Genomic DNA, 57,671 nt, shown 5'->3' on the forward strand with positions numbered 1-57,671 from the left:
GAAATAAAGGCGTTGTTTTTAAGAAAAATACATGCAGTGACCTTTAAGGGGTTCCTGCTAAAACTGGTGATGTTTATTCTGGCTTTTACCCTGAATAAGCTCACCCTTTAACTAGCAACTTGAATTATTTAGTCTCTTTAAAACTATCGGCCCATACACGAATTCTTTTATCGGGTGCATCATCAAACGTTGCCAGGAAAGACACTTTTCCATTTTTACCTTCCAGTGTGATAGTGATGTTTTTCGTCTCTCCCTGGTCTTCAAATTCAGTTTTGAATTCGCTCTGTCCCTCCTTGAAAGGAATTTGCCAGGCACATTTCGCCGATCGAATCGTACCTGTCATTGTATGATCGCTGGCAGGAGAGATAGTGATAGTTTTTTCCGAAATGGTTATTTCAGTTACTTCATCCACCGTTTTTCGCACCGCTCCTGCAGTATCCAGGTACTCTGTTTTAGAAGAAATCAGAGAAAGTTTCTTTTCACACTGGGCATTGACTGCAGTTTGTGACGCAATGCTAAAGGTTAGTGCTAAAAACGCCGGAATAATTGGTTTCATGTTTTTTGATTTATTCTATAAGACGCAATCATGAAAAATAGGTTTCAAAAAAATCTGTCTTTTTGGATTTCCGGCAACAAAAGAATGCTATTGTATGGAATAACCGACTTAGTTTTTCTGCTTTATCTTTAAGAATGAAAGCAAAATCAGCAACATCAAAAAAAAGCGCCGGCATTCTTCTCTATCGTTTTTCGGTGGGTCTGCCGGAAGTATTGCTGGTACATCCCGGTGGGCCTTTCTGGGCAAAAAAGGATATAGGAGCATGGTCCATTCCTAAAGGCGAGTTTGAAGCTGAAGAAGATCCGTTATCTGCTGCGCAAAGAGAACTGGAAGAAGAAACAGGAATAAAAGCCGAAGGAAACTTTATTGAACTGACACCGGTAAAGCAAAAAAACGGCAAACTGGTTTATGCATGGGCTTTGGAAAAAGAGGTAGATGCCGGTAGTATTAAAAGCAACAGCTTTGAAATGGAATGGCCGCCAAAATCCGGGAAGAAAAAATCATTTCCCGAAATTGATAAAGCTGCATGGTTTGGTGTAACGGAAGCAAAAGAAAAGATCCTGGCGGGACAAGTACCCTTTATCAACGAATTGGAAATGAAACTTGGCCATACTGTTGAATAGAATAATGAAATGCTGACTGAAGTTTATCCTGTCTCCATAGTAATCTTAATACCTGCATAAATGTGGTACCAGTTTCTCAATATTTTTTTCTTTGTGTTTCATACCGTCTTCACGTTATTTAATATGGTGGGCTGGATTTTCCCCCGTACCCGTAAACTTCATCTCGTTACTCTTTCATTAACTGCTTTCTCGTGGTTTATATTAGGCATCTGGCATGGCTGGGGATATTGCGTCTGCACCGACTGGCATTGGGACGTCCGTGACAAATTAGGATATGAAGACCGCTCCCACTCCTACATACATTTCCTTATTCTCAAGCTGACAGGTGCTGATTTGGATCCTGGATTGGTAGAACGAGGCACCTTGATTGTTTTCCTGCTGAGTTTTGCGTTAAGTATTTGGTTAAATATCAGGAACCGAAGGCGGAAGAAAAAGCTTTCCTGAAAATACCGGTTATTTAGGATCATTCCCCATAAGTAAAAAAATATTTACTAAGGGTAGTATAAAAAATAGCTGCGAAGAAATCATCTTCGCAGCCACCTCATTTTTATAAACCTAGCGACTTACAATTTGAACCGTCGAAATTCCCGATTGCGCTGTAGTGCCATCGATTAGCGTTGCTGTTATCCTATAGCTGATGAAACCAGGAAAAACACTATCATCTGTAAATTTGTAAGACCTTGAACCGTCTTCTGGTAATGAAGTTACGTCTTCCCATACCGCATACGGGTCAGTAACATCTTCATATGTTTTTTGAATGGTAAAGTTTACGACACCTGCAGTTGATTCAACTGACCAGGTAAGGGTTATACCTTTTCCTTGCCGGTGAGTGGAGAAAGAAGTAAAGACCGGGCCTTGCACATACCCTGCTTTTACTTTAATAGTTGGGCTTACTGAATTTTCCGCTGCTACTGAAGAAATGCCTGTGGTAATAATCATTGCCGAAATAGCAAATGCCGATAGTTGTGTTTTCATAAAAATTCTGATTTTAGAATTTAAAAATAGGGGCTGGCGTCACTAAAAGCAATAGTATATTTCATGCATCGGGCATGATTAAATACAGTTATCGTTATCGTAATAATCCATGGCTCACTGGAAATAATAAGGCGGCGAACAAACAGATCCTGCAGGGAGTATAGACTTTAATTAATATGCGGCAATCATTATCAACCCTGCTCTACTTTTCTGCAGCAATTGTTTTTTTAAAAGCCCATCTGGTTTTTTAAAAAGTACTGATTGACTACTTCGAAATAACTGGCATTTTTAGAACGCATCCGCCATTGAGGCAGGGCAAAAAAAAGTATTAACTTCTGTTAATGCTTTTTTTTGTGATGTGATGTATCGGCAGAACTTAGCTGAATGAGGCTTTTATGAAAAAATTGGCTTACTGTTTTTGAAGATTTTTCTTTTCGATTTTCTTAACAAGGTCTTCATGCACCACAACCTTGCTTTGCATTACAACCCGCTTTTCTCCTATTTCCTCAGGATTTTTTTTATTAATCAGTTGCATTAAAATTTCTGTAGCCTTCTCCGCCTGTTCATACGGAAACTGTTCCACTGAAGCCAAGGGCGGCTCATCCAGGTAACTGGTCATCGGCAGGTTGGCGTAGCTTACAAAGTAAATATCCTTATTCACTTTTAAGCCTTCACTTCTTGAGTACTTGATGGCATCCAAAGCAACGTAATCATTAAAAGCAATCACAGCTGCAGGACGTTTCTCCAAAAGAAGCAATTGCCTGACGGCTTCAAGAGTTTTCTCTTTGCTGAGGTCTGTTTGTACAATGTAAGATTGATCAACTGAAAGATTATTTTTTTTCAACCCTTCCAGGTAGCCATTCAATCTTTCCTGTGAGGGCAGCATGGTATCAGGCCCTTTTATAAACCCGATATTTTTATGCCCCTGGCTAACCAGCCAGTCAACCAACTGAACAGAACTGCTTTTTAAATTACAGGATACTGAATAAACATCGGGGCTATCAGGTACACGATCAAAAAATACAACCGGGATAGAATAATTGGCTAATTGTTCGAAGTGCTCGTAACTATCCGTGTTTTTTGATAATGACACCAGCAAACCATCTACCCGGTGCCGACGCATCGTATCTACAATTTTCTTTTCTCTTTCTACATCGTCGTGTGACTGGCCTATCAATACGGTATAATTATTTTCAGTAGCTATATTTTCAATCCCATTTATGGCAGTAGAAAAAAACTCTTCGCCTAAGTTGGGAAGTATAACGCCTATGGTAAATGTTTTGCCTTGCTTGAATGAGATGGCAGCCTGGTTGGGTTCATAGTTTAGCTCTTCAGCTAATTTCTGCACCTGCATTTTCGTACGCAGACCAATGCTGGGGTGGTTGTGCAGTGCCCTTGAAACGGTTGACACGGAAACATTCAACCGCTTGGCGATCTCTTTAATAGTAGCAGGCTTTTGGGTCATATACGACAAGAAAGATAACTACAAAATTACAACGAAGAAAATATTGCCCTGAATAAGCAAGCTTGAGTTAATTTTCAACCATATTTAACCGTGTACCACTTCGTGCTTTGCTGCCAGCATGTGGGTTTTGCTTTGTTCAATTGCTTCCATTATTTGTCGCAGTATTTCTTCTGAGCTATCATTGTAATCAATAGTCATTGGAGGTTTGAATTGAACCGATAAAATCGTTCCTTTCTTTCTTAGCTTCAATCCCGTTTTATTAAAAGCCCGCCAAAAGCCATTTATCACGACAGGTATCACTATGGGCTTATTTTGTTTGATGATAAGAACGGTACCTTTTCTACCCGGCGCAAATGGCTTGGTCGTTCCTTGTGGAAAGGTAATCACCCAGTTTTTTTCCAATGCTCTTGTGATCTTCCTGGTATCAGACGGATCAAGCCCTTTACGGGTTTCGTTGGCTTCGGCATTCCATACTCTTTTAACCGTCAAAGCGCCTGCCAATGTAAATAACCGGCTGATCCAACTTCCATTCATGGTGGCTTCAGCCGCCACATAGTTGACACGGGTAAAGGGATTGAGCAGGTAATAGGGAACGCCTAACTTGTTTTTCTTTCCCCATTTTACAGCACAAAAAATATGAAGGAAGGTGATGACATCTGCGAAGTAGGTTTGATGATTACTTACAAAAAGGACATTTTCTTTTGGCAGGTTTTCAAGATGCTCGGTGCCGGATATTTTTAGTTTATTGATTATTGCCAGCCCTGGGTAGGAAAAAAGACCAACCACGGCATACACCATTTTACGGACCAGCTTGAAGTTTTTTAATCGCTCCCTCAACGAACTCATGGCAATTATTTAAACGCTCAATAATGATGTGAAATTAAGCAATTGAATGCTTTTACAAGTAGGAGAACAGGAATTGCGCTGATCAGGTTAAATCAAAAATCCGGGCCACGCAAGTCCAACTTTAGTTTCATTGGGTACTAAAAAAGGCTGTCCAAAATGGACAGCCTTGTATAATAAAGCTTACAGAAATTATTCAGCTTTCGCATCATCAGAAGCGGCTGCTTCGCCACCTTCCATTTTCTTCTTCAGGTCAGCTAATACACCGAGGTCACCTAAAGTAGCTTTTTCTACTTTACCCTGGATGTTCTTCACTGCTTTCTTTGTCTTATCAGCTTCTGCTCTTGCTTCTTTCTTCGCAGCTTCTTTTTCTTCTATCTGGCCTTGTTCCCATATACGGCTATGAGAAAGGACAATGCGTTTTTCATTGCGATCAAATTCGATCACCATGAACTGAGCTGTTTCATCCGCACCGATGCTCTTGCCATCCTCTTTTGTCAGGTGACGGTTAGGAGCAAAACCTTCCAGGCCATAAGGCAATTGAACGATAGCACCTTTGTCATCGCGACGGGTAACTACACCTTCATGCACCGTGCCGATAGCAAATGTATCCTGCAGTGCATTCCAGGGATCTTCTTCCAATTGTTTATGACCTAATTGCAATTTGCGGTTTTCTTTATCGATACCCATGATCACCACGTCGATGTTTGAACCAACTTTTGTGTACTCACTTGGGTGATTGAAACGCTTCAACCAGCTCAGATCGCTGATGTGGATCATACCACCGATACCGGGAGCCAGTTCAACAAACACACCATAGTTGGTAATGTTTTTCACCAGGCCGGTATGACGGCTTCCTTCAGCAAAGCGGCTTTCGATATCATTCCATGGATCTGCCGAAAGCTGTTTGATAGACAAGCTCATCTTGCGGCTTCCTTTATCCAGTGTAACGATTTTAGCTTCATGCTCGTCGCCCAGCTTGAAGAATTCTTTCGCATTGATCGGCGTGTTGGCCCATGTAATTTCACTTACGTGAACAAGACCTTCAACACCTGGTAATATTTCAAGGAATGCGCCGTAGTCTTCAATGTTCACTACTTTACCTTTTACTATATTACCTTCTGCAATTGTTTCAGGCAATACATCCCATGGATGAGGAGTCAGTTGTTTCAAGCCAAGGCTGATACGTTTTTTCTCGTCATCAAAATCCAATACCACCACGTTGATCTTCTGATCCATCTTCAGCACTTCAGCTGGGTGAGAAATACGACCCCATGAAATATCTGTGATATACAACAGACCATCCAGACCACCCAAATCCATAAAGGCGCCGAAGTCGGTAATGTTTTTCACTGTTCCTTCCAACACCTGGCCTTTCTCGAGTTTGCTCATGATCTCTGCACGTTGTGCTTCGATATCGCTTTCGATAAGGGCTTTATGAGATACAACAGCGTTCTTGATAGTTTCGTTGATCTTAACTACTTTAAACTCCATTGTTTTTCCAACAAACTGGTCGTAGTCAGTTACAGGTTTCACATCGATTTGTGAACCTGGCAAGAATGTTTCCATTCCGAAAACATCTACGATCAAACCACCTTTTGTTTTAGAGGTAACCAAACCAGTGATAACCTCGCCGGTTTTGTGTACTTCCATGATTCTTTCCCATGCACGGGTAATGCGGGCCTGGCGACGGCTCAGATTCAGGTGACCCTGGCGGTCTTCCTTATCAACTACCATCACTTCCACTTCATCACCAATCTTCAGGTTGGGTTGATCACGGAATTCGTTCAATGAGATCAAACCATCGCTTTTAAAACCGATGTTCAATACAACATCTGTTTTGGTCAAACCAACAATCAATCCTTTGATCAGTTCTCCATCGTTCAATTGTACGAAAGTGTTATCATACACTTTGTCGTACTTTTCTTTTTCTTCTTTTGTGTAAGAAGTAACGTTACGTTTGTCAACGCTCCAGTCAAAATCGTCGTGAGCGGTTTGCACAGGTGCATTTGGTATCGCTGTAGTTACTTCTGCTGTATCAGCAGCTGCAGTCTCCGGTGCATCAGCGTTTAGTTGTTTTTTAATAATGTTTTCAAACATGATAATATCCCGAAGGTTTTTAAATCGGGGGAGCAAAGATAAGTTTTACTTAGCGGTTTACAGGCTGAATTTTGAAGTTTTTTAGCGCTATTTTACCAGCTTTAACACCTTGATTAGGCTTTGGTTGCGTCGCACTCTTCAGCGTTTCCGTTCGCTATTCGGCAGACCTCATCCCTCTTTCCCTTCTCCAAAGGAGAAGGGACGGTACCGCATTACTATTCCAAACTATGTAACTACCACATCATCGTTATATCTCTGCCCAACATTTTCGATTACTCTGATACGATTTGAATCATCGAAAAGCCAGGGCTGTGTGCTGCTCCTCTCCTTTGGAGTAACCGGGCAAAGCGAAGGTTAGGAACGTAGCTCGAGTGAGGTCGCTGCCCAACATTTTCGATGACTCTGATACGATTTGAATCACCGAAAAGCCAGGGCGGCGTGCTGTTCCTCTCCTTTGGAGAGGTTAGGTGAGGTCGCTGCTCAACATTTTCGAAGACCCTGACTATTTATCAGAATCTCCGAAAAGCCAGGGCGGCACTTTGCAAGCTTCCGCCAACTGGCGGAGGGATTTAGAGGGGGCCAGGTCGGGAGGGTTTTTCTTATATTCATCCAATGCTTTATCGCTTTCTGAAAATAATTGTCCGGCTTGCCATGCTGATCTTCTGCCGGAGTATCATTGTTAACAACCGGGCGATGCTGAAAAAGCGAGGCCCTCTGCTGCTGGCAAGCAATCACCCTAATTCATTTTTGGATGCCATTATCCTCGATATTCTTTTTGAACAGCCAATTTGGTCACTGGCAAGAGGTGATGTCTTTAAAAACAGATGGATCAGCGAAATCCTGAAAGCTTTAAAAATGTTTCCTGTTTACCGGGTAAGCGAAGGTGTTGAAAACCTGAACAACAACTATGAAACGTTTGAAAACTGCAAACAGGTATTCAGAAAAAATGGCCTTATACTTATTTTCAGCGAAGGTAAATGCATCAATGAGTGGCGCCTGCGGCCCTTAAAAAAAGGAACGGCCCGCCTGGCAATCAGTAGCTGGGAAGAAAATATTCCGTTACAGGTTTTGCCGGTAGGCATCAATTATAGTTCATTCCGTCGATTTGGAAAGAATGTATTCATCAATTTCGGCGAGCCCATCAGTAAAGAAGATATTCCGTTAAACGAAGCTGACGGTATCCGTTACCAGGCTTTTAACAATAAACTACAATCGCAGTTGCGATCATTGGTGTTTGAGATAAGCAACACCGACAAAAAAAAGAAACAGCAGCTACTCGAAAAAAAGCCCTCTCCATTTGCCAACATCCTTCTTTCATTTCCCGCATTCCTGGGTTGGCTGACACATTTTCCTTTGTATTTGCCGATTCAAAGAATTACTTATAAAAAAACATCACATAACGATCATTACGATTCGGTGATGGCGGCGGCGTTATTATTCACTTATCCGCTTTACCTTTTAGTGATTTCATTTGTTCTTTTCTATTTCACAAAATCCAATTATAGTTTTCTGTTGCTATTGTTGCTGCCGTTGACGGCGTGGAGTTATGTGCAGGTGAAGAGGCAGTTGGATAAATGATCTGCACTGATTTTCTCTATCCTCTAAAACTTGTTTACATGCCACATAAAAAGCACGAAGCGAAGAATAACCCTTAAACCGTAAAGTATTTTGTAATGTTTCTTTTATTGAATTCATTTGCAATCCCCCTGTTCTCAAAAAAATCGTTAAATAAGATAATTGCCTCGTCTATCGTCAATACTTCGTGTACGAGAATACGAATAGGTCCAATTTTGCTATCAATTGTAGTCCAAACGTTACTTTGCTCATTTTTCCCTATCACAAAATGCTTAAATGAGTTACTGCTAAAAAATCTCGCTTCAATTGTAAGTCGTCTTTTATCACCGGAGCATTGAATGTAATCTCCATTATCTTTTATCAATATTAAATAGGGACACTCATATGGCTCTAGTTTATTTAAAAAATATTTTACTTCCTCAAAAGTTGAAATTTCAGATTCCTTAATCATCCCTTGATTTTCATATTGTACTTTCATTCCTTAAATTTATTTTGGATTCCAATGATGATTTTGGCTGTTGGTAAAATTATTTTATCATGCTTTGTGAAATGTCCCCCTTGCTCTGCGAAACGTCCTCGTTTCGCAGTTTTATTATATCGCCTCTGGCGATTGCAATGCAATACTCTTCGCGGCAATAAACCCACTCGTCCAGGCATGCTGAAAATTAAACCCACCGGTTATTCCGTCTACATCTAATATCTCGCCTGCAAAAAATAAGCGAGGTATTTTCTTACTCATCATAGTATTGGCATCAACTTCATTCAGCTTAATGCCACCCGCCGTTACAAATTCCTCTTTAAAAGTCGTTTTACCTTTTATGGCAAATTCACTGGCACATAAATTCCGTATCAGCTTGTTCTGATCTTTTGCCGGCAGGTCGGCCCATCTTTTTTCTTTATTCACTCCGGAGTGTTCCAGGAAAAACTCCCAAAGCCGCTGTGGCAACCCAAATGGATTCCTGTTTACTATTTTTTGTGAAGCCATTTCAAACCGAAGCGTTTGAAGTTTTTCCATTAACTGTTGTTCATTGAAGTCCGGCAGCCAATTTACTAAAATGGAAAACTGCCAATTGCAAACTGCCAACTGCCTCGCACCCCATGCACTCAGCTTTAATACAGCCGGCCCGCTCAATCCCCAGTGTGTGATCAGCAAAGGGCCTTCCTGCTCAAGTTTTGTCCCGATAATTTTTACTCTTACATTTTCCACACTTACTCCCATCAGTTTTGTAATGGGATGATTGGGTATATTAAAAGTAAACAGAGAAGGTACCGGCTCTTCAATAGCATGTCCCAACTCTTTTAACCATTCAAACATCGATGACTTCGGATATCCGCCCGATGCGACGCAAACCCAATCGGCATCAATTCTTTCTTCATTTGAACATTGAACATTGAGCGTTGAACATTGAGCATTTATTTTTTTAACCTCAACATTCATTTTGACTTTCACATTATACCGATCCGCTTCCCGCAGCAAACAATCAATAATCGTTTGGGATGAATCGGTAACCGGGAACATCCTCCCATCCTCTTCTGTCTTCAGCTTCACGCCACGTTCTTCAAACCATTGGACAGTGTCTGTTGTAAAAAACTGGTGAAATGTTTTCTTTACAAAATTGCCCCCGCGGGGATATTTCTTACTCATTTCAGCAATATCAAAACAGGCATGAGTGGTATTGCATCTTCCCCCACCGCTCACTCTTACCTTTGATAATAGCTTACCTGATTTTTCCAGGATGATCACTTCCAGTTGCGGATTCATCCTGGCTGCATTTACGGCGCAAAAAAAGCCTGCAGCCCCTCCGCCAATGACAACTAGCTTACCCCTGCCCCCTAATGGGGAATTATGATCGGTCTTTTCGATGTTTGATTGTGATTGCTGCATAGGCAGTAGAAGAAGCTATAAAGAAGTTCATAAATATCAGATAGCTTCCATACGTTGTGCCGAAGCGGATTGAGGACTAAATAAATTTGGGTTACTAACTTCCACTTCCTCTATCGTAGAATAGTTTGAAAGAATATCGGCTTTGTTTTTCTTAACAGCCACATCATGTTCAAAGTGCACTGAAGGCTTTCCGTCTTTTGTTCTCACCGTCCAGCCATCACTTTCTGTATATACTTCTTTACGGCCCAGATTGATCATGGGTTCTATCGCCAACACCAGTCCTTCTTTCAATTTAGCGCCTGTTCCTCTTTTACCATAATTCGGCACCTGTGGATCTTCGTGAAGGCTTTTTCCCAATCCATGCCCCACCAATTCTCTCACCACACCATAGCCATGTTTTTTTTCTGTATGTTCCTGGATAGCATAAGCGATATCACCAATCCGGTTACCTGTCACCGCTTTTTCAATGCCTTTGTACAACGACTCTTTGGTATGTTTGATCAGATTCATCACCTCTGGTCCGGGATCACCAATGGCAAATGTGTATGCATGATCGCCATGCCATCCATTTAATATTACTCCTATGTCAACAGAGATGATGTCTCCCTCCTTCAACTCATTGCCATTCGGAAAACCATGCACCACCACATCATTGACAGAAATACAGGAATTATACGGATACCCGTTATAGTTAAGAAAGGATGGAGTAGCATTGTGATCCTTGATGAATTCGCCGATCATTTTATCAATGGACAGCGTGGTAATGCCAGGTTTGAGAATTTTGGCGACTTCCGTTAAAGTTTTACTGACGAGCAATGCGCTTTTTCGCATTTGCTCTATTTGGTCGTTTGTTTTACAGATCATCATACTAATACACGAAATTAATAATTTCAGTTCGCAATCTTAGTATCAGAACCTGTGTTGTTCCGTTAACGTTCCTGTAAGAATCGATAAAAACAAAAAACCTGGCAAGATTTACTTACCAGGTTTTCCAATTTTTTATCGTCAATCTTAGTACTGAACAGCTGACGTTGTCTGTCTGCCCTGTATGCGACCGCTTTTCATTAAGCCATCGTATTGGCGCATCAACAATTGTGTTTCGATCTGCTGCAGTGTATCCAAAATAACACCGACCATGATCAGCAACGACGTACCTCCAAAGAAGGTAGAAAATCCCTGCGTAACACCCAACCGCTGAGCGATACCGGGAAGAATACCTACAAAAGCCAGCAATATGGCGCCCGGGAATGTGATTTTATCCATCACACTGCCGATATAATCTGCAGTGGGCTGTCCTGGCTTCACACCGGGGATAAAGCCATTGTTTTGCTTCAGGTTGTCCGCAATTTGCTTAGGGTTAAATATCAAAGCTGTGTACAGGAATGTAAAGCCAATCACCACTACTGAATAGATCAGCATGTACCAAAAGTTTTGGTGATCAGTAAACATTCTTGATATTTCATTCGGTCCTTTACCAAGAGTTAAAAGAGTTGGCAGGAACATGATTGCCTGGGCAAAGATGATGGGCATTACACCGGCACTGTTCACCTTCAATGGCAAAAATTGTCTTGCGCCACCAAACTGGCGGTTTCCAACAATCTGCTTCGCATAGTTAACCGGTACTTTTCTTACCCCCTGGATCAATAAGATACATCCAAGGATGATAGCAATCAGGATAGCGATCTCAACAATAAAGATCAGGATTAAACCTGTACGTGTTGACTTCGCCACCAACTCCTGCGTAAATGACTGTGGCAAACGGGCAAGGATACCGATCATGATGATCAGCGATACACCGTTGCCCAATCCCTTATCAGTAATTTTTTCACCCATCCACATAACAAATAAAGTACCTGCGGTGAGGATGATGATAGTGGATAAAGTGAAGTAGCTGGTGAATGCAGGAATGATGGCAGCAGATGACGTTTGATGCAGATACCCTACATAAGCAGAAGCCTGCACAATCGTTACACCCACTGTAAGGTAGCGTGTATATTGATTAATCTTCTTGCGGCCACTATCGCCTTCTTTTTGCATTTTTTGAAACTTCGGCACCAGCACTGTCATCAACTGCATAAAGATAGATGCAGAGATATAAGGCATGATACCCAATGCAAAAATAGATGCCATGTTAAAGGCACCACCGGCAAACGTGTTTATAAGGTCAAGGATACCATTTCCCTGCCCTTTATTCAATTCCAGTTTGATAGGATCAATTCCAGGCAGAACAATGTGTGAACCTATTCTGTAGACAGCAATGAGGATTAAAGTAAAAATGATCTTACTTCTTAGTTCCTCGATGCTCCAGATATTCTTAAGAGTTTGAATTAATTTCTTCACGGGAGTTAAAAAGATTTAAGAGCCCAAAAACAAAAAGACGCATTTTTTTTATGCGCCTTGCAATTTAGCGAAATTTACTTAACTATTTCAATAGAACCACCCGCAGCTTCGATAGCAGATTTAGCCTTGTCGCTTACTGCATTCACCTTGAAAGTGAATTTGTTTTTCAACTCGCCATTACCCAGAATTTTCACCTTATCGTTCTGGCTGATAAGCCCGTTGATATAAAGATTTTCCAGGGAAATTTCAGTGAAGTTATATTTTTCAGCCAGTTGCTCTACCTGTCCCAGGTTTAAGACTTTATATTCAACACGGTGAGGATTATTAAATCCACGTTTAGGAATACGGCGCTGAACGGGCATCTGACCACCTTCATGCCCCATTTTTCTTTTATAACCAGCACGGCTCTGTCCACCTTTTGTACCTTTTGTAGATGTACCACCATGTCCTGATCCATCACCACGTCCAATTCTTTTTTCTTTGTGAGTTGCGCCTTTTGCAGGTCTTAATTCGTGTAGTTTCATTTTGCTTTTATTTTGTACTCATCGCCCCGAAAGCTTCCGATAGTATTCGGAACGGGGCTCGCTTTTAAAAAATTGAAATCCGAAGCCGGATGTCTGATGTCAGACCTCTTTCCTTCTGTTTATGCTTCTTCCACTTTTACCAGGTGTTCCACTTTGCGAACCATACCCAGTACCTGCGGAGTTGCTTCTACTTCTTTAGTAGAGTTAGTCTTATTCAGACCCAAAGCTTTTAATGTCAGCTTTTGTCTTTCAGGTCTGTCAATCGGACTTTTTACTAATGTTATTTTAATCTTTTTCATACCCCAAATCCGCCGCAGCGGAGATCATTTATAGTTTCAAAAATTGTTGATCCATGTTCTGCAGTTGAAGTGTGCGACGCAACGAAGATGCCATAAAAAACAAATGCCGGTAACACAACTATCAACTTACGATATTAAAAGAGCAACTTATTTAAAGGAATCACCAACCTAAGTCTCCTTTTCAGGCTATCCATTAAATACTTTCTTCAAACCGAGAGAACGGGTCTTAGCCACGCTAATCGGTTCACGCAATAAAGCCAATGCTTTAAAAGTTGCTTTGATCACGTTGTGAGGATTAGCCGAACCCAAAGATTTAGCTAATACGTCCGTTACGCCAGCTGCTTCTAAAACGGCACGCATAGAACCTCCGGCGATCACACCAGTACCATGAGCAGCGGGTTTGATCAACACTTTCGCAGCGCCTTCCTTGGCCCACTGATCGTGAGGAACAGTACCATGCATCACAGGCACTTTGATCAAATTTTTCTTTGCATCTTCAATTCCTTTAGTAATTGCCTCCTGAACTTCCTTTGCTTTACCCAAACCATGACCTACAACGCCATTTCCATTACCAACAACTACCAATGCAGAGAAACTGAATGCACGGCCACCCTTCGTTGTTTTTACTACCCTGTTGATAGAAACAACTTTGTCTTTTAATTCCAGGTCCCCGGCTTTTACTCTGTTTAAATTAACTTTTGACATTATTTCAATTTGAAATTTGAAACTTGAATTTTGTTATTAGAATTGCAAACCACCTTCTCTTGCTCCATCAGCCACTGATTTTACCCGGCCGTGATATAAATAACCACCGCGGTCAAAAACCACCTCTTTCACACCAAGGTCAACTGCTTTACGGGCAATAGCTGCACCTACTAATTTGCTTTTATCAGACTTTGTTCCTGATTGAGCTTTGATATCTTTATCTTTTGTAGAAGACGCAGCGATGGTAGCGCCATTTGAATCATCAATCAATTGTGCGTAGATATCGCTGTTGCTTCTGAACACAGACAAGCGGGGCTTTTGAGAAGTACCACTAATTTTCTTACGAATATTATAGCGGATCTTTTGTCTTCTTGCTGTTTTAACTTTTGAGTTCATCTCTTTTTATTTTACAATCCTGATGCTGCCAGGATTCAATTTTCAAATTAATTATTTACCAGCTGCTTTACCTGCCTTCTTACGAACCACTTCACCCACATAGCGAACACCTTTTCCTTTGTAAGGCTCAGGCTTACGCAAGCTGCGCAATTTAGCAGCCACCTGACCGATTAATTGCTTATCGATACCTTCAAGGGTGATAATTGGGTTTTGGCCTTTCAACTGCTCGGCACTTACTTTCAACTCTTTTGGTATTTCGATCATGATATTATGCGAATAACCTAAAGCAAGATCCAATACATTGCCCTGGCTCGCGGCTTTAAAACCCACACCGATCAATTCCAGTTTTTTTGTATATCCTTCCGTAACACCTTTTACCTGGTTGGCGATCAATGCACGATACAATCCATGCATAGCACGGTGACGGATTTGATCAGTAGGACGGGCAACGATCACCTGGCCATCCTTCACTTCCACTTTAATATCGCGGTCAATTGTTTCTTTCAATTCACCTTTTGGACCTTTAACAGTTACCACATTGTCGTTACCTACTGTTACAGTAACACCTGCCGGAACTGTGATCACTTGTTTACCTATACGAGACATGTTAAATCAGTTTATTGTTATTATTTGAAATTGGTTGTTGACCGGTCAGCCTAGTATAGTTTCAGCTTAATGTATCAGCAACTTTTTATTTTTTACACCTATCCTTGTTAAAGAACGGTGACTCTATTAATACACGTAGCAAAGAACTTCACCACCTACATTCTGTGCCTTCGCTTCTTTATCTGTCATTACACCTTTAGAGGTAGACAGGATGGCTACACCTAAACCATTTTTCACACGGCGAAACTCAGCAGGTTTTGCATATTGACGCAAACCAGGACGGCTAATCCTTTCCATGCTTTGAATAGCAGGCTGTTTTGTAGAAGGATCGTATTTCAAAGCGATTTTGATAACGCCTTGTTTACTATCATCCTCAAATTTGTACTTCAGGATATAACCCTGGTTGTACAAAATTTCAGTCATCCGTTTTTTCAAATTAGAAGCAGGGATATCAACCACACGGTGACCCGCCATCTGCGCATTACGGATTCTGGTCAGGAAATCTGCTATAGGATCTGTTACCATTTTTATAAGAATTAAATCAGTTCTAAATTTTTGTGTTACAGGTTTCCGGTCTCCGGTTACTGCTTAACCAGCAACTGGGAACTGGCAACTTTTTACCAGCTTGCTTTTTTCAATCCTGGTATTTTACCATTCAAAGCCATATCTCTCAAGGCTACCCGGGAAATGCCGAAATAACGAACATAACCTTTGGGACGGCCGGTAAGCTGGCAACGGTTTTTCAACCGAACTTTTGAAGAGTTTTTTGGAAGTGCATCCAATGCTGACCAATCGCCGGCTTTTTTAAGCTCTTCACGTTTTGCAGCAAACTGCGCTACCATTTTCTCTCTTTTGCGCTGCCTGGCTTTAATTGATGTCTTAGCCATAGTTGTTTATTCTTTTTTAATTGAATTATTTTTTTGCGTTTTTGAAAGGCATTCCCAACTCTTTCAACAACTCGTATGCTTCCTCGTCAGTATTAGCTGTGGTAACGAAAGTGATGTCAAGACCAGTGATCTTATTCACTTTGTCGATATCGATCTCAGGGAAAATGATCTGCTCAGTAACACCCAATGTGTAGTTACCACGGCCATCGAATGCTTTTTCATTTACACCTTTGAAGTCACGAACACGAGGCAAAGCCACCGCGATCAGGCGATCCAGGAACTCGTACATCTTTACACCACGAAGAGTAACTCTTGCACCGATTGGCATGTTCTTACGCAGCTTAAAGTTGGAGATGTCTTTTTTAGACATCGTAGCTATCGCTTTTTGTCCGCTGATCGTTGTTAACTCATCCAGGGCGATATCTACCAATTTCTTGTCAGTCACGGCGCCGTTTACACCGCGGTTCAGACAAATCTTCTCCAGTTTAGGAGCCTGCATTACCGTTTGGTAGCTAAACTTTTTTACCAGAGCAGGTACAACTTCTTTTTTGTACTTATCTGCTAATCTCGGGGTATATGTTTTTGTACTCATATAATTCTATTATTGCCTGGCTTCAAAGAATCAGATCTTCTCTCCAGATTTTTTTGATACACGAACTGATTTACCTTCTGCTCTTTCTCTTTTCACCTTTGCAGGTGCTTTTGCTTTTGCATCCCACAGCATAACATTGCTGATATGAATAGGGGCTTCCGTTTTTACAATACCGCCTTTAGTGTTTTGAGCGGAAGGTTTTGTGTGCTTGGTGATGATATTTACACCTTCTACTAAAACCTTCGCTTTATCAATCAGCACTTCTTTTACAACACGGGGCTTAGACAAATCTTTATCATCGCCTGTGATAACCACTACGCTATCACCTTTCTTAATGTTGTACTTTGGTTTGAATCTTGTCTTCATTTTATTTTAAGCTTTGAGCTATGAGCTGTGAGCAGCGAGCTCTACACTATAGCAATGAAACTCTTTATTTTATTCACACGGCTCGTAGCTAAAGGCTCGTAGCTCGTAGCTTTCTTTATAATACTTCCGGAGCCAATGAAACGATTTTCATATAACCCTTATCACGAAGCTCTCTTGCTACGGGTCCGAATATACGGGTACCACGTGGCTCATCAGCCTGGTTTAAGATAACTACTGCATTGTCATCGAAACGGATATAAGAACCATCCTTACGACGAAGTTTGTTAGTGGTACGAACGATAACTGCTTTTGCAACAGTACCTTTTTTGATACCACCTGCAGGCAACGCATCTTTAATAGTAACAACGATTTTATCACCGATCCGGGCATAACGTTGTCCGCTGTTGCCCAATACACGGATACACAGTACTTCTTTGGCTCCACTGTTGTCCGCTACATTTAACCGGCTTTCTTGCTGAATCATTTTATTTAAGCTTTGAGCTCTTATCCGCCAGCCGGCGGATGCGAGAGCAGTTTAAACAATTATTAATCATTACGGCTCGTGTCCGCCAGCCGGCGGATCGTAGCTCGTAGCTGTTTTTATTTCACTTTCTCTACTACTTCCACCAGTCTCCAGCGTTTTGTTTTGCTCAGCGGACGGGTTTCCATGATCTTTACCACATCACCAATGCTGCACTCATTCTTGTCATCATGAGCATGGAACTTGGTAGTCTTTTTTACGAACTTACCATAGATAGGGTGTTTTACTTTTCTTTCCACAGCAACAGTGATGGTTTTTTCCATCTTATTGCTGGTAACAACACCTGTTCTTGTTTTTCTTAAATTTCTTTCTTCCATTTTATTAGCTTTTTATGCTTGCTGTTGCTTTAACTTCAATTCCGTTTGCAGGCGGGCAATATCCCGGCGTACTCCACGAATAGTCATAGGATTTTCCAATGGAGAAATAGCATGAGCAAACTCCAATTTTTTCAAACGAAGTTTTTCTTCTTCCAGCCGTGCTTTCAGATCACTCTCATTTAAGCTACGGATGCTTTTTACAAAATCTGCTTTCTTTGACATCGCTTATACGATTTATTAATTTATTACGCTGTAACCAGGTCTCTGCGTACAACGAACTTTGTTTTGATTGGTAATTTACCTGCGGCCAGTGCCAGTGATTCACGGGCTACCTGTTCGCTTACACCATCCACTTCAAAGATGATACGGCCTGGTTGCACCACTGCAGCCCAGAACTCGAGGTTACCTTTACCTTTACCCATCCTCACCTCTGCAGGCTTCTTGGTAATAGGCTTATCAGGGAAAATGCGGATCCACACATTACCTTCTCTTTTCATCTGGCGGGTCAATGCCTGACGGGCTGCTTCGATCTGACGGTCTGTGATCCAATGGCTGTCTAATGCTTTCAGGGCAAAAGAACCAAAAGAAATAGTAGTCCCTCTTTTCGCATCGCCTTTCATGCGACCTTTCTGCATTTTCCTATGTTTCGTTCTTTTCGGTTGTAACATTTTAAAAAGCTTTTAGCTTTTAGCTTCGAGCTTCGAGCTCTTGCCTAAATTTTGTTATCTACTTTTTATATCTCGTAGCTCGTATCCGCCAGCCGGCGGATTGTAGCTTTTTTCTTATCCTCTCCTGTCTCCACGGCCACCGCCTCTTCTATCACCGCCACCTCTCCTTTCATCACGACGGTCATGACCATGACGCTCATCTCTTCTCTCCCTTCTTTCGCCGCCACCCGGACCTTCACCTTTGCCACCGGCAATGAAGTTGGGGTTAAGATCTCTTTTGCTCAATACTTCACCTTTACAGATCCAAACTTTGATTCCAATCTTTCCGTAAACAGTTTGAGCAAACACACTTGCATAATCGATATCCATACGGAAAGTATGCAAAGGAACACGACCTTGTTTGAACTCTTCGCTACGGGCAATTTCAGCACCATTCAAACGACCACTCAGTTTAACCTTGATACCTTCTGCACCCATACGAAGTGAAGAAGCAATCGCCATCTTGGTAGCACGTTTGAAATTGATACGGTTTTCGATCTGGCGGGCAATAGTGTCGCCGACGATCATCGCATCCAGTTCAGGACGACGGATCTCAAGAATGTTGATTTGTACATCGTCTTTACCGGTAAGTTTTTTCAACTCTTCCTTGATACGATCTACTTCACCACCACCTTTACCGATAATGATACCAGGCTTAGACGTGTGGATAGTGATGATCAGTTTGCCAAGCGTTCTTTCAATAACGATCTTTGAAATACCGCCTTTGTTGATACGGGCATTCAGGTATGTCCTGATTTTATGATCCTCAATCAGCCTGCCAGCATAGTTCTTTTTATCAGCGTACCAGTTAGACTCCCATCCACGGATGATACCTAACCTGTTACCAATCGGATTTGCTTTTTGACCCATGTTTATTGGTTATTCGTTAATGAGTTTAATTTTTTACTTCTTTTGTGTCAACGATCACGGTAACGTGATTGCTGCGTTTGCGAACGCGGTAGCCACGACCCTGAGGAGCCGGACGCATACGCTTCAATGTCCTGGCACCATCCACAAAAATGGTTTTCACTACCAGTTGACTTTCATCACCGCCTTCATTTTTTTGTTTCCAGTTGCTGATAGCACTCAACACCAGTTTACGCAGGGGAACTGCAGGGTGTTTAGGATTGTGCTCCAATTCGGCCAATACTTTCTCAACTTTCTGACCGCGGATCAGATCAGCCAACAAACGCATTTTGCGGGGCGATGTGGGATAATTTCTCAGTTTTGCTACTGCTTCCATTTATTTAGTTTTTAGTTCGGAGCCCGGAGTCAGAAGTGATTCCCAACTCCTGACTAGCGACTCACGACTATTTTATTAATCTCCTTTCTTGCTTGAGTGTCCTTTGAAGTGACGGGTTGGGGCAAACTCTCCAAGTTTATGACCAACCATGAACTCCGTTACATACACAGGTATGAATTTATGTCCGTTGTGCACAGCAAAAGTGTGACCCACAAAATCAGGTGTGATTGTAGAGCGACGGCTCCACGTTTTGATAACACCTTTTTTGTTTTTGCCTTCGTTGATCGCAACCACCTTTGTTTCAAGATGAGCCGCTACATAAGGACCTTTTTTAATCGAACGAGCCATGTTTATGACGTTGTTTTATTAATGTTATTATTTAGCGATCTTGCTTCCGTTCTTACGTTGAATGATCAGTTTATCGCTACCTTTTCCTTTTGTTCTTGTCTTAAGACCTCTTGAGTATTGGCCATTTCTGCTACGAGGCTGACCACCTGAAGCCTTACCTTCACCACCACCCATCGGGTGATCTACCGGGTTCATTGCCACACCACGGTTTCTTGGCTTGATACCTTTCCACCTGTTACGACCAGCTTTACCCATGCTTTGCAGGTTATGGTCGCTATTGCTTACAACGCCTACTGTTGCATAGCAGTTGATCAATACTTTTCTTAACTCACCAGAAGGCATTTTCAATACAGCGTATCTTTCTTCTTTGTTAGTCAGCTGAGCAGAAGAACCTGCACTGCGGGCCAACTTACCACCCTGGCCAGGCTGCATTTCAATGTTATGCACGTTAGTACCTAAAGGCATATTTTTCATCTGCAGCGCATTTCCTACTTCAGGAGCTACTGCATCACCGCTTTCAACCGTTGCACCAACCTGCAATCCTTGTGGGGCAAGGATGTAACGTTTTTCACCATCAGCATAATTCACCAATGCGATGAAGGCTGTACGGTTTGGATCATATTCAATAGACGCTACGGTTGCAGCACCTTTTTTATTACGCTTAAAGTCGATGATACGATATTTCTGCTTGTGACCACCGCCTCTATAACGCATAGACAAGTGACCAGAAGAGTTACGACCGCCGGTTCTTGGCTTTGCCTCTACCAGGCTTTTTTCAGGTACGTTGGTAGTTACTTCGGCAAATGCATTACCGATTCTCCAACGTGTACCGGCTGTAATGGGTTTAAATTTTCTTAATGCCATTTTTAAATTTCTTTTGCCCCTATCCCCTGAAGGGGAATGAAGCTTTCTGTTTTGTTTCAACACTTCGCGGCGGTTGTTTGCCTTACTTCTCTCCCTCCTTTGGAGGGAGTTGGAGGGAGGTTTTAAATGTTAGAATACAGATCGATTGTTTCTCCCTCTGCCACTGTTACATAAGCTTTTTTGTAAGAAGGCTTGCGGCCTGATATTACACCGGCTTTTGTAAAACGGCTTTTATTTTTACCAGGGGCCACAGTAGTGTTTACATCAATTACGTTGACACCGTAAAAGCTTTCTACTGCTTTTTTGATCTCCAGTTTATTTGCTTTCTTAGCCACTTTGAAAGCATAGCGGCGCAGTTTTTCCTGCTGTGCATTTGCTTTTTCTGTCAAAATGGGTTTTACTAATACTTCAGAAAGTTTCATGTATCTCTCTTTAGAATGTTTTTAATTATGCTTCTGCCTTTTCTTCTTCCTCTGAAAAAATCTTTGCTGCACTCTCGGTCAATATCAATACTTCAGAATTTACAATATCATAGGTATTGATATCAGCCAGCAATACTCCCAATACTGAAGGAACATTGCGGATGGACAACTGGAGACTTTCGTTGTATTCAGGTAAAATGAACATAGCTTTTTTATCAGCTACCTTCAAACTACCCATGATATCCATGAAGGTTTTTGTTTTGGGTGCATCCAGTTTTATGTCCTCAACTACGACGATTGCATTTTCCTTTGCCTTGCTGGCCAATGCAGAAATCTTAGCCAGGTCTTTTACTTTACGGTTCAATTTGAAATCGTAAGCATGTGGCTTGGGTCCGAAGATGGTACCACCACCCTTGTATAAAGGGTTACGGATATTACCCTTACGGCTTCCACCAGTACCTTTTTGACGATGCAGTTTGCGGCTGGCACCCTGTACTTCAGCACGGGTCTTCACCTTGTGTGTTCCCTGGCGCTGAGCTGCGAGGTATTGCTTTACCGCCAGGTAAACCACGTGGCTGTTAGGCTCAATACCGAAAATATCTTCGGGCAGCTCAACTGATCTGCCTGTTTTCTTTCCTTTTATATCTAATACTTCAACTTGCATTTTCTTTTCTTTTTAGGTTTCAGAACCGGTTTTTTTGAACTCCTTATTTCTGAATTAAAACAATAGATCCGTTGTGACCCGGTACAGAACCGCTAACCAGGATATAATTCTGCTCAGGGAATACTTTAACCACCTTTAAACCTTTCAGTTTAACACGATCATTTCCCATACGGCCTGCCATCTTCATTCCTTTCATTACACGGCTGGCGTCAGAAGAGTTACCCAAAGAACCCGGAGCTCTTTGACGATCGTGCTGACCGTGAGACTGCTGACCAACACCATGGAAACCATGACGTTTAACAACGCCTTGGAAACCTTTACCCTTTGTAGTGCCAATTACTTCAACCTTATCGCCTTCGGCGAAAATGTCAACAGTAATCGTGTCACCAATATTTTTTTCGAGAGAGGAATCGCGGAATTCTTTAGAAAATCTTTTAGCCGGAGTGCTGGCTTTTGCGAAGTGATTTTTTTCTGACTTTGTAACGCGGCTTTCTTTTTTGTCGCCGAAAGAAACCTGAAGTGCATTGTAGCCATCAGATTCAATTGTCTTAACCTGTGTAACTACGCAGGGGCCTGCTTCAATAATCGTACAGGCGGTTTGCTTGCCCGAGGGATCGAAGATGCTGGTCATCCCAATTTTTTTTCCAATAATACCTTTCATTGTTTGTACAGTTTTTAGCCTGCAGGATTATTGGGACAACCTTGTACGTTCCGACGAATCGGAAGGTTTCAATCCCCGTTTGCTACCGACCTTTTCCTTTATGGGGAAGTACCGGCAGTAAACAAACCCTGAATGGCTTGTTTTATGTTAATGTATCAGAGCTCTTTTCTATGATCCGCTGCGCGGGCATTTTTGAGAGATGACAATAATTTATTTTATAAGAACTTTTGTGCTTTCAGGCTCCAACTCCTTCTCCGCCTTCGGCGGACTGGGATGGGCCGTTAGGCTTTAATCTCAACTTCTACACCACTTGGCAAATCCAATTTGCTCAACGCATCTACCGTACGGCTCGAAGAAGTGTAAATGTCCAGCAGGCGCTTATGTGTAGCCAACTGAAACTGCTCACGACTCTTTTTATTTACGTGTGGGGAACGCAATACCGTAAAGATCTTTGTACGTGTAGGCAACGGAATAGGACCTGTTACTACAGCACCTGTGCTGCGAACAGTTTTTACGATTTTCTCTGCAGATTTATCTACCAGGTTGTGATCGTAAGACTGTAATTTGATTCTGATTCGCTGAGACATTGTGTAAAACCCAATTTTCTTTTGGGAGTGCAAAGGTAGGGGGACGAATGTAAATGGGCAAAGTTTTAAGAACTTTTTTTCGGCTGGGGAAAAAATAATTCAAATGCCTTACTCCCAGCATTTGAGCCTGATATATCATCTTACTTATTGAAACCGAATTTATTTGTGGATATTTCCTAACGCCTGTTGGTAGCGGGTGACTGTTCGCTGCCCTTTAAGGGTTATTTATTTTTTTTAATCCCAGGCTTAGTGTAGCAAAGCCACCTAGCTCAAGATGTTCTACTAAAAATGTATGCCTCCCACCCAGCAAAAGTTTTATTTTCCTGTGGGGCGATTCATCAAACTTGTATAGTGCCGGGTTCCATTCGTCGATCAATAGCTTTCCATCCACGTATAACCGCACGGCATCGTCCCATGTTAATCCCAATTCATACTCCCCTTTCTCCAGCACCGCCTCACCTTCAGCAACTGTGATAAATTGCTTGTAGTGATCTTCTGCCTTCAGGCCACCCCACCAGGCATAATCCAGCTTTTTAACCTGTTCTTTTTTGATAGGCTGCATTCGCACATTCGGAGGAAAGAGTTCGCCGCTTGTAATCGGGTTGTGAACGGTAGTATCGAGGGCAAACCACCTTACCTGGAAATTGACCGGTTGGAAAAATTTACTGAATGAAAATTGGTATGGCTTTCCCGCCGGTATCATTTGTCCCAATGGCGTTGTGATTCGATCACCGATATATTCCAATTGTATCAAGATATCTGTTTTATCGCCCTGGATTTTAGTAGCTGTAATACTGGAAGGAAATGTGCCGTTCATTGCAGATATATCTTTCACTCCTTTGAAACTTTTAAGTCTCCATTTTCCTTTTGGCCCCACCAAATCAAATTTTAAAATATCGGTGCTATCAGTCGGGTTCGTGTTCCAGATAATAGGCGACCGAAAATCATAAGGCCCCCATTCGTTTACCAGGATATTTTTCCGGCCAGCAAGTCTGCCACTGCCCTTAAAAGGATCATTAGGTTTACTAACTGCTGGAATCGAAATGTCCTTCTCCCCCTCCTCCACTTTTTTCACTAAATCATAATTGATAGCCGTGTCAAGACCAACAACTGTCGAATCAGTTTTATAAACCGTATCGCTTCCCGCAATAGTATTGCTAAACACATTCAACCCCTCTGTACGATTGAGATTTAAGACGATCGGATTGCTATTAAAACTATTGGAAATAATAGTGTAATCATGGCTTTTTGTGTCCCTGTATTTGGCATATCCCCAATTGGCGGGCTGTTCTTTTCTTGCCCAGAGTTTAATGGCCTCTTTGTCTTTTGAAAAAAGGTTATGCGTAATGGTATTGTTTTGACCATGCTCAATAGCAATAGCAATACGGTTGTCCCGGAACTTATTGTCACTAATTGTGGATTCGAAGCTATAACCGCCCCAAATACCGTGATCACATTCGAAAACCCGGTTATCCTTTATGATGTTGCGGCTGAATGTCACTTCAATACCATTTGTAGGGGCGTAGGAAAAGTCGTTCCCAATAATCATATTATCGTTGCACCCACCTTTCCCTGTGTCCATGGTGGTTTGTCCCGCCCAAAGAAAGAAACCATCTCCCCCGTGCGTAACATTGTTTTTATAAAAAAGATTCCCGCTGCTTTGCTCATACACCAATATACCCGCACTGTCTTGTCCGCGGTTGTAGACTCCATGACTATACCCTCTTACGTTAAAAATGACGCGGTTATACATCACCTTGTTTCCGCTGCTGCGATACATACCGATGCCGATTCCTGAATTGAACGAAAAATCATTGTTGTAGATCAAGCCATCGTTACACTCCATCATCATCAATGCGTTTTGCCCTCCTGTCACTTTGCAGCTTGTGATCGTGACAGCACTACAACTCCGCAAATACATGGCGGCACCATAGCGAAGCCATTCGTCTTTTTCATTTTGATGATAGCTCATCCAGTCAGAAATATCTTCTTTTTCCTGGGTGCTGTTTAGATGCCTCCGGTAATTATAGCTGAAATCACAATTTTCGAGTGTTAATTTTTCAACGTTAGTGGCTAACAAAGCCACTTTGTATCCCTTTGCCTTTAAATTTTTGAGCGTTACATTTTTACTGTTCCTAACTATAAGGCCTATCCCGAAAAATTCATCCGGGTTAAGCTTTTTATTACTTCCTTTCAGTTCAGCATTATTAAAATCAATGATAATATTATCGCCTTCAACAATAATATTGGACGATTGATTGGAACCTGACGGAGCATCTAATTTATAAATGGCCTTCTTAATTTTTACCGAACGGGTGATCGTCATTCCTTTTATCAAAACCTTTTCCTGGCCGCGAATTGTTACGTTTAGCAATAGCGAAAGAAAAAAAACAGGAATTGTTTTCATTCGTAAATTTTTGATTTGATTTTGGCCGAATGGAACTTACCATGATAATCCGCCGCGGCGGACCCTAGTGTGATATAATGAAAATTTTATCATGGACGTTTCATCATGAATATGAACTTAACCGGGTTAGTGATTCAGCATCAGCGATTCAAGATACAAAAGGGAGGGAAATGAAAAAAGGCTCAAGATTGAGCCCTTAACCTTTAAGATTTTCGCTTTTCATAAAATGGCTATTGTAGCCTTAATGTCAGGATTTTTAAAAACGGAGTGAGTTCCGGCCGCAAAATCTGCAAAATGAATGCCATGTTTAGGAAATCTGCTTGATTGAGATTAACTAATTCAACTATTTTAAAAAGAAAGTCCTGCTTTTTGAAAACAGGACTTCTTTCTTTTCTTTTTTTAGGCATATCTGCGCTATAGCTTTATAAACTTGATCACGGCAGGCTGTCCGTTCCTTCTTCTCAGTATGGCAGTATAAAAGCCGTTGGCCAGGTGACCTATATTAATGCTGACCGTGGTTTTATTTTTTATAGTAAAGTTGGCCAGTTTCTTCCTTCCGTCCATGTCAAAAATTTCCAGTGTTTCCCAATTGTCCGACAGTTTCAGCGTATCTATTATGAAGCTACCTCTGGTTGGATTTGGATACAAACGAATACCTAAACTGCTGCCGGGCACAGGATCTATTGCGGTAACGACTGTGTATGTAAATCCTGCTAAGGTGGCTGTTCCACCCGGAGTTGTAACACTCACATTACCTGAAGCACCTGATCCGACAACTGCTGTAATGCTTGTTGATGAGTTAACTGTAAATGATGTTGCGGCTATTCCTCCAAAGCTTACGGCCGTTGCGCCAGTAAAGTTGGTACCTGTTATTGTTATTGATGCTCCTGCCCCGCCGCTTGTGGGAGTGAAAGAAGTTATCGTTGGCTGAGGAATAAATGTAAATCCAGCCAGTGTCGCTATGCCTCCTGGCGTAGTAATACTTACGTTCCCTGATGCTCCAGCTCCAACAACTGCTGTGATGCTTGTTGGTGAATTAACGGTAAAGGATGTTGCGGCTATTCCTCCGAAACTTACTGCTGTCGCCCCGGTAAAGCTGGTACCTGTTATTGTTACTGACGCTCCTGCTGCTGCACTCGTAGGTGTGAATGAAGTTATCGTTGGCTGAGGAGTAAATGTAAACCCGGCCATTGTCGCTATACCGCCCGGCGTAGTAACACTTACATTTCCTGACGCTCCGACTCCGACAACAGCTGTGATGCTTGTTGCCGAATTAACCGTAAATGATGTGGCGGCTATTCCTTCGAAACTTACTGCTGTCGCCCCGGTAAAGTTGGTACCTGTTATTGTTACTGACGCTCCTGCTGCGGCACTCGTAGGCGTAAATGAAGTTATCGTTGGCTGAGGAATAAATGTAAATCCAGCCAGTGTCGCTATGCCTCCTGGCGTAGTAACACTTACATTTCCTGATGCACCTGTACTTACAACTGCTGTAATGCTTGTTGATGAATTAACCGTAAATGATGCGGCAGCTATTCCTCCGAAGCTTACAGCAGTTGCCCCGGTGAAGTCGGTCCCCGTAATTGTTATTGATGCTCCTGCTGCAGCACTCGCAGGAGTGAATGAAGTTATCGTTGGCTGAGGAATAAATGTAAATCCAGCCAGTGTCGCTATGCCTCCTGGCGTAGTAACACTTACATTTCCTGATGCACCTGTACTTACAACTGCTGTAATGCTTGTTGATGAATTAACCGTAAATGATGCGGCAGCTATTCCTCCGAAGCTTACAGCAGTTGCCCCGGTGAAGTTGGCACCTGTTATGGTTACTGACGCCCCTGCTGCTGCACTCGTAGGTGTAAATGAAGTTATCGTTGGCTGAGTACTATTGACTATTGTTTGCAGGATATTTGTTTTGACTGGTAAATTAAAATCAAAATAAATTGACGCAGAGTTTTTGATAATATCTCCGGTTGCAAGGCTTGTTTTAGGTTTGACCCGATAAATAATATAGCCATGACTCAATGGTTCATTTGCTACGGAATCGACCAATTTTATATTGGAAAATGTCCATTCAATTTGATTTTTATTCTTTATAATTGTTTTATAAGAATGACTAGCTGCCACCATTTGAAAACTGGCCCAATCCAGTTTATTATCTAAAGTATCTCTCACAAAAATGTTAAACGCCGTATCATTGCCGGTATTCTGAAAACGGATGATATAATTGATATACATTCCCTGCGATACCTGTTTGGCAGAAACAAACCCACCCAGATTTTCTGCTTTATCGTTTGGATCATAAGAAGCGACCACCCATTGTATTACCCTCGCAGTATCGTCTGTGGGATCAATATCTCCAACCGTTGGAGTAATCACAGCCATTGATTCAAGTTTGTCATTGATGTTTATGGCTGGCGGCGCCTTCACTGCCAATTTTAGTTGAATTGTTGAAGCCTCAAAAGGTTTTAATGAAGAGTAATTCCATTTAAGTGTATCACCTGCTGACGAACTAATAGCAGGTATCGCAGATACAAAATTTAATCGGCTGTCTTTTATAAATTTGACTTGTCCCGACGTAATAGTATCGGTACCCTTATTACCATATTTAATTAAGTAAGATATTGGGAAACCGGGACGTGCCGGGTTTAATGGAACAGCACTTATTGTCAGATTTCGTTTAGACGGAATTGCTGTTATTGTAAAATCGGCAATAAAAATCTTATTATAAGCATTTACGTTTACCACTTTAGTCTCAGCAGTAGAGTAGTATGGACTTTGTGAATCATAGGTAACCGTATAAACTCCCGTATCAAGACTTAATTGGTATGTGCCGTCAAACGGAACCGTCGCATACTCTTTTCCCGGTTTGACAGCTTTAACTATTCCACCACTAATGGGGCGAGGATAGATGAGAGTACCATTTAATTCTGCGATAGTGCCCAACTGTACGATGTAACCATCTGTGCTATCACTTCCGCCGTTATTACTTTTACCAAAACCTGTTACCACATATTTAGCAGGCGAAATAAAATGAGCCCTGGTTGCGAATTCGTTTCTGTTGGTTCCCATTGTCTTCTGCCAAATCAATGCACCATCTTTATTAACGTTAAGAAGCCATGCATCTGCAGCACCTGCTTTGTTTGTCACATCACCATTAGACGATTCGGTAAATCCGGCTACCAAAAATCCATCTTCTGGCATTTTATCAACCGAAAACCCTTGTTCGTTCAGTGTTCCCCCAAAACCTTTGGACCAAATTGTATTGCCGTTATTCTTATCAATTTTTATCACCCACAGGTCCGAATTGCCTTTAATTCCGTTGGACAGAACACTGCCTGATTGTGCATAACCGGTAAGTGTTAAAGAACTATCAGCATTCAATATAATACTCCGGAATTCTTCATTACCGGGGCCACCAATCGCCCTTTGCCATACCAGGTCTCCATCACTGTCAATTTTAAATACCCAGCCATCCGAACCACCGTTATTGCCGGTCAAATCTCCATTGCTGGACTGAGAAGTGCCGGCAACAATGTAACCGTCGTCATCAGTTGGTAAAATAGAATATGCAAAGTCCTCACCAGTGCCGCCGTAGCACCTCGCCCACTGAATAGTACTGTTTGCTGCAATTTTTACTACCCATACATCAGCGGAATCGACGCCATGTTTTCCTGTAACCGGGCCATCGTTTGAATTAGTATAACCAGTGAGAATAAACCCTCCATCAGAGGTCGGTTGAATACTGTAGGCCCTGTCAACCCCACTGCCGCCATAGGCATTATCCCATATTAATGTGCCGGCGGCATTGTAAGCAGCTACAATAAAATCAGAAGTCGACTTGCCAAATCCTGCCGCAACATAAAGGCCATCAGGAGATTTGCAAACAGAAGTAAACCCACTATTATGGGTGTATAACCCTCCTTTTTCAAGAACACGATTCCAGACTCTGTTTCCAGAGGTGTCTACCATGGCAATCCATGGCCTGCCCTTTAAATTTTTTGACAGAGCTTCACTTTTATTAAACCCATAACCCGTATCCACTCCAACGATTACATAATTTCCGTCGGTATGAATTTTACTATCATAAATGAGTTCTTCCGTGGACGAAAAAGCAGTACCCAGGTATTTCGTGGATACTATACCTGGCGCTTGTGAAAAGCAGAACGTAGCCCAAAAATTGAAAAACAGAATTAAAGAGAAAAGCAAATAAAACTTAAATGTAAAAATGTCACGGGGAAATCGACTCAAAGAGTAAGGATAAAGTTTAGTCATAGCAGCGTATATAATTTGGGCAATAAAAATATACAATACCCTGAAACTTTTATAGCAAACACGTTAATTTAAAATCATGCACAAACATAAAATCCTGCTTTTAGCAAGCAGGATTTTATGAATAGAAATTATTCCTTATGCACTCACCTTCCCCTTCACCTTTGCAATCACTTCCTCAGCAGCCTCACCCTTCCGTCCCTCTCCAAAAGGAGAGGGAAACTACATCGCCATTCTATTAAGCACTTACTTTGCCTTTAACCTTTGCGATTACTTCCTCAGCTATGTTGTTTGGTGCAGGATTGTAGTGAGAGAACTCCATGGTAGAAGATGCACGACCAGAGCTCAATGAACGAAGCTGGGTTACATAACCAAACATTTCGCTCAATGGTACTTTAGCTTTAATTACTTCAGCACCTGCTCTTGTATCCATACCTTCCATCATACCACGACGACGGTTAAGGTCACCGGTTACATCACCCATGTATTGCGCAGGCGTGATTACTTCTACTCTCATGATCGGCTCCAGCAAAACAGGTTTTGCTTTTCTTGCTGCTTCACGGAAACCTTGCTTAGCACAAAGCTCGAAAGACATCGCATCAGAGTCAACCGCGTGGAAGCTACCGTCAAATACACGGATCTTCATATTGTCAACGGGATAGCTGGCCAATACACCGGTAGTCATTGACTGCTCAAATCCTTTTTGTATAGCAGGAACAAATTCACGGGGGATAGATCCACCGAAAAGATCGTTCACAAACTGGTAGTTCTTATCAGGATTTTCAGCTTTCCATTCTGCATCTACCGGTCCAAGGCTGAATTGGATGTCGGCAAATTTACCGCGACCACCCGTTTGCTTTTTCAATGTCTCACGGTGTTCAACTGTGGCATTGAATGCTTCTTTATAAGCCACCTGGGGCGCACCCTGGTTTACTTCTACTTTGAACTCACGGCGCATACGATCAATGATGATCTCCAGGTGAAGCTCACCCATACCGCGAAGAATGGTTTGACCGGTATCCTCATCTGTATTTACACGCAGTGTAGGATCTTCTTCCACCAGTTTAGAAATAGCCATACCCATTTTATCTACGTCAGCCTGTGTTTTTGGTTCTACTGCCACGGCAATAACCGGCTCAGGGATGAACATATTCTCCAGGGTGATCGGGTGATTTTCATCGCATAAAGTATCACCGGTTTTGATCTCTTTAAAACCAACTGCTGCACCAATATCACCAGCTTCGATAAAATCGATTGGGTTTTGTTTGTTGGCAAACATCTTCATGATACGGCTGATACGTTCTTTCTTACCACTTCTTACGTTCAGCACATAAGAACCGGCATCCAGGTGACCGGAGTAACAACGGAAGAAAGCCAAACGACCCACAAATGGATCGGTCATGATCTTAAAGGCCAATGCTGCAAAAGGCGCCTTAGGATCAGCTTTACGGGTTTCCTGTTCACCAGTGTCGGGATTTGTACCAACTGTATCAGGAATATCAATCGGTGAAGGCAGGTAACGGCAAACGGCGTCCAATGCAGTTTGTACCCCTTTATTTTTGAAAGAAGAACCACACATCATTGGAACAATGCTAAGGTCAACTGTTGCTTTACGAATTGCTTCATGGATCTCATCTTCGCTGATGCTATTCGGATCTTCAAAAAACTTCTCCATCAGGGTATCATCATACTCAGCCACTGCTTCTACAAGGTTAGCCCTCCATTCTTGTGCTTCTTCAACCATGTCAGCAGGGATCTCAATTTCATCAAAGGTCATTCCCTCCGTTTCCATATGCCAGATGATACCTTTCATTTTGATCAGGTCTACCACACCTTTGAAATTGTCTTCAGCACCGATAGGTAACTGAAGAGGCACTGCTTTAGAACCCAGCATTTCTTTTACCTGCTTTACTACCATCAGGAAGTCAGCACCCGAGCGATCCATTTTGTTTACGAAACCTATACGGGGGACACCATAACGGTTGGCCTGGCGCCAAACTGTTTCAGACTGGGGCTCAACACCGTCAACCGCTGAGAACAGGGCGATCAAACCATCCAGTACACGCATAGAACGCTCTACCTCCACAGTAAAGTCCACGTGACCCGGAGTATCAATAATGTTGAAAGAATATTTTTTGGTGTCGGCAGTTGCTTTACCCAATACGGTCGGGAAATTCCACTGGCAGCTTACGGCAGCCGACGTGATCGTAATACCTCTCTCCTTTTCCTGTTCCATCCAGTCGGTAGTAGCTGCACCATCATGCACCTCACCAATACGGTGGATCATACCGGTGTAGCGGAGGATACGCTCCGTAGTAGTGGTTTTACCGGCATCGATGTGAGCCGCAATACCAAAGTTTCTTTGAAATTTTAAGTCTGCCATTTTGTTATTAATTGTGTGTATTTTTTGTTTGACCGGCTTCAGGTCCCTGATCAGCGCCTGTTGCGTCGCACACTTCAGGGTTCTGGCCGTTTTTCGGCTGTAAATTGACGGGCATAGCTCGCCAATTTTTAGGGCGCAAAGGTAGGGGAAATCAGCAAAATTTAAAGGATTAAATATTGATTAACCCTGGCTGTGGAAAACTGGTTTCAGCACTAATTTTCAGTCTTGTGATTTTCTTCCCGACAGTAATATCCAGACTTCCAACGCTAAATTATCAACCGTAATTCTTAGCCAAACAGGTAAGCAATATCTTCCTCGCTCAAAGCTTTTACAAAGCCTTCGTCTGCCGAGACCAGGTCTTCTGCCAATTGCTTTTTCTTTTGCTGCAGCTTAATAATTTTTTCCTCGATGGTGTCCTTGCAAATCATTTTATAGGCAAACACATTTTTAGTTTGCCCAATCCGGTGAGTGCGATCAATGGCCTGTTGTTGTACAGCTGTATTCCACCATGGGTCAAAAAGAAATACATAATCCGCCGCCGTAAGAGTAAGCCCGGCATTACCGGCTTTCAGGCTTATCAGGAATAAATGCACCTTATTATCTTCCTGCTGAAAAGCATTGACCATTTCCGTCCGTTTAGCCGGTGGCGTTTGACCGTCAAAATGATAATAGGAAATGCCTTCCTTATCACATTCAGTAGCCAGTAAGTCCAGCATGGTGCTGAATTGTGAAAACACCAGCGCTTTATGATTTGGGAGAATGTTTTTTAACTCTTCCAGCAACACATCGGTCTTTACCGATTCCTGACAGGTTTGTTCATCTTCGGGTAATAGTAGGGGTGAATTACAAACCTGCCTCAACTTCAATATGCCCTGTATCACGGCCAACTTACTTTTAGCAAGACCCTGTGTTTTTATGTCAAGGAAAAGGCTGCTTCTGATCTGCTCTTTTATATTGTCGTATAACTCCCTCTGCACCGGACTCATATCGCACCACAGAATAGATTCTGTTTTTTCGGGTAAATCACCTGCTACCTGCTCTTTGGTACGTCTTAAGATAAAGGGTGCGGTCAATTTTTGAAGAGCCCATATCTTTTCTTCATCGCCAAAGCGGTCAATTGCATCTGCATACTCCCGTTTAAAGAATTCACGGCTGCCAAACATACCCGGCAATACCATATTCAACTGCGAATAAAGGTCGAATGTGTTATTGACAACTGGTGTTCCGCTAAGCGCCATGCAGATCGTTGCCTGTATGGAAGTAACAACCTTTGTTATTTGTGCTGATGGATTTTTAATATTGTGGCTTTCATCGATAATTGCAACGCCGTAAGTCTGCGAAAGCAAACTTTCAGCATCCGCTCTTAATGTACCGTAGGTTGTAATGATGACATGAGTATTGTGTTGTTGTAATAGTTCCGGTTTGCGCTGGTTACCATGATAGACAACAACACCTATGGATGGCGCAAATTTTTCCAGTTCCTGTTGCCAGTTATAAACGAGCGACGAAGGACAAATGATAATATGTTTGGCCGCCGGGCTCCTTTCTATTTTGCTTGCCAGGAAACAAATAGCCTGTATGGTTTTACCCAGTCCCATATCATCAGCCAGGCATCCACCGGCGCCGGCTTCATCCAACAACATCATCCATTCAAAACCTTTTTGCTGGTAAGGCCGAAGAGAGACGTTTGCGGTACGGGGAACAGGGTAAACCTGTTCCTTACCCCCTTGCCATTGTTGCCAGCGAAGCCACCAGTCTTTTTTAATGACGCCGTTCAAAATACGATCCTCTGTTGTTGTATTATTTTCAGTTGCGGCCTGCAGTTCATTAATGGCCATCCACCGGGCGATAGTAATTTCGTTTTTGCCGACCTTCCCGTGTTTGATAATCGTTGAATATTTCTTCAACCATTCTTCACCCAGCACACCCATACTTCCATCTTTCAACAATACGGCTCTTTGACCCGCCAGTAAAATTTTTTGAAGTTCAGGTAAAGGAATCTCTTCTTTACCGAATCTTACCCTTAATGCCAGCGTCACCGCTTTTTCATTTTCATGCAACTGCTTAATTTCTGTTTCAGCGGTATGTGACGAATAACGAAAATGCTTTAGCATATCCATCCCCAGCAGCTCAATACCCGAGGTCAATAAATGATGATAGGCTTTTAAAAACCATTGCTTCTTTTGTGCATCGGCAAAAGAGAGATAATAATAACCATTTCGTTGATTAGGGAAATTGGGATGCAGCGACTCCAGCAGTTGCAAAAAATGTTTTTCAGCCTGCTCACTTCTTTTCACGACAAATGCTTCGCCCTTTTGCAAAAATTTAGCCGTCTCGTTATATGGGCCTTCTACGACATAACCCTCATACATCCACTGTGGCGTAAGCATCAGGAACGTATTATTTAGCTCACTAAGCATTACCCGGTTAATGGGTATACTTTCTATTTCCTGCTGGTCAAAAAGATTGTTTCGGACTACAGTATAATTTTTTTCCAGCTCGGCTAAAATCTGTTGCGATAATGCGGTTGCATCCAGGGCATATTGTTCAGGCTTTTGTTGTGCAAGCCACTCCAGCGTTTGATAATCCCGATAGCTGAGAATAAAATATTCATTATTGCTCTCGAGCAAAAAATAATGACGGACAAAATCGGTGTTACGGTAATCAGTTCCGTTAATGTTAATATGGGTCACCAATTGCAACCTCTCTCCTTCCTGTACTACTTCAAATTTCAGTTGCGGCCTGAATTCGCTAAACCGGCAGGGCACCGTGGAAAAATGCTTGTTAACGTTTAGCTGTTTGGTATGGTACCATTTCGTCAAGGATGCAAACGGCTTTATCCCTTCCATCAACTGGTGATAATGCCGCAATATTGCCTGGCGCAAATAAGCCGGGTAAGCCACTCCTGCTTTTTGTTTTGTATGACGCTGCTTTATTTCTTTTTTGGCATTCTCGATCGCCTCTCTCCCAAATTCTTTGAACTGCAGGTGTACTTGTTTGGGCAGATCGGGAAATAATGACCTTAATTCGACAGGGTTAACATCACCCAGCTCATAATTTAAAGACGCATTATTTTTTACTATACGAAGTGTCTGAAGAATAATATGAGTTTCCAGCAACTTATGGGGAGATAATAAAAACGCCAGCCTTGGAATCTCTTTATTTTTCATGAATGTAAAGGATTAATCACCGCACTAAAAGAAAGCGGCAAACTTATAACTTAACCCGAAAAAAGAAAAGTGGGATTTTTTTGAGTTATCGGTTACCAGTTATCAGTAACTGGAGATTGCCAACTGCAGACAAACTCATTACAGTCAACCTTTCCGTCTTATTTCTGTTAAACTGTACAACAAAATAATATGAAAGTAGAGATTTGGTCAGATATAATGTGCCCTTTTTGTTATATCGGAAAACGCCGTTTCGAAGCAGCTCTCAAACAATTTCCCTATAAGGAAGACATTGAAGTGGTCTGGAAAAGTTTCCGGTTGAATCCTGCCATGAAGACCGATCCCGGTAAAAACATTAATCAATACCTGGCCAGGATAAAGGGATGGACCGTAGAGCAAGCTAAACAAGTGAACGAGCATGTCACCCAAATGGCCCGCGAGGTTGGTCTCCACTACGACTTCGATAAAGCAATAGTCGCTAATTCTTTTGACGCTCACCGATTGATACAACTCGCCAAAGCAAATGGCAAAGGAGACGAAATGGAGGAACGGCTGTTCAGCGCCTATTTCATAGAGGGTAAGGACACTTCCAATCATGAAACGCTGATTCTTCTTGGTACTGAAGTCGGCCTTAACGCTGCGGACATTCAAAAAATGCTTGCCAGTCATGAATACGCCGAATATGTTGAACGGGATATTTATGAATCGCAGCAAATAGGGGTGCGAGGGGTACCTTATTTTGTCTTCAACGACAGGTATGCGGTAACAGGTGCTCAGGCCAGCGAGACATTTCTCGGTGCTCTAACAAAGGCCTGGGGTGAGTGGGAAAAGCAACAAAGCGAATTGAAAGAGATCGGTGGCGATGTGGAAGCCTGCAAGCCCGGCAAAAACTGTGTTTAGTTAAAAGGACAAGAGCAACTTTTTACAGTAAAATAACCAATCAAATTGTTCTGCCGGCACAGACTACCGATCATTTTTTACACCTTGAGAAAGGCGGGACTGCAAGTACAAATCCGTAGTTTCTTTCCTTATCGATGGGGAAAGAACAAAAGCTGCAAAAAAAATTCATTTAATTAGTATTGGAATGTGAATCATTATTAACTTCAATACTTAATTAATTCTTTTTCATCATTAACTCCAAAATCTTGTAGTATGCCCTCTAAAAAGAAAGCGAAAGCAAGACCTGCTCCGCGAAAAAAAGCAGCTAAAAAATCACCGGTAAAGAAAAAAGCCGCACCTAAAAAAGCTGTTAAAAAAGTAGCTCTAAAAAAGAAAGCTGCTAAAAAATCGCCGGCTAAAAAAAAGGCGGCGCCTAAAAAAGCTGCGAAAAAAATAGCTGTGAAAAAGAAAACAGCAAAAAAAGTGGCAGTGAAAAAGAAAGCGGTGAAAAAAGCTGTAAAGAAGGTGGTGGTGAAAAAAGTGGCACCCAAGAAAAAGGCAGCGGCTCCGAAGAAGAAAGCAGCAGTAAAAAAAGCAGCTCCTGAAAAAATGGAAGTTGTTCCTGCAGTAATAGTAACAGAAACTTATGTTGCAGAGGAAATGCCGTCTCCTACCAACGCATTTGATGTGTCAGAGGTTGATACAGAAACAACCGAAAGCGATAATCGTGATGAAGAAAATGGTGAACAGTATTCATAGGAATTAATAAAAAATAGCTTAAACCGCCTTGTACTACAGGGCGGTTTTTTTATGCCTTTCTTTCGGATGATACATTTATAAATGCAAAAAGCCATTCCGTAAATACGAAATGGCTTTAAGGATAAATGTGCTTGTATCTTTTACACTCTGAAATGAGCGAAAGCTTTGTTAGCTTCAGCCATACGGTGTGTATCTTCTTTTTTCTTGAATGCAGCGCCTTCACCTTTGCTGGCAGCTACGATCTCGTTAGCTAATTTGTCAGCCATGCTACGACCGTTTCTTTCACGGCTATAGCGGATAAGCCATTTAATGCTCAAAGATATTTTCCTATCCTGGCGAACTTCAGAAGGAATCTGGAAAGTAGCACCACCAATACGGCGGCTACGAACTTCTACACCGGGGCTCACATTTGCCAAAGCTCTCTTCCAAACCTCGTATCCATCTTCGTTGGTTTGCTTAGCAACTTTTTCCAACGCCTCATAGAAAATTGTAAAGGCTCCACTTTTCTTTCCTTCCCACATGAGGTTGTTGACAAAACGGGTAACCAGTTTGTCGTTGAACTTAGGATCTGGAGCTAACGGGAGTTTCTTTGCTTGTGCTTTCCGCATGACTTATTCTTAATTACGTATTAAAATTACTTTTTGGCTTTTTCTTTCTTGGTACCGTATTTAGAACGGCTTTGTTTACGGTCTTTAACACCTGCAGTATCCAATGAGCCACGAACAATATGGTAACGTACGCCTGGTAAATCCTTCACACGACCACCGCGGATCAATACGATTGAGTGCTCCTGCAAATTGTGACCTTCACCCGGAATATAGGCAATAACCTCAATTTTATTGGTCAAACGAACTTTCGCTACTTTACGCAAAGCTGAGTTCGGTTTCTTAGGAGTAGTAGTGTACACACGGGTACAAACTCCACGACGCTGTGGGCACTGATCCAAGGCCCTGGATTTACTCTTAGCCCTGATAATTTCTCTTCCTTTTCTTACTAACTGTTGAATAGTAGGCATTATTAACCTTTATTTTTGGGAGGGCAAAGGTAAAGGCCTGATGATTAAATACCAAAAAAACGACCTTTTATTTATCAGTATAATTTTTTGCCGTCCGTTTACGAGATGCAAAAAATCCCGAACGTAAAACTCATCGGGATTCAAGACTTTGTTATTTAGATAATTAGACTTTCCACATCCACCCGTATTTATCTTCTATTCTTCCTTCCCGGATATCTGTCAACCACTTTTTTACAGAGTCGGAGACCTTGTAATTGTCAGTATCGAAGATCATCGAATATCCCTTATAATTTAATTCCTTGATGGGGGCGATTACAGCTGCCGTGCCGGTTCCAAATACCTCAGTGATTTTTCCAGCCTTATACGCCTCAACCACTTCGTCAATGCTAATTTTTCGTTCCTCTACCGGGATCTTCATTTCAGCCAGTCCCTGCATCACACTGGCACGGGTGACACCTTCCAGTATGGTTCCCTCTTCCAGCGAAGGAGTAATAGCTATATTATTTATTATAAAGAATACATTCATCATACCTACTTCCTGCAGCCATTTGTGCTCAAATGCATCTGTCCACAACACCTGGTCATAGCCTTTTTGTTTGGCCAAACTGGAGGCAAGCATACTTCCCCCATAATTACCAGCGTTTTTAGAGAACCCAACACCACCAGGTGCTGCCCGGGTATACATTTCCTCGATGGAAATTTTCATGGGTGATGCGAAATAAGGACCGGTAGGACTAAGGATAATGATAAATTTATATGTTTCAGAAGGTCTTACTCCCAATACGGCATCTGTTGAAAACATAAAGGGACGGATATAAAGGGAATGGTCCTTTTGAGCAGGTATCCATTTTTTATCCAGGGCAATCAACTGGCGCATGCCTTCCAGGAATATTTCTTCCGGAATAACCGGCATATTCATCCTCTCCGCTGACTTGTTAAAACGCCGGAAATTATCCTGTGGCCGGAAGATGTATGCATTGTCATTACTATCCTTATACGCTTTTATACCCTCAAAAATGGCCTGGCCATAATGAAGAGCCGCAAGGGAAGGCTCCAGCAGCAAAGGCTGATATGGTTTTATTTCAACATTTGTCCACTCACCATTTTCATAATCCGCCTCCAGCATGTGATCAGTAAAATATTTTCCAAATGGTACATTTTCAAGACTTATGTCCTGCAATTTGCTTCTTTCAGCTTTCGTAATTGAAATAGATAACGCCTCCGTCATAATAGTTTACTTTTGAGCCGTCAAAGAAACGAAAAAAAGCTAACACTCATTTGTAACATTTGTAAGTTTTATGGGTTTAAATGATCTGCGATTATCTCCCAACCTGTTATCGGCACTTTATCCTTCATCCCTAATAAATCAGGAAGAGCCGGTGGGTTCAAGGCCTGTACAAAAGATCGAGGGCAAAGTCGAAATACCCGCCAAACCAGCAACGGAAGAACCCCATTGGAAATATTTAGGAAACAATGGTAAAAATATCCTGATTGTTGTGGCCTATCCTGATGCCGTTCATCTACCCGATGATGAACTTGGATTTTTAACAAACATGCTCACGGCTTGTAAATTAAACCTGGGTGATGTAGCCATTATTAATAGAAACAGCTATCAGGACAGAGAGTATAAAGAGTTTCTGGAAAATTTTAAAAGCAAAATTGTGCTGCTTTTTGGTGTAGATCCTCTCGCCTTTGGACTACCGGTAGGATTTCCCCAGTTCCAGGTTCAATCAGTTGCAAACTGTAAGTTTCTATTTTCTTCTTCTCTCGAACAAACAAGGAACGATGCTTTGCTAAAAAGTAAACTTTGGGTAAGCCTTCGGAGTATTTTCGGTATTTAACATTCACTACTAATACGAGGGTAAAACGAAAACCCTTATCTTGTTTCCATGAAGTTGATTTTTGCTACCAATAACCAATATAAAGTAGATGAAATCCGTCACATTATCGGCTCACATTTTCAATTGCTGACGTTAAAGGAGGCAGGAATTGATATTGACATTCCTGAACCACATGCAACAATAGAAGAAAATGCGTCAGAAAAGTCACGTACAATTTATAAATTGACTCACACCAATTGCATTAGCGAGGACACAGGCCTTGAAGTTACAGCCTTAAATGGCGAACCCGGAGTTAAAAGTGCCCGGTATGCGGGTGAGGATAAATCCTTTGATAAAAACATCGACAAGCTGTTGTATAACCTGGAAGGCAAGACCGATACAACGGCCCGTTTTAAAACAATTATTTCCCTGATCATTGACGGAACGGAGCATCTCTTTGAAGGTGTGTGCGAAGGGAAGATCATTTTTGAGAAAAAAGGAACCCAGGGGTTTGGTTATGATCCCGTTTTTGTTCCACAAGGATCAGGCAAAACTTTTGGCGAAATGTCGCTCGAAGAAAAAACAAAATTCAGTCACCGTAAAAAAGCGACTGAAAAACTGGTAACATTTTTGAACCACCTGGTATAAAATCATAAACTTGAGCTTCCAAAGCAACCAAAATACTACCGAAAGCGACTTAATTAATGGATGTATTAATGGCAACCGGCGTATGCAGGAAGAATTGTACCGCCGTTTCTCTCCCCGCATGTATGCCGTTTGCCTTCGATATGCTGGCAATGCAGAAGAGGCAGAGGATATCTTACAGGAAGGTTTTATCAAGGTCTATAAAAAACTGGAAAGTTTCCGCAGCGAAGGCTCTTTTGAAGGTTGGGTGAGGAGAATTTTTGTCAATACAGCTATTGAACATTTTCGCCGTAAGCGTTATTTGCAACCGGTTACCGAAAAAGAGGAAAACACCCTGGAAGGCAATTACCTTTCCATTCTGGACGATCTTGCGGAAAGAGATATCATGAAATTGGTGCAGGACCTGTCGCCCGGCTACCGTACCGTTTTTAATATGTATGTGATAGAGGGATACACACACAAGGAGATTGGCGATATACTTGGCATTAGTGAAGGAACCAGCAAATCACAACTTTCGAGAGCAAAAGTGATTTTGCAGGATATGGTAAAAAAGTTTTTAGAAGAAAAAGAGATGCAACGATAAGATGAGCAGCCTGAAAAATAAGATGATTAGCTATGAAGTGACACCGCCGGTAGGCAGCTGGAAGAAGATTGCCGCGGCATTGGATGAAGCTCACACACAGGATCAGTTTCCATCCCGAGTGTATAATATGGAAATCACGCCTCCCCCCAACGCATGGGAAAAAATTGAGGATTCTTTAAACAGCAACACTGATACTCCTGTTATTGCTCCTGTAAGAAGATTGTCACCTTTGCTTCGTTATGCCGCCGCTATCCTGATAGGAGTTGTAGCTTTTGGAATCATCCGGCTCACCATGACAAGCAATCATACGATTGATAGCACCGCACGGGTTAACGTATCAAAAGATAGTAGTGCGCCTCTAATTAATTTGAACGCAGCGGGCGCAACAGCAGATAAAGGTTTGGAATCGGGCCAGCCACCTAAGCAGGAAGTAGTAGTAATTGAAAAAGACAAATCAACAATTAGTAAGTCTTCATCTATCGCAAAAAGAACTCCAAGACCCCTTCATACATTAGCAGCAAGACGCAACAACGTTATGAATGATGTCAGCGAAGATCTTTCTCAGACATTATACGCCTACGCCGATCATATACCGACGCTTGCGGACAGGTATGTTATGCTCATGACGCCAGATGGAAATATTATCCGCATGTCCAAAAAATGGAGTGAACTGCTTTGTTGCGTATCCGGCGAAGATCAGGACGCCGATTGCAAGGATCAATTAAAAAAGTGGCAACAAAAAATTGCTTCCTCCGAATTAGCGCCATCTCCCGGCAACTTTATGGATATTTTGGGTTTGGTAAACTCATTGAATGAGAGCAATGGGTTGTAATCTGGTCTGTTTCACTAATTTTATTGCCAAACATTTTACATGTCAAGAATAAAAATTGACCTGCCTGCAAATTTGAATTTCCAAACCTACATTCCTGTTCGCATTACGGATATTAACTATGGCGGTCATGTTGGTAACGATGCGGTCCTGTCTCTCATTCATGAAGCAAGAATGCAATTCTTAAAAAAGATTGGATACTCAGAGTTGGAGTTTTCCGGTGTGGGCTTAATCATGGCGGATGCCGGAATAGAATTCAAAAATGAACTGTTTTACGGCGATATTGTTCTTGCATCCGTCGGTTGTGCCAATCTAAGCAAGGTTAGCTTCGATATATTTTACAAACTGGAAAAGAAAGTAAATGGTTTATCGCAATTGGTTGTAACAGCAAAAACCGGGATGGTTTGTTATGATTACACGAAGAAGAAAGTGAGTTCAATACCTGAAGATGCACGAGAAAAATTAATTAGCTAAAGAATTGTATATAGTACCGAATCAGAATTGTTTTTGATGCAAATTATTTGTCGTCCTTGTTACTGATCGTTCCATATCCGCCAGCTTTCCTCGGCCTGCAATACCAGCATTTCATAACCATTTTTTATGGCAGCACCCTGCTCCTCTCCTTTTTGTAAAAACAATGTTTTTTCAGGATTATAAATCAGGTCAAACAAATAGTGCTTGTCAGAAAGAGCATGATAAGGAATTTGAGGCGCTTCGACAATATTAGGATACATACCAAGCGGTGTGCAGTTAATGATTAAAGTATACTCCTGCATCAATGATGGGGTCAGCTGCTCATACGAAAAGCTTTGAGCAGATGGTTTACGTGAAACATAATGATACAAAATATTTAATTGTTGCAAAGAATACTCTACAGCCTTTGCAGCGCCACCGGTACCCAATATCAGGGCTTTTGTATGATGGGGTTTTAATTTCTCTTTTAATGATTGCTCAAAAGCCGGCGCATCGGTATTATGCCCAATTAATTTACCCTCTTTAATTTTTATACAATTGCAGGCTTTAATTTTCTTTACCAGGTCTGTCTTCTCATGCAGGTACGAGAGAACTTGTTCCTTATAAGGTATCGTCACATTAAGACCGCAAAGTTCCGGGTTGCGTTTTAAAACAGCCGGCAAATCATCAATCGAAGGAATAGAAAATGTGTCATACCGACAATCTTTCAAAAGTTCCTTCTCAAATTTTTTAGTAAAAAATTTTTGAGAGAATGATTGTGACAACGGATATCCTATTAATCCAAATTGCCTCATCAGGCTTCTTTTTTATCAAGGTATAAGTCAAATGTATCGCCCCGAAGACCGATGCGCATTGCTTCCAGTGGTATTACTTCGGTAGGCGCTATATTTCCCAGGTTTACATTACAACCGAGCAACTCTATAAAATATAATTGCTGTGCTTTTTGCGGAGCCTCCCAAATAATTTTTTCACCGGGTATCTGTGTCAAAATTTCCTGCACCAATCCTTCTCTCACTTCTCCCGAGCCGCGGTAAATACCTACATTTCCCGCCTCCCTTGCCTCTGCGATCACATAACTCGAACCCGCACTCAATTCAGCCCGCATCAACTCAATCCATTTATATGGCGGAATGATATGAGCGGCATCTTTACTACCCACTTCACTTAAAACCACGCCATGCTTCGTCAGCTTTTCGATATATCCGCATTTTTCAGCATGTGGAATAGTAATGGAGCCATCACTTACCTCCATATAACTGATACCAAAATCTTTACACACCGATATGTATTCATCAAACTGGTTACGAATCAAAAAGGCTTCAAACAATGTGCCACCGAAATAAATGGGAAGATCATAAGAGCGATACAGTTCCAGCTTTTCCCTAAGATTAGGCGTAACGTAGGATGTACCAAACCCGAGTTTTATAATATCGACATGCGGATAAGAAACGCTAAGAAAATTTTTTGCTTCATTTATGCTCAGTCCTTTGTCCATTACCATTGTGATGCCGGCGGTACGGGGTCTTTGATTACGATCCGGCATCTGAGTGAGGTTAAAATTCATGCTCTCGACTTTTTTTTCTGAATTTGATGATACTTTTCTTCAGCGCTTTTACAGCTATTCTTGTATGCACTGCAAGAACCCAAACTTTACTACCAGGTAATGAGGCCGCAGCAATATTCATTCAGGCGGGCAAAAATAGGAAAGAATAGGAATAGAATTATTGATATGCCGCAATTAAAGCCTGGTTAAATGGACTTGTTTCGCTTAAATCTCGCCAATACATCGACCACCTGCTGGTTTTGTAAACTGGCTGGATTTAATTCTATAAACTTTTTAAGAAGCTTAGGCGCCTGTTCCATTCCCCGTTCAAGTTGCAGGATCGCCTCCTTTGTCTTCCGTTTTGATAGCAAAATAGCGGCCTTATAGAAAAGAAAAATTGGTTTGCCATTGGTTACTTGCAAAGCGGCATTTGCCTGTTCGAGAGCTTCATCGCTAAACTCTCCTTTATATAAACATCTTATCAATGCCTCCCATCCTGCCACATTACGGGGCCTTACCCTCACTACGTTAGAAAAATATTGAACGGCATCTTTATATAGGCCCAATTGCATTTTACATTCACCCATCAGCAAATTATACTCAGGCTGTGGACGATGAATTTTAATTGCATGCTCCAATTGCTTTATGCAACTCTCCCATTGATGTTCGTTGAAATAAGTGCAGGCTATTTTATAAAATATCTTGCTGTCTTCCTGGTTTAGATGTGAAGCCTTTCTATAGTAAAACCTGGCTTCGGCAAATTTTTTCAACCGATCGTAGCAATGACCAATAGCTTCATAGATCACTACTTCAGGCTTTGACAATTCAGTCACTTTTTCTAATGCTTCTATTGCTTGCTTATATTTTCGCAGACGGATATATGCATCACCCATATTGCGGTAAGCATAGTCAAATTTTTCTTCAATAGCAATCGCATATTGATAAGCATCTATTGCCTTCTCATATAATTTTAAACCCTGATAAGCGGCGGCCAGATTAAACCAGGCTAATTCATTGTATGGGAAATCGTCAATAATTTTCAGGTGAAGCCGGATACTCTCCTCGTTTCTACCGGTAAAATCTGTCCAAAAACAAATCTTATATAAAGCTTCTTCATTATTCGGATCTTCTTCGAGAATAATCTTCAGGCAGTCGAAGACTTTTTCAAATTCTTCGTAGTCATCATATACATCTGCCAATTCAAATAGCAACTCAATTCGCTCTTCTCCTTCAAAAGTTGTCAAAGCCTCCTCCAAAAGAGCCACGGCATTTTCCTGTTCATCCAGGGCCAGGTAGGCATCTGTTTTTAAAATATAGAGATTGATATCGCTGCTGTCAAATAAGGAAGCTTTGTCCAAAATGTCCAATGCCTCCCGGTAACGACGAATAGCCAATAATATATCTGCTTTGCGAATTAATAACAGTGAGGAAAATGGATACTGTTCGATAGCAATGTTTGCCGCTTCTAATGCTCTTGATAATTCTTCTTTCTCCTCAAAATAGTTGACGATTTTTTCAAAAGCCTCTTCCTCGATAAAAGAGTGGCTGCGGCCATTTTTTAGATTTTCATATTGCCGGAGCAGTTCCCGCATTTGCTCCCGGTCTTCCTGGTAGGGGTTTTCTCTCATCAAAACTCTGCTTTAGATACAAAATAAAGATCCGTTTACTCAATAATTCTAAGGCGATGTATTGCTTGGTAAGTGATTGCTATCAACAAGTTATCTTAAAAAACGAAAAATCACACCATTTTGTTTTCCCCATATGTGAAGAATAATCCTAAATTTTTGTGGATTATGTGTAACAATTTTACTTTACCTGCGTTAAATAAGTACTAAAATTATTGACAAGCGGTTTGATTTTATACTTTCTTTTATGTTAAATTTGCTTTGAATTGAAAACTAACTATTTCATATCAGCAACATCTTTCAGAAAGCTAGCCATCGTAATGTTGTTGGCAGCCTCCACTATTGGAGCATTTGCAACATTAGGAACCGGCAGGGATAAGAAGGGAAAAACAGGAAAATCCTCGCTCCTTTCTATCAAAACATATCAGAACCCTGGCTCATTTTCCTTACAATCTGGCTTTAACTTCCGTGGTAGTCAGGTAATTAGCACTCAGGAAAATAAATATATCAACCTGAACACCATGGTTTCTTACAAACAAGGGCACACCACTTATGTCATGCCTTTGAAGAAAAAGGTAGCGCTGAATGGCAGGATTACTTTCAACCCCAATGCTGCAACCCGTTAATTAATTTCCAGCACTTTTAGTTTCCTCGTAAGTCATCACCCTATAACCGGATTTAGGCAGGTCGAATTTTGCTGCAGGCACCAGGTTGAAGTTTATGCTTGATACTGTATAGGTAACTTTTTGTTTTCCCATTGTAGCTTCGTATTGCATTGCCAGGCCGGGCAGATCCTTGTTCAAGTATTGAAAGTCTTTGTTTACTGGCACGAGATCTTTTGTGAAATATACAGTGAAGGTGCTTCCATCTGCCAATTTACCGATTGCCTTCTGACAATTATAACCTGCAATAGTTTTATAGTCATTTTCATAGGTAAATGTGCTACCCTCATATTTTCTGTTAGACGCCTTCCAATTTGCCGGCGTCATATTGATCATGTATTTCTGCTCGCCATAATCCTTAAGAATAGTGACGTTGCCGGTCTTTCCATCAATAATAGTCGATTGCGTTCCCAACGAGCTGATCATTTCAGAACGACTGGAATTTCCTTTTAAGTAGATAACACTTACAGCACCATCCAGCAAGTCTGCAGCTTTAGGTGTAGTATTATTAGTGTTAATTACGATATCATAAGAAATAGTGGCCTCAGTCAATTTCTTTTGACCGTATAGGCTAAAAGAACAAACACAAACGACTAACACAACTATTGAAAATATTTTTTTCATTTCATTGAATGGTTTATTCATATTTAAAAGACGAAACAATTTATAATAAGTTGCGTTACAAAAAAAACCGGATTTCAATGAACTGAAACCCGGTCTTCATTAAGAGTATTTTAACTAATCCGACTATTTTTTAGCTTTCTGTTGCATTTCCTTAAGTTTCTTTTGTTGTTCCTGCATCTGCTCCATTCGCTCCTGCCACTTTGATTTAGTTTTTGGCTTTTTCCTGTTCTCTGCAATCTGCGCTATGATCTTATCATGATCGATGATATAATTCTGAATGACAAATTGCAAAATTAACGTGATGATGTTTGACACGGTATAATACCAGGTCAATGCCGAAGGAAGTTTGTTGAAAATGAATAAAAGAAATACAGGGAATATATACGGCATGTATTTCATTACCGGGTTGCTTTGATCCGGTGACATGCTCATGCTATAGACGGAGATCAACAAACTTGTCAAAACCGCTGTAATCGTAAACAAGCTTAAATGACTTCCAAGCAAGGGAATATTAACTCCAAATTTTATAACATCATCAAAAGCCGAAAGATCTTTTGCCCATAGAAAATCGGCACCGCGGAGATCCACGCTGGAGCTGAAGAAGCTATACAAAGCAAAGAAGATAGGAATTTGTAATAGTGCGGGGATACAACCACCCAAAGGATTTACACCTGCTTCACGAAACAATTTCATCTGCTCCATGCTCATAGCCTGTTGATCGGCACCAAACTTTTCTTTCAAAGCAGCTATCTCCGGACGAAGAGCTTTCATCTTAGCTCCGCTTAAATAACTCTTATATGAAAGCGGAGAAATAACCAAACGAATAAACAGGGTGAGGAAAGCAATAACCCAACCGTAACTTGTAATAAAGCTTTTGATAAAATCCCAAACAGGCAATACAATATACTTATTCAAAGGGCGAACAAAAGCATACATGCCCTGTCCCAGGTTAATAAGCTTGCCCATTTGTTGATCATACTTTGTCAGCAAATGATAATCGGCGGGACCATAAAAAATATTGAAATTAACTTTTGCAGCAGAACCAGCCTGCACTTCCACCTTCATATCCGATATTGACTGAGCAAGAATCCTTTTTTCATTCGAAGGTATTTCCCAGTTCATTTTACCAGACGAAAAACCATTTTTTGCGATCAGGAAAGTATTAAAAAATCGCTGCCTTAAACCGATCCATTTCACCGGCTTTGAAAAATTAACGCTGCTACGGCGACCTATCGTATGATAATCAAATTCGCCATCTTCAACATATCCAATTTGCGTATTCTGCTTTTCAAAATCAATATCCGATTCCTGCTGGGCAGCCGTGTAGTGCCAGCTCAAATTCATCACTCCCTGGGTCAACAATTTATCAGCTCCGTTCAACTGAACGTCGAAATCAAGCATGTAATCATTGGGCTTCAGTGTAAATTGGTGAATGATTGAATGCGTGCCCGCACTATCCGCCGACTTTAAAAGAAAAGAAACCGTTTGACTGCCGTCGGCATTTTTAACTATTGTCCCTGGCTCGAAAAAAAGATCAGCTGTCTGCGCACTCCTGTTATTGCCGGTGTTAATAGAATAACTGATCTTATCAAAATCCGATGCGGCCAATCTTACATGGCCACTGTCCATATTTTTAAATTTCTTTAGCTCAATCCATTTCGGCTGGGCACCCTTATTGGTAAAGGCAATCCTGAAAAGCTCATTTTGCGCAATGGTCATTTGCTCTGTTCCGATAGCCGCCGTTTGAAAATCGCCCGCATTAGATATCCGGTTCAACGTATCGGCTTTCGCAGAGTCAATTTTTTGTGCTAATGTATCCGGCTTGGGCTTATTAGCATTTGTAATAGAATCAAGCCTCGCCTGCTCTTTTTTAAATGCAGCCTGCTCTTTGTTGTTATAATAGAAATACCCGAAAAAAAGCGCCGCCAGAACTACAAATCCTATGACGGTATTACGGTCGAAATTCATCAGCTATAAAAATTTAAAGAGCCGCAAAGATAGGGTAAAGCAGGAAGTCAGGGGGCGGAAGTAAGAGGCCGCAAAAAAGAAGTCAGCAATGAAAGGTCAAAAAATAAGAGAAGGTCAGAAATTCGATTGCTGACTCATGCTTCTGACCTCTGACTTCTTTCGCTAGATCATCTCTTTTTGCAAAACAGGTGTTTTTATATCCGCAGCTTTTTCTGCATAAATCTTAGCAGCTTTTATAAACCGTACAAATATCGGCTGAGGGTTTTCTACGGTACTTTTCAGTTCGGGGTGATATTGTACACCTATAAAAAATGGATGATCAGCCAGTTCAACAATTTCTACCAGCCCTGTAGCTGGGTTTTTTCCGCTGGCGATCATACCTGATTTCTCAAACTGGGCTAGATATTTATTGTTAAACTCCCAGCGGTGACGATGGCGTTCACTTACCGAAGTAGTTCCGTAAATCGAATGAGCCAACGAATTTTCCTTTATTTCACAAGGATAAGCTCCTAATCGCATGGTGCCGCCTTTAGCAGTTATTTGTTTCTGCTCCTCCATCAGGTCGATTACAGGATCCTTTGTTTGTGGATCCATTTCCGTTGAATTGGCCTGGTTGAGGCCAATAACATTTCTGGCAAACTCAATGACAGCCATTTGCATTCCCAGGCAAATACCAAAGAATGGCAATCCTTTTTCCCTGGCATATTTAACAGCCGTAATTTTTCCCTCAACTCCACGCTGTCCAAAACCCGGTGCTACCAATAGTCCATCCATGCCGGCCAGCTTCTCTGATACATTATTTTCTGTGATATACTCACTATGCACATTAACGACCTGGACCAGGCATTCGTTTATTGCACCTGCGTGAACAAACGCTTCAAGTATTGATTTATAAGCATCCTGCAATTCCAGGTATTTACCGATAAGACCAATGGTAACTTTGCTTTTCGGGTACTTTAATTTATCCAGGAATTCTTTCCACTTTATCAGCTCAGCTTCCTTGTAAGATGTGATATTGAGTTTTTTAAGACAAATAAGGTCAAGCTTTTCCCTCATCATCATCAACGGCACTTCATAAATGGTCTGTGCATCCATTGATTCAATGACGGCTTCAGGTTTTACATTACAGAATAAGGCAATTTTTCTGCGTAAATCAATCGTGAGCGGTTTTTCCATACGGCATACGATGATGTCAGGATGAACACCTTCCTGGCTGAGCATTCTTACGCTATGTTGTGTGGGTTTCGTTTTGAGCTCTTTTGCAGCTTTCAGGTAAGGTATCAACGTCAGATGTATCACCACGGTGTCTTCTTCAGGAAGTTCCCATTGCAATTGGCGAACTGCTTCCACAAAAGGCAGGCTCTCAATATCACCAACTGTACCACCAATTTCTGTGATGACGATATCATATTTATCGCCCTGGCCCAACTCCAGCATCCGGCGTTTTATCTCATCTGTAATATGAGGTACTACTTGTACTGTTTTGCCTAAATACGCCCCCTCTCTCTCCTTATTGATAACTGTCTGATAAATGCGGCCGGTAGTAACATTATTGGCCTGCGATGTATAGATGTTTAAAAATCTTTCATAATGACCAAGATCAAGATCTGTTTCGGCACCGTCTTCTGTCACATAACATTCGCCATGCTCATAGGGATTTAACGTACCCGGATCAACATTGATATAAGGGTCAAACTTTTGTATGGTAACACGTAATCCTCTTGCCTGTAATAATTTGGCCAGCGAAGCGGCAATAATACCTTTACCCAAAGAAGAAGAAACACCGCCTGTAACAAAAATATACTTAGCCATAAAATGGTCAATTTAATCATCGTATTAAAAAAAGATGGAATAGGGCAAATACTAATTTGCTCAGCAACAACACCGTACTTAACCATTTCGTTCTACAAAAAGAAAGAAAAATCAGCCCCACCCAAACTGACCATCGGACATTTCGATAAATTCAATGTAAAGGAAGAAATTTCCAAGAGGTCATGCAAAGCTAAGGCAATTTTTTTAGGTGCTGAAATTTGAAATTTTTGTTGGGGGAAAATTGAGGGTAATAATATTGGGTGGCTATGATAAATTTAAAATGCTTACTACTTTGTTAACGATTTTAAACCTGATTTAAAGTTCGTACCATATGCACAACAAACTATTTCAACTAAAATCTGCGTTGTTGCTGGTCGTACTAAGCTTACACTTTACCTGCCTTTCTCAAAAAGATGAAAACAAAATAAATATTGACAATTTCGATGTAAGCACTATTTCGATTTCCTTTCCCGACGAGAAGATTAAATTGCCTATTCCTGTTACTTCTATCCGGGTTTATGATAGCCGATTTGATACATCCTGCCTGGGAATAATTAAGAATGGCGTTAGTAGTCGTCTGCGATTATTGAAATCCAGGAGAAACCTCAGACATGAGCTAAAAGCCTTTTTCACTCATCTCGCTGATCCGATTTTAAAAGATAGCGTTGATGTTGAACTCTGTTGCTTTGTTAAAAAGCTTATTTTATCAGATCATATTGTTACAGACGTCAATGAGGAGAAAAAACTTTCCGCTAAAAAATATGACACGGAAGAAAATGGAGGCCTGCTTTTTATAGCCGAATTTTATGCATGGGTCAATAATTATTATATCCCTTTGTGCCGCTTCGATACAATACTGGGCGGTGATAAAAACATCATAAGAGGTGGCGATCAATATTTGCAGGATGCATTGAAGGCCAGTTTGCAAAAAGTAGCTACTGTTAATTGGGAAAAAGCAATGTTAAAAAACAACAAGCTAAGCCGCGATAAAATTTCCGAATACAATAATACCAGGTTTAATCTGGCGATCCTGAATAGTCATCCCGCAAAAGGAATTTATCGCAATTTTGAAGACTTCAAAAACAATACTCCACTGCCAATAGAGTACACGTTGGATAAAAATAAAACAGGCGATTTTTTATATGTAAAAAATGAGAAAGGAGAAGATACGCTTTATATGAATTTATGGGGTTATAGTGACGGCAAGGACATGTTTATTTTTTCAGCGAGTAATTTCTTTAAGTTGCATCGAAGTAACAACGGTTTCAAAATATATGGCGCAAAAGATTTTACCAGTAAAAGAAATCTTAGAGCAAATTTTGGCTTGATAGACCTGGTTTCACCTAACTCTAATTATTCTAAATCCCAAACACGAAGCAAGTATTATCTTATTAAAAGCTTTTTTATACTGGATATGGAAACCGGTGAGCTTTATTAAACTAAAATGACTCTTTAGAAAAAATCATTCCCCGCAGATTCATAATCTTGTAACTGTAGATGAGTTCATAACCCTTTTTTTCCAATGAATTTGCATGCTGCGGACTAGCATAAATGAAATAAGATTTCCTGGGAAATGACCTGCAGGATATTTCCAATTTATTCAAAAAGATATTTAAGGTCTCTTCCACAAAAGGATTGAACATGAAGAATACTGCATCATCCGGCTGAATGGCATAATCAACAACATCTGCATTTATCACCTGCCAACTAATCCCCGGGATAAGCACTTGCGTTTTATTCATATTTAAAATGGCTTCCTGGCAAAGTTCTTTGGCAAAATCAATCCCCGTAATGTGGGTAAAGCCGAAATAGGCCGATACTGCCATCGCTCTTCCTTTACCGCAACCGAGATCAACAATAGAACAAGAGTCCGAGAATTTGCGAAAGGCATTCAATAACTTTTCCAGCATATAATAATTCACCGCTTCATAAGGCGACGACTTGCTGATATCAGCATTTTGAATAGTGAGATGTTTTAACGCAACCGGAGAAAAAGTGCGTATCCTGTATTTAATGCCTCCGCGAATGTCATGGTACAACGCAAAAAAAGCCAACCAGATATTCCAATTGATGGCGGTATAAAAAAAGAAGCGGATGTATTGAACAACAGTTTTCACCTGCAAACATGCTGCTATTTCCTGTTACAGAAATTTGTAACTGACCGTATCCTATTAGTCCTTCGCAATTTTTTTATAACTAGCCACGACACCACGTATCAATGAAGAACTGAATCCCTGGTGCTCCATTTCATTTAATCCGGCAATGGTACAGCCCTTTGGTGTTGTCACTTTATCTATCTCCTGCTCAGGATGAGTCCCTTTTTGCAATAATAGTTCCGCAGCGCCTTTTACGGTCTGAGCTGATATCAAAGAAGCGGTGGCGGCATCAAAACCAATTTCAATTCCTCCCTGGATATTGGCGCGGATATATCGCATAGCATAAGCAGTTCCGCAAGCAGCCAGGATAGTAGCTGCTTCCATCAATTTTTCATCTATCGAAACAACCTTACCAACGGTGCTGAATAAATCATTTACATATTTATTGGTGGCTCCGTCTGCATCTTTACTGCAAATACAGGTCATGCTTTCCTGGATGGCGATAGCCGTATTGGGCATAGCTCTGAAATAAGAAATATTTTTCTTAACGATCGTTTCCATCTCGTTAATCAGGACACCAGTCACTACTGAAATCAGTATTTTGCCTTTGCTTAACTCTTTTGAAATACCACCCAGCACCTCTCCCACCTGAAATGGTTTTACTGCCAATATGATTACTTCACTTCTTTTAACAGCAGCAGCATTGTCATCTGACACTTCCACTCCTTTTTCTTTAAATGATTTAAGTGTTGCGGTGTTGCGTTTTGTTATAATGATATCGGAAGGCTTGCTGAATTTACTTTTTAAAAGCCCCTCGGCAATAGCTGTTCCAAGGTTGCCTCCGCCTATTATAGCGATCTTCTTTGCCATTTATACAATTTTGATAAAGATACAATTCGTTTGCAATGAAAAAGGGAGCAGGTCGGTTGCTCCCATTGATGATTAAATATTTCTAAATACAGAATCGACAGTTCTTGTGCCAAAGAAATAGAGCGACTTTTACTCTCCTCTATTTTCTATTAAATAGAACTCAAGGCTGACCCTGCTTCTTCCTTTGCTAGATAATTTTCAATAGCTGTATCATATTTTTCCTTCCACCAGTCGATGGTGCCCCAAAAGTCACCGTCGATCACTATCTCGCCGGTTGTAACAACGCCAATTTTTTCATGCGGGAAGCTACCCAGCAGTTTTTCAAAATCATTTACTTTGTCCAGTGATACGCTCACCAATACCCTGCTTTGCGCTTCGCCAAACAACCAGGCATCTTTTCTGAACTCGTTATTAGTTATGATTGAAAAACCGAGCTCACGATTGAAACCACCTTCACACAGTGTAACAAACAAGCCCCCCTCGCTTACATCATGCGCTGACTGAATCATTTTTTTACTGACGGCTTCAGCAATTTTCTGCTGAAGAGCATATTCTTCCTCCAATGAAAAATAGGGAGCCGAAGAAAATTTGGCACCGGCAATCTTATGAAGGTATTCGGAACCATTAATATCATTTTTCGAACTTCCCACCAGGTAAAGAATGTCGCCCTCTTCTTTCAGGTCCAATGTCATTTTATCCGCAACATTTTCCAGCAAGCCTACCATACCGATAGTAGGTGTAGGATTTACCGGGCCATCAGGATTTTGATTGTAGAAACTGACGTTACCTCCTGTTACCGGTGTATCAAATTTTCTACATGCATCTCCCATGCCTTTTATGGCATTTACAAACTGGTAGTATACTTCAGGGTCATATGGATTTCCAAAATTCAGGCAGTTAGTGACTCCCAACGGCTGACCACCGCTGCATACAATATTTCTTGCCGCTTCACTCACAGCGATCATGGCTCCTTTATAAGGATCGGCATACACATAGCGACTGTTACAATCAGTAGTGACAGCGAGGCCTTTTTTTGATCCTTTTACCATTACAACGGCCGCATCTGTGGGTGTATTGGTTGACGTATTTACCGTACCCACCATGCTATCGTACTGGGTATATATCCAACGTTTCGAAGCAATGGTTGGTAATTGTATGAGCTGTTCTGCCACAGCTTTCAAATCTTCGGGCTCAGCAACTGAAGACATATTGAATTTTGCGATTTCAGCAAAATAAGCCGGCTCACGGTACTCCCGATCGTATTGAGGAGCACCTCCACCTAATACCAACTCGTGAGCAGGTATTGAAGCCTCCAGCTCTCCATGCATGTAAAAATTCAATATCCCGTCATCCGTCACCTCTCCAATTACCGAACAAGGCAAATCCCATTTTTCAAACACCTTTCTCACAATATCTTCCTTTCCTTTTTCTGCAACCATCAACATTCTCTCCTGGCTTTCACTCAAAAGCAATTCCCACGCCTTCATGTTTTGTTGTCTTGTGGGTACTTTATCAAGGTCAATCCGCATACCTACTTCCCCTTTGGCACTCATTTCGGCAGTGGAACAAATGATACCGGCTGCACCCATGTCCTGCATACCGACCACGGCGCCCGTTTGTATTACTTCCAGGCAGGCTTCAAGCAATTTCTTTTCCTGGAAGGGATCACCAACCTGTACCGCCGGCAAATCCTGAGCACTTTCCTCGGTAATATCGGCCGACGCAAAAGATGCTCCGCCTATCCCATCTTTTCCTGTCGCACTTCCTACAAACATTACGGGATTTCCTTTACCAAGCGCTGTTGCTGAAACCGTTTCACCGGCTTTTACAATACCCACACTCATAGCGTTTACCAGTGGGTTGGTATGATAACATTCATCAAAATATATTTCGCCGCCGACCGTAGGCACACCAAAACAGTTTCCATAATGGCCGATACCGTGAACCACTCCTGATAACAGGTGTTGGGTTTTATCTTCTTCCAGGTTTCCAAAACGAAGAGAGTTCAACGATGCAATAGGCCTTGCACCCATGGTAAAAATATCACGATGAATACCACCAACACCAGTAGCAGCTCCCTGGAAGGGCTCGATGGCAGAGGGGTGATTGTGCGATTCAATTTTAAACACCACGCCAAGCCCGTCGCCAATATCCATCAATCCGGCATTTTCTTCGCCCGCTTTCACTAACATTTTCCCTCCTTCTCTTGGCAAGGTCTTCAGCCATTTAATAGAATTTTTATAACTGCAATGCTCACTCCACATGGCGGAAAAAGCACAGAGTTCATTAAAATTGGGCATTCTTCCCAGTTTCTTTTGCATCAATTCAAATTCTTCTTCGGTAAGCCTGAGCTGCTGAGCTGTTTTGAGCGTTATTTCCATGAAAAATGTAATAGTTGATTGAAGGTGGCAAAGCTACGGAAATACAAAGTACGAGGCCGCCGGTGGAAGTGAAAAGTGAAAAGAAAGAAGTCAAAAAATCGGTTTTGCCTTTTCACTTTTGACTTTTGCAGATCTGCCAGATCGCTTACTGCAGCTTCCGGCCACTTATACTTCTGATAATAATGTCTATTTTGCAACATCAAAACCCTACCGTTTGGATTATTTGTTTTTTGCAGGCTACCTTGTCCTATTTTCATGGTTAGTAACCAAAACCAGCTTTTTTAACAAATCAGGATTGAGCAAATCACAGCTGGTTATTATTTTTTTACTGAAAGTAATTGCCGGTATTTTCTATGGCTGGATGGGCCATTTTTATGGCGGTTTTGCGCAAATGATTGATACCTGGAATTATCATAATAATGGCCTTGAAGAATACCATTTATTGCAGACAAATCCATACGAATATCTTACCAATATCTTCAACGATCCCTATAATAAAGAGGGAGTCGACAGTTTTTTTGGCTCTAAAGATTCTTACTGGAACGATTTGAAAGGAAATGTATTTACCAAAATCGTGTCCATCTTTCACATATTCAGTTTTGGACAATACTACATCAATGTGATATTCTACGCTTTCATTTCACTTTTTGGCCCCTTAGCTATTTATCGGGTGATGGTGGATGTTTTTCCCGACAGAAAAAACTTGCTGCTGGTGGCTATTTTCTTCACGCCTTCATTTTTCTATTGGTCAAGCGGCATCCATAAGGAAGGCCTGATTTTTACGGGTATCGCTTTAATTGTTTATCACGTTTATTATGGTTTTAAAGAAAAAAGATTTACAATTAAAAGATGGTTAGCGATCTTACTAGGGCTGACCATTCTTTTACTGTTAAGAAATTTTGTACTGGTTATCATTCTTCCGGCTCTTTTTGCCTGGGTGCTTGCTAATAAGTGGCCGAAATATTCGCTGGCTTGTTTTAGTACCGTCTATCTTTTTTGTGGGCTGTTTTTTTTTGGATTACGCTTTGTAGACTCCAGGCTCGATTTTCCACAAGCGGTTGTAAGTAAACAACAGGCCTTTATCGAAAATGTAGGAAAATCAAGCGTCCCTATCAAGGAGTTGGAGCCAACTGTATTGAGTTTTGTTAAAAACACGCCACAAGCAATTACCCTATCGATTATAAGACCTTACCCAAGTGACGTTAAACATCTACTCTCACTTGCCGCCGCAGTTGAAACAGATTTATTGTTATTGATATTTTTATTATACCTGCTATATCGGCGAAGGGAAAAGATCACTTCAAAAAACATTCTTTATTTCTGCGTATTTTTTTCATTGACGCTGTTGCTGGCTATTGGCTTTAGCGTAAACAACCTGGGCGCTATCGTTCGTTACCGCAGTATTGTGCTTCCTTTAATAATACCTTTAATCGTGGTACAAACGGATTGGAAAACTATCGCCACTACTTTTGCCGGGAGAAACAAAAAGGATTTTGCAACAACTAAAATATGACCCACTATACAGAGATAGTAAAGGCAGCATGGAAAGGATATGACGCTTCCCGGAAGATAATGACCATTGAAGATATCAGCCCAATGGTTTCAACCAATCACGTTTATAAGGTCACATTTACCGACGAAGACTTTATTATCGCAAAGCTATCCACCTTCGGCCAATACGAGCATTTCAAGGAAGATCACCGAATCATTCATTCATTGGCCAATAACCTGTTGTATCCCTTCGAAAACCTTTTGGCAAAAAGTCTTTT

Annotated in this window: 60 protein-coding genes and 1 pseudogene (1 of these 61 running past the window's edge); 15 read left to right on the forward strand and 46 right to left on the reverse strand. The window is 41.4% G+C overall.

The features are described 5' to 3' along the window. Positions 1 to 111: pseudogene (locus tag P2W73_RS21775) on the forward strand (IS982 family transposase); the annotation flags it as partial. 13 nt (positions 112 to 124) lie between these two features. Here P2W73_RS21775 and P2W73_RS21780 read toward each other — a convergent pair. Continuing rightward, complete coding sequence (locus tag P2W73_RS21780; protein ID WP_276504222.1) at positions 125 to 556, reverse strand: hypothetical protein; 432 nt, start codon at positions 554 to 556, stop codon at positions 125 to 127. Between the two features lie 134 nt (positions 557 to 690). Here P2W73_RS21780 and P2W73_RS21785 point away from each other — a divergent pair, with 134 nt between their 5' ends. Both P2W73_RS21785 and P2W73_RS21790 read left to right on the forward strand, forming a co-directional pair. Beyond that, on the forward strand, positions 691 to 1,179 hold the full coding sequence (locus P2W73_RS21785) for an NUDIX hydrolase (RefSeq protein WP_276504223.1): 489 nt from the start codon (positions 691 to 693) through the stop codon (positions 1,177 to 1,179). Positions 1,180 to 1,239: 60 nt separating this feature from the next. Next, the gene (locus tag P2W73_RS21790) at positions 1,240 to 1,623 is read left to right on the forward strand and encodes a DUF2784 family protein (RefSeq protein ID WP_276504224.1); all 384 of its coding nucleotides are present in this window, start codon (positions 1,240 to 1,242) and stop codon (positions 1,621 to 1,623) included. A 111-nt stretch (positions 1,624 to 1,734) separates the two neighbouring features. Here the strand turns inward: P2W73_RS21790 and P2W73_RS21795 are convergent, their stop codons facing one another. From P2W73_RS21795 to rpsA, 4 genes are all read right to left on the reverse strand, one after another. Beyond that, the gene (locus P2W73_RS21795) at positions 1,735 to 2,154 is read right to left on the reverse strand and encodes a hypothetical protein (protein WP_276504225.1); all 420 of its coding nucleotides are present in this window, start codon (positions 2,152 to 2,154) and stop codon (positions 1,735 to 1,737) included. Positions 2,155 to 2,563: 409 nt separating this feature from the next. Continuing rightward, the gene (locus P2W73_RS21800; protein WP_276504226.1) at positions 2,564 to 3,619 is read right to left on the reverse strand and encodes a LacI family DNA-binding transcriptional regulator; all 1,056 of its coding nucleotides are present in this window, start codon (positions 3,617 to 3,619) and stop codon (positions 2,564 to 2,566) included. A gap of 84 nt (positions 3,620 to 3,703) precedes the next feature. Next, entirely contained in the window at positions 3,704 to 4,465 is a 762-nt protein-coding gene (locus P2W73_RS21805) for a lysophospholipid acyltransferase family protein (protein WP_276504227.1), read from the reverse strand. Between the two features lie 189 nt (positions 4,466 to 4,654). Further along, positions 4,655 to 6,562: a 30S ribosomal protein S1 gene (gene rpsA / locus P2W73_RS21810; RefSeq protein ID WP_276504228.1), complete on the reverse strand. Its 1,908-nt coding sequence runs from the start codon at positions 6,560 to 6,562 to the stop codon at positions 4,655 to 4,657. A 651-nt stretch (positions 6,563 to 7,213) separates the two neighbouring features. Between rpsA and P2W73_RS21815 the strand changes: the two genes are divergently transcribed. Beyond that, positions 7,214 to 8,140, forward strand: a complete 927-nt coding sequence (locus P2W73_RS21815; protein ID WP_276504326.1) for a 1-acyl-sn-glycerol-3-phosphate acyltransferase — start codon at positions 7,214 to 7,216, stop codon at positions 8,138 to 8,140. 73 nt (positions 8,141 to 8,213) lie between these two features. Here P2W73_RS21815 and P2W73_RS21820 read toward each other — a convergent pair whose 3' ends face one another. From P2W73_RS21820 to P2W73_RS21960, 29 genes are all read right to left on the reverse strand, one after another. Beyond that, a complete protein-coding gene (locus P2W73_RS21820) occupies positions 8,214 to 8,615 on the reverse strand; it encodes a hypothetical protein (RefSeq protein ID WP_276504229.1) in 402 nt (133 codons plus the stop codon). Between the two features lie 114 nt (positions 8,616 to 8,729). Continuing rightward, positions 8,730 to 10,022, reverse strand: a complete 1,293-nt coding sequence (locus tag P2W73_RS21825) for a BaiN/RdsA family NAD(P)/FAD-dependent oxidoreductase (protein ID WP_276504230.1) — start codon at positions 10,020 to 10,022, stop codon at positions 8,730 to 8,732. A 36-nt stretch (positions 10,023 to 10,058) separates the two neighbouring features. Continuing rightward, complete coding sequence (gene map, locus P2W73_RS21830) at positions 10,059 to 10,889, reverse strand: type I methionyl aminopeptidase (protein ID WP_276504231.1); 831 nt, start codon at positions 10,887 to 10,889, stop codon at positions 10,059 to 10,061. Positions 10,890 to 11,033: 144 nt separating this feature from the next. Further along, positions 11,034 to 12,362, reverse strand: coding sequence for a preprotein translocase subunit SecY (secY, locus tag P2W73_RS21835; protein ID WP_276504232.1), 1,329 nt, complete (start codon positions 12,360 to 12,362; stop codon positions 11,034 to 11,036). Between the two features lie 74 nt (positions 12,363 to 12,436). Further along, on the reverse strand, positions 12,437 to 12,886 hold the full coding sequence (gene rplO, locus P2W73_RS21840; RefSeq protein ID WP_276504233.1) for a 50S ribosomal protein L15: 450 nt from the start codon (positions 12,884 to 12,886) through the stop codon (positions 12,437 to 12,439). A gap of 119 nt (positions 12,887 to 13,005) precedes the next feature. Beyond that, positions 13,006 to 13,185 (reverse strand): 50S ribosomal protein L30, encoded by a 180-nt coding sequence (gene rpmD / locus P2W73_RS21845; RefSeq protein WP_276504234.1) that lies wholly within the window; start codon positions 13,183 to 13,185, stop codon positions 13,006 to 13,008. Positions 13,186 to 13,371: 186 nt separating this feature from the next. Then, positions 13,372 to 13,890: a 30S ribosomal protein S5 gene (gene rpsE, locus P2W73_RS21850; RefSeq protein WP_276504235.1), complete on the reverse strand. Its 519-nt coding sequence runs from the start codon at positions 13,888 to 13,890 to the stop codon at positions 13,372 to 13,374. Between the two features lie 36 nt (positions 13,891 to 13,926). Further along, positions 13,927 to 14,286, reverse strand: coding sequence for a 50S ribosomal protein L18 (gene rplR, locus P2W73_RS21855; protein ID WP_276504236.1), 360 nt, complete (start codon positions 14,284 to 14,286; stop codon positions 13,927 to 13,929). 51 nt (positions 14,287 to 14,337) lie between these two features. Then, a complete protein-coding gene (rplF, locus tag P2W73_RS21860) occupies positions 14,338 to 14,892 on the reverse strand; it encodes a 50S ribosomal protein L6 (protein WP_276504237.1) in 555 nt (184 codons plus the stop codon). Between the two features lie 126 nt (positions 14,893 to 15,018). Next, a complete protein-coding gene (rpsH, locus tag P2W73_RS21865; RefSeq protein WP_276504238.1) occupies positions 15,019 to 15,417 on the reverse strand; it encodes a 30S ribosomal protein S8 in 399 nt (132 codons plus the stop codon). Between the two features lie 92 nt (positions 15,418 to 15,509). Next, on the reverse strand, positions 15,510 to 15,779 hold the full coding sequence (gene rpsN, locus P2W73_RS21870; RefSeq protein ID WP_276504239.1) for a 30S ribosomal protein S14: 270 nt from the start codon (positions 15,777 to 15,779) through the stop codon (positions 15,510 to 15,512). Positions 15,780 to 15,804: 25 nt separating this feature from the next. After that, entirely contained in the window at positions 15,805 to 16,371 is a 567-nt protein-coding gene (gene rplE, locus P2W73_RS21875; RefSeq protein WP_276504240.1) for a 50S ribosomal protein L5, read from the reverse strand. A 30-nt stretch (positions 16,372 to 16,401) separates the two neighbouring features. After that, positions 16,402 to 16,737 (reverse strand): 50S ribosomal protein L24, encoded by a 336-nt coding sequence (gene rplX, locus P2W73_RS21880; RefSeq protein WP_276504241.1) that lies wholly within the window; start codon positions 16,735 to 16,737, stop codon positions 16,402 to 16,404. A gap of 115 nt (positions 16,738 to 16,852) precedes the next feature. After that, entirely contained in the window at positions 16,853 to 17,221 is a 369-nt protein-coding gene (gene rplN / locus P2W73_RS21885) for a 50S ribosomal protein L14 (RefSeq protein WP_276504242.1), read from the reverse strand. A 116-nt stretch (positions 17,222 to 17,337) separates the two neighbouring features. Continuing rightward, positions 17,338 to 17,595 carry a 30S ribosomal protein S17 gene (gene rpsQ, locus P2W73_RS21890; RefSeq protein WP_276504243.1) on the reverse strand — a complete coding sequence of 86 codons (258 nt, stop codon included), beginning with the start codon at positions 17,593 to 17,595 and terminating at the stop codon, positions 17,338 to 17,340. 12 nt (positions 17,596 to 17,607) lie between these two features. Further along, a complete protein-coding gene (gene rpmC, locus P2W73_RS21895) occupies positions 17,608 to 17,817 on the reverse strand; it encodes a 50S ribosomal protein L29 (protein ID WP_276504244.1) in 210 nt (69 codons plus the stop codon). Positions 17,818 to 17,840: 23 nt separating this feature from the next. Then, on the reverse strand, positions 17,841 to 18,263 hold the full coding sequence (gene rplP / locus P2W73_RS21900) for a 50S ribosomal protein L16 (protein ID WP_276504245.1): 423 nt from the start codon (positions 18,261 to 18,263) through the stop codon (positions 17,841 to 17,843). Positions 18,264 to 18,377: 114 nt separating this feature from the next. After that, complete coding sequence (rpsC, locus tag P2W73_RS21905; RefSeq protein WP_276504246.1) at positions 18,378 to 19,172, reverse strand: 30S ribosomal protein S3; 795 nt, start codon at positions 19,170 to 19,172, stop codon at positions 18,378 to 18,380. Positions 19,173 to 19,197: 25 nt separating this feature from the next. Continuing rightward, positions 19,198 to 19,545 carry a 50S ribosomal protein L22 gene (gene rplV / locus P2W73_RS21910; RefSeq protein WP_276504247.1) on the reverse strand — a complete coding sequence of 116 codons (348 nt, stop codon included), beginning with the start codon at positions 19,543 to 19,545 and terminating at the stop codon, positions 19,198 to 19,200. A 75-nt stretch (positions 19,546 to 19,620) separates the two neighbouring features. After that, entirely contained in the window at positions 19,621 to 19,893 is a 273-nt protein-coding gene (gene rpsS, locus P2W73_RS21915) for a 30S ribosomal protein S19 (protein ID WP_276504248.1), read from the reverse strand. 27 nt (positions 19,894 to 19,920) lie between these two features. Then, on the reverse strand, positions 19,921 to 20,757 hold the full coding sequence (rplB, locus tag P2W73_RS21920) for a 50S ribosomal protein L2 (RefSeq protein WP_276504249.1): 837 nt from the start codon (positions 20,755 to 20,757) through the stop codon (positions 19,921 to 19,923). A 122-nt stretch (positions 20,758 to 20,879) separates the two neighbouring features. Further along, positions 20,880 to 21,179 carry a 50S ribosomal protein L23 gene (gene rplW / locus P2W73_RS21925; RefSeq protein ID WP_276504250.1) on the reverse strand — a complete coding sequence of 100 codons (300 nt, stop codon included), beginning with the start codon at positions 21,177 to 21,179 and terminating at the stop codon, positions 20,880 to 20,882. Between the two features lie 25 nt (positions 21,180 to 21,204). Continuing rightward, positions 21,205 to 21,843: a 50S ribosomal protein L4 gene (rplD, locus tag P2W73_RS21930; RefSeq protein WP_276504251.1), complete on the reverse strand. Its 639-nt coding sequence runs from the start codon at positions 21,841 to 21,843 to the stop codon at positions 21,205 to 21,207. A 43-nt stretch (positions 21,844 to 21,886) separates the two neighbouring features. Then, complete coding sequence (gene rplC / locus P2W73_RS21935; protein ID WP_276504252.1) at positions 21,887 to 22,504, reverse strand: 50S ribosomal protein L3; 618 nt, start codon at positions 22,502 to 22,504, stop codon at positions 21,887 to 21,889. Between the two features lie 281 nt (positions 22,505 to 22,785). After that, positions 22,786 to 23,091, reverse strand: coding sequence for a 30S ribosomal protein S10 (gene rpsJ, locus P2W73_RS21940; protein WP_038097842.1), 306 nt, complete (start codon positions 23,089 to 23,091; stop codon positions 22,786 to 22,788). A gap of 214 nt (positions 23,092 to 23,305) precedes the next feature. After that, positions 23,306 to 25,498: a right-handed parallel beta-helix repeat-containing protein gene (locus P2W73_RS21945; RefSeq protein WP_276504253.1), complete on the reverse strand. Its 2,193-nt coding sequence runs from the start codon at positions 25,496 to 25,498 to the stop codon at positions 23,306 to 23,308. A 414-nt stretch (positions 25,499 to 25,912) separates the two neighbouring features. Beyond that, on the reverse strand, positions 25,913 to 29,770 hold the full coding sequence (locus P2W73_RS21950; RefSeq protein WP_276504254.1) for a DUF7619 domain-containing protein: 3,858 nt from the start codon (positions 29,768 to 29,770) through the stop codon (positions 25,913 to 25,915). Between the two features lie 235 nt (positions 29,771 to 30,005). Beyond that, entirely contained in the window at positions 30,006 to 32,150 is a 2,145-nt protein-coding gene (gene fusA, locus P2W73_RS21955) for an elongation factor G (RefSeq protein WP_276504255.1), read from the reverse strand. Between the two features lie 287 nt (positions 32,151 to 32,437). After that, entirely contained in the window at positions 32,438 to 35,320 is a 2,883-nt protein-coding gene (locus P2W73_RS21960; RefSeq protein ID WP_276504256.1) for a DEAD/DEAH box helicase, read from the reverse strand. 189 nt (positions 35,321 to 35,509) lie between these two features. On the opposite strand from P2W73_RS21960, the gene P2W73_RS21965 reads away from it, so the two are divergent. Next, positions 35,510 to 36,217: a DsbA family oxidoreductase gene (locus P2W73_RS21965; RefSeq protein ID WP_276504257.1), complete on the forward strand. Its 708-nt coding sequence runs from the start codon at positions 35,510 to 35,512 to the stop codon at positions 36,215 to 36,217. A 252-nt stretch (positions 36,218 to 36,469) separates the two neighbouring features. Continuing rightward, a complete protein-coding gene (locus tag P2W73_RS21970) occupies positions 36,470 to 36,955 on the forward strand; it encodes a hypothetical protein (RefSeq protein WP_276504258.1) in 486 nt (161 codons plus the stop codon). Between the two features lie 140 nt (positions 36,956 to 37,095). On the opposite strand, the gene rpsG is transcribed toward P2W73_RS21970, so the two are convergent. From rpsG to P2W73_RS21985, 3 genes are all read right to left on the reverse strand, one after another. Then, a complete protein-coding gene (gene rpsG, locus P2W73_RS21975; protein ID WP_276504259.1) occupies positions 37,096 to 37,563 on the reverse strand; it encodes a 30S ribosomal protein S7 in 468 nt (155 codons plus the stop codon). A 26-nt stretch (positions 37,564 to 37,589) separates the two neighbouring features. Then, positions 37,590 to 37,970, reverse strand: a complete 381-nt coding sequence (gene rpsL, locus P2W73_RS21980) for a 30S ribosomal protein S12 (protein ID WP_028787166.1) — start codon at positions 37,968 to 37,970, stop codon at positions 37,590 to 37,592. Positions 37,971 to 38,133: 163 nt separating this feature from the next. Continuing rightward, the gene (locus P2W73_RS21985) at positions 38,134 to 39,198 is read right to left on the reverse strand and encodes a branched-chain amino acid aminotransferase (RefSeq protein WP_276504260.1); all 1,065 of its coding nucleotides are present in this window, start codon (positions 39,196 to 39,198) and stop codon (positions 38,134 to 38,136) included. Positions 39,199 to 39,268: 70 nt separating this feature from the next. On the opposite strand from P2W73_RS21985, the gene P2W73_RS21990 reads away from it, so the two are divergent. The 5 genes from P2W73_RS21990 to P2W73_RS22010 are packed head-to-tail and all read left to right on the forward strand — an operon-like array spanning position 39,269 to position 42,321. Next, positions 39,269 to 39,811 carry a hypothetical protein gene (locus tag P2W73_RS21990; protein WP_276504261.1) on the forward strand — a complete coding sequence of 181 codons (543 nt, stop codon included), beginning with the start codon at positions 39,269 to 39,271 and terminating at the stop codon, positions 39,809 to 39,811. 48 nt (positions 39,812 to 39,859) lie between these two features. Then, the gene (gene rdgB, locus P2W73_RS21995; RefSeq protein WP_276504262.1) at positions 39,860 to 40,438 is read left to right on the forward strand and encodes an RdgB/HAM1 family non-canonical purine NTP pyrophosphatase; all 579 of its coding nucleotides are present in this window, start codon (positions 39,860 to 39,862) and stop codon (positions 40,436 to 40,438) included. Positions 40,439 to 40,448: 10 nt separating this feature from the next. Then, complete coding sequence (locus P2W73_RS22000; RefSeq protein WP_276504263.1) at positions 40,449 to 41,018, forward strand: RNA polymerase sigma factor; 570 nt, start codon at positions 40,449 to 40,451, stop codon at positions 41,016 to 41,018. Between the two features lies 1 nt (position 41,019). Continuing rightward, positions 41,020 to 41,850 (forward strand): hypothetical protein, encoded by an 831-nt coding sequence (locus tag P2W73_RS22005; protein WP_276504264.1) that lies wholly within the window; start codon positions 41,020 to 41,022, stop codon positions 41,848 to 41,850. Between the two features lie 39 nt (positions 41,851 to 41,889). Next, the gene (locus tag P2W73_RS22010) at positions 41,890 to 42,321 is read left to right on the forward strand and encodes an acyl-CoA thioesterase (RefSeq protein ID WP_276504265.1); all 432 of its coding nucleotides are present in this window, start codon (positions 41,890 to 41,892) and stop codon (positions 42,319 to 42,321) included. 59 nt (positions 42,322 to 42,380) lie between these two features. On the opposite strand, the gene P2W73_RS22015 is transcribed toward P2W73_RS22010, so the two are convergent. The 3 genes from P2W73_RS22015 to P2W73_RS22025 all read right to left on the reverse strand — a co-directional run bounded on the left by P2W73_RS22015 (position 42,381) and on the right by P2W73_RS22025 (position 45,492). Beyond that, positions 42,381 to 43,115, reverse strand: coding sequence for a shikimate dehydrogenase family protein (locus tag P2W73_RS22015; RefSeq protein ID WP_276504266.1), 735 nt, complete (start codon positions 43,113 to 43,115; stop codon positions 42,381 to 42,383). Continuing rightward, the gene (locus P2W73_RS22020) at positions 43,115 to 43,885 is read right to left on the reverse strand and encodes a phosphosulfolactate synthase (protein WP_276504267.1); all 771 of its coding nucleotides are present in this window, start codon (positions 43,883 to 43,885) and stop codon (positions 43,115 to 43,117) included. The genes P2W73_RS22015 and P2W73_RS22020 overlap by 1 nt, the downstream gene beginning before the upstream one ends. Positions 43,886 to 44,070: 185 nt before the next feature. Then, the gene (locus P2W73_RS22025) at positions 44,071 to 45,492 is read right to left on the reverse strand and encodes a tetratricopeptide repeat protein (protein WP_276504268.1); all 1,422 of its coding nucleotides are present in this window, start codon (positions 45,490 to 45,492) and stop codon (positions 44,071 to 44,073) included. 263 nt (positions 45,493 to 45,755) lie between these two features. On the opposite strand from P2W73_RS22025, the gene P2W73_RS22030 reads away from it, so the two are divergent. Beyond that, positions 45,756 to 46,115 (forward strand): hypothetical protein, encoded by a 360-nt coding sequence (locus tag P2W73_RS22030; RefSeq protein WP_276504269.1) that lies wholly within the window; start codon positions 45,756 to 45,758, stop codon positions 46,113 to 46,115. On the opposite strand, the gene P2W73_RS22035 is transcribed toward P2W73_RS22030, so the two are convergent. The 3 genes from P2W73_RS22035 to pyrG all read right to left on the reverse strand — a co-directional run bounded on the left by P2W73_RS22035 (position 46,116) and on the right by pyrG (position 50,555). After that, on the reverse strand, positions 46,116 to 46,775 hold the full coding sequence (locus tag P2W73_RS22035) for a DUF4412 domain-containing protein (RefSeq protein ID WP_276504270.1): 660 nt from the start codon (positions 46,773 to 46,775) through the stop codon (positions 46,116 to 46,118). Positions 46,776 to 46,898: 123 nt separating this feature from the next. Further along, a complete protein-coding gene (yidC, locus tag P2W73_RS22040; RefSeq protein WP_276504271.1) occupies positions 46,899 to 48,743 on the reverse strand; it encodes a membrane protein insertase YidC in 1,845 nt (614 codons plus the stop codon). Between the two features lie 162 nt (positions 48,744 to 48,905). Further along, complete coding sequence (gene pyrG / locus P2W73_RS22045) at positions 48,906 to 50,555, reverse strand: CTP synthase (RefSeq protein ID WP_276504272.1); 1,650 nt, start codon at positions 50,553 to 50,555, stop codon at positions 48,906 to 48,908. A gap of 331 nt (positions 50,556 to 50,886) precedes the next feature. Between pyrG and P2W73_RS22050 the strand changes: the two genes are divergently transcribed. Then, the gene (locus P2W73_RS22050) at positions 50,887 to 51,993 is read left to right on the forward strand and encodes a hypothetical protein (protein WP_276504273.1); all 1,107 of its coding nucleotides are present in this window, start codon (positions 50,887 to 50,889) and stop codon (positions 51,991 to 51,993) included. Between the two features lies 1 nt (position 51,994). Here P2W73_RS22050 and P2W73_RS22055 read toward each other — a convergent pair whose 3' ends face one another. From P2W73_RS22055 to purL, 3 genes are all read right to left on the reverse strand, one after another. Next, complete coding sequence (locus P2W73_RS22055; RefSeq protein WP_276504274.1) at positions 51,995 to 52,672, reverse strand: class I SAM-dependent methyltransferase; 678 nt, start codon at positions 52,670 to 52,672, stop codon at positions 51,995 to 51,997. A gap of 54 nt (positions 52,673 to 52,726) precedes the next feature. After that, positions 52,727 to 53,521: a pyrroline-5-carboxylate reductase gene (gene proC / locus P2W73_RS22060; protein WP_276504275.1), complete on the reverse strand. Its 795-nt coding sequence runs from the start codon at positions 53,519 to 53,521 to the stop codon at positions 52,727 to 52,729. 149 nt (positions 53,522 to 53,670) lie between these two features. Next, entirely contained in the window at positions 53,671 to 55,902 is a 2,232-nt protein-coding gene (purL, locus tag P2W73_RS22065; protein WP_276504276.1) for a phosphoribosylformylglycinamidine synthase subunit PurL, read from the reverse strand. A 295-nt stretch (positions 55,903 to 56,197) separates the two neighbouring features. On the opposite strand from purL, the gene P2W73_RS22070 reads away from it, so the two are divergent. Together P2W73_RS22070 and P2W73_RS22075 are read left to right on the forward strand one after the other, a co-directional pair. Beyond that, the gene (locus P2W73_RS22070; protein WP_276504277.1) at positions 56,198 to 57,415 is read left to right on the forward strand and encodes a hypothetical protein; all 1,218 of its coding nucleotides are present in this window, start codon (positions 56,198 to 56,200) and stop codon (positions 57,413 to 57,415) included. Then, positions 57,412 to 57,671 carry the 5' portion of a hypothetical protein gene (locus tag P2W73_RS22075; protein WP_276504278.1) on the forward strand. The gene runs 784 nt beyond the window's last position, so the window shows 260 of its 1,044 coding nt (coding positions 1-260); it begins with the start codon at positions 57,412 to 57,414; its stop codon lies beyond the right edge, outside the window. The genes P2W73_RS22070 and P2W73_RS22075 overlap by 4 nt, the downstream gene beginning before the upstream one ends.

Origin of the sequence: Terrimonas pollutisoli, assembly GCF_029360765.1 — a bacterium.
Lineage (GTDB): Bacteria > Bacteroidota > Bacteroidia > Chitinophagales > Chitinophagaceae > Terrimonas_B > Terrimonas_B pollutisoli.

Coding starts and splice junctions, on each gene's coding strand:
- rplB (WP_276504249.1), bottom strand. CDS start 20,757: ATGGCATTAAGAAAATTTAAACCCATTACAGCCGGTACACGTTGGAGA.
- P2W73_RS21985 (WP_276504260.1), bottom strand. CDS start 39,198: ATGACGGAGGCGTTATCTATTTCAATTACGAAAGCTGAAAGAAGCAAA.
- P2W73_RS22015 (WP_276504266.1), bottom strand. CDS start 43,115: ATGAGGCAATTTGGATTAATAGGATATCCGTTGTCACAATCATTCTCT.
- P2W73_RS21785 (WP_276504223.1), top strand. CDS start 691: ATGAAAGCAAAATCAGCAACATCAAAAAAAAGCGCCGGCATTCTTCTC.
- rplE (WP_276504240.1), bottom strand. CDS start 16,371: ATGAGTACAAAAACATATACCCCGAGATTAGCAGATAAGTACAAAAAA.
- rpmD (WP_276504234.1), bottom strand. CDS start 13,185: ATGAAAAAGATTAAAATAACATTAGTAAAAAGTCCGATTGACAGACCT.
- rplD (WP_276504251.1), bottom strand. CDS start 21,843: ATGCAAGTTGAAGTATTAGATATAAAAGGAAAGAAAACAGGCAGATCA.
- rpsG (WP_276504259.1), bottom strand. CDS start 37,563: ATGCGGAAAGCACAAGCAAAGAAACTCCCGTTAGCTCCAGATCCTAAG.
- rpsE (WP_276504235.1), bottom strand. CDS start 13,890: ATGTCAAAAGTTAATTTAAACAGAGTAAAAGCCGGGGACCTGGAATTA.
- P2W73_RS21795 (WP_276504225.1), bottom strand. CDS start 2,154: ATGAAAACACAACTATCGGCATTTGCTATTTCGGCAATGATTATTACC.
- P2W73_RS21950 (WP_276504254.1), bottom strand. CDS start 29,770: ATGACTAAACTTTATCCTTACTCTTTGAGTCGATTTCCCCGTGACATT.
- P2W73_RS22020 (WP_276504267.1), bottom strand. CDS start 43,885: ATGAATTTTAACCTCACTCAGATGCCGGATCGTAATCAAAGACCCCGT.
- P2W73_RS21820 (WP_276504229.1), bottom strand. CDS start 8,615: ATGAAAGTACAATATGAAAATCAAGGGATGATTAAGGAATCTGAAATT.
- rdgB (WP_276504262.1), top strand. CDS start 39,860: ATGAAGTTGATTTTTGCTACCAATAACCAATATAAAGTAGATGAAATC.
- rplC (WP_276504252.1), bottom strand. CDS start 22,504: ATGAAAGGTATTATTGGAAAAAAAATTGGGATGACCAGCATCTTCGAT.
- rplN (WP_276504242.1), bottom strand. CDS start 17,221: ATGATTCAGCAAGAAAGCCGGTTAAATGTAGCGGACAACAGTGGAGCC.
- P2W73_RS21970 (WP_276504258.1), top strand. CDS start 36,470: ATGCCCTCTAAAAAGAAAGCGAAAGCAAGACCTGCTCCGCGAAAAAAA.
- P2W73_RS22010 (WP_276504265.1), top strand. CDS start 41,890: ATGTCAAGAATAAAAATTGACCTGCCTGCAAATTTGAATTTCCAAACC.
- P2W73_RS21805 (WP_276504227.1), bottom strand. CDS start 4,465: ATGAGTTCGTTGAGGGAGCGATTAAAAAACTTCAAGCTGGTCCGTAAA.
- rpsS (WP_276504248.1), bottom strand. CDS start 19,893: ATGGCTCGTTCGATTAAAAAAGGTCCTTATGTAGCGGCTCATCTTGAA.
- rpsL (WP_028787166.1), bottom strand. CDS start 37,970: ATGCCTACTATTCAACAGTTAGTAAGAAAAGGAAGAGAAATTATCAGG.
- rplF (WP_276504237.1), bottom strand. CDS start 14,892: ATGTCTCGTATAGGTAAACAAGTGATCACAGTTCCGGCAGGTGTTACT.
- P2W73_RS21960 (WP_276504256.1), bottom strand. CDS start 35,320: ATGAAAAATAAAGAGATTCCAAGGCTGGCGTTTTTATTATCTCCCCAT.
- proC (WP_276504275.1), bottom strand. CDS start 53,521: ATGGCAAAGAAGATCGCTATAATAGGCGGAGGCAACCTTGGAACAGCT.
- map (WP_276504231.1), bottom strand. CDS start 10,889: ATGATGATCTGTAAAACAAACGACCAAATAGAGCAAATGCGAAAAAGC.
- P2W73_RS21800 (WP_276504226.1), bottom strand. CDS start 3,619: ATGACCCAAAAGCCTGCTACTATTAAAGAGATCGCCAAGCGGTTGAAT.
- P2W73_RS21945 (WP_276504253.1), bottom strand. CDS start 25,498: ATGAAAACAATTCCTGTTTTTTTTCTTTCGCTATTGCTAAACGTAACA.
- rplP (WP_276504245.1), bottom strand. CDS start 18,263: ATGTTACAACCGAAAAGAACGAAACATAGGAAAATGCAGAAAGGTCGC.
- rpmC (WP_276504244.1), bottom strand. CDS start 17,817: ATGTCAAAGAAAGCAGATTTTGTAAAAAGCATCCGTAGCTTAAATGAG.
- P2W73_RS22035 (WP_276504270.1), bottom strand. CDS start 46,775: ATGAAAAAAATATTTTCAATAGTTGTGTTAGTCGTTTGTGTTTGTTCT.
- purL (WP_276504276.1), bottom strand. CDS start 55,902: ATGGAAATAACGCTCAAAACAGCTCAGCAGCTCAGGCTTACCGAAGAA.
- rpsH (WP_276504238.1), bottom strand. CDS start 15,417: ATGGTAACAGATCCTATAGCAGATTTCCTGACCAGAATCCGTAATGCG.
- rplR (WP_276504236.1), bottom strand. CDS start 14,286: ATGAACTCAAAAGTTAAAACAGCAAGAAGACAAAAGATCCGCTATAAT.
- pyrG (WP_276504272.1), bottom strand. CDS start 50,555: ATGGCTAAGTATATTTTTGTTACAGGCGGTGTTTCTTCTTCTTTGGGT.
- rplX (WP_276504241.1), bottom strand. CDS start 16,737: ATGAAGACAAGATTCAAACCAAAGTACAACATTAAGAAAGGTGATAGC.
- rpsJ (WP_038097842.1), bottom strand. CDS start 23,091: ATGTCTCAGCGAATCAGAATCAAATTACAGTCTTACGATCACAACCTG.
- rplV (WP_276504247.1), bottom strand. CDS start 19,545: ATGGAAGCAGTAGCAAAACTGAGAAATTATCCCACATCGCCCCGCAAA.
- rpsQ (WP_276504243.1), bottom strand. CDS start 17,595: ATGGAAGAAAGAAATTTAAGAAAAACAAGAACAGGTGTTGTTACCAGC.
- fusA (WP_276504255.1), bottom strand. CDS start 32,150: ATGGCAGACTTAAAATTTCAAAGAAACTTTGGTATTGCGGCTCACATC.
- P2W73_RS21825 (WP_276504230.1), bottom strand. CDS start 10,022: ATGCAGCAATCACAATCAAACATCGAAAAGACCGATCATAATTCCCCA.
- rplW (WP_276504250.1), bottom strand. CDS start 21,179: ATGAAACTTTCTGAAGTATTAGTAAAACCCATTTTGACAGAAAAAGCA.
- rpsN (WP_276504239.1), bottom strand. CDS start 15,779: ATGGCTAAGACATCAATTAAAGCCAGGCAGCGCAAAAGAGAGAAAATG.
- yidC (WP_276504271.1), bottom strand. CDS start 48,743: ATGAATTTCGACCGTAATACCGTCATAGGATTTGTAGTTCTGGCGGCG.
- P2W73_RS21815 (WP_276504326.1), top strand. CDS start 7,214: ATGCTGATCTTCTGCCGGAGTATCATTGTTAACAACCGGGCGATGCTG.
- rpsA (WP_276504228.1), bottom strand. CDS start 6,562: ATGTTTGAAAACATTATTAAAAAACAACTAAACGCTGATGCACCGGAG.
- P2W73_RS21780 (WP_276504222.1), bottom strand. CDS start 556: ATGAAACCAATTATTCCGGCGTTTTTAGCACTAACCTTTAGCATTGCG.
- P2W73_RS22050 (WP_276504273.1), top strand. CDS start 50,887: ATGCACAACAAACTATTTCAACTAAAATCTGCGTTGTTGCTGGTCGTA.
- P2W73_RS22005 (WP_276504264.1), top strand. CDS start 41,020: ATGAGCAGCCTGAAAAATAAGATGATTAGCTATGAAGTGACACCGCCG.
- P2W73_RS21965 (WP_276504257.1), top strand. CDS start 35,510: ATGAAAGTAGAGATTTGGTCAGATATAATGTGCCCTTTTTGTTATATC.
- rpsC (WP_276504246.1), bottom strand. CDS start 19,172: ATGGGTCAAAAAGCAAATCCGATTGGTAACAGGTTAGGTATCATCCGT.
- P2W73_RS22025 (WP_276504268.1), bottom strand. CDS start 45,492: ATGAGAGAAAACCCCTACCAGGAAGACCGGGAGCAAATGCGGGAACTG.
- P2W73_RS21990 (WP_276504261.1), top strand. CDS start 39,269: ATGGGTTTAAATGATCTGCGATTATCTCCCAACCTGTTATCGGCACTT.
- rplO (WP_276504233.1), bottom strand. CDS start 12,886: ATGAAACTACACGAATTAAGACCTGCAAAAGGCGCAACTCACAAAGAA.
- P2W73_RS21790 (WP_276504224.1), top strand. CDS start 1,240: ATGTGGTACCAGTTTCTCAATATTTTTTTCTTTGTGTTTCATACCGTC.